At 44.1% G+C, this 49217-nt stretch carries 35 protein-coding genes and 1 other annotated feature (1 of these 36 cut by a window edge); of the genes, 13 read left to right on the forward strand and 22 right to left on the reverse strand.

Features of this window, described 5'->3' with window-relative positions; translation table 11 throughout:
• The 3 genes from AACQ38_RS03185 to AACQ38_RS03195 all read left to right on the forward strand — a co-directional run.
• Positions 1 to 227, forward strand: partial view of a PTS transporter subunit EIIC gene (locus tag AACQ38_RS03185; protein ID WP_165577385.1) — the end only. The gene continues 1216 nt to the left of window position 1, outside the view; only the last 227 of its 1443 coding nucleotides appear in the window; the start codon falls outside the window, past its left edge; it ends in the stop codon at positions 225 to 227.
• Between the two features lie 75 nt (positions 228 to 302).
• Complete coding sequence (locus tag AACQ38_RS03190; RefSeq protein WP_109791309.1) at positions 303 to 1724, forward strand: glycoside hydrolase family 1 protein; 1422 nt, start codon at positions 303 to 305, stop codon at positions 1722 to 1724.
• Positions 1708 to 3012, forward strand: a complete 1305-nt coding sequence (locus tag AACQ38_RS03195; protein ID WP_165577386.1) for a carbohydrate porin — start codon at positions 1708 to 1710, stop codon at positions 3010 to 3012. The genes AACQ38_RS03190 and AACQ38_RS03195 overlap by 17 nt, the downstream gene beginning before the upstream one ends.
• A gap of 96 nt (positions 3013 to 3108) precedes the next feature.
• Here AACQ38_RS03195 and dnaJ read toward each other — a convergent pair whose 3' ends face one another.
• Together dnaJ and dnaK are read right to left on the reverse strand one after the other, a co-directional pair.
• Positions 3109 to 4227: a molecular chaperone DnaJ gene (dnaJ, locus tag AACQ38_RS03200; protein ID WP_011144959.1), complete on the reverse strand. Its 1119-nt coding sequence runs from the start codon at positions 4225 to 4227 to the stop codon at positions 3109 to 3111.
• A 113-nt stretch (positions 4228 to 4340) separates the two neighbouring features.
• Positions 4341 to 6251 (reverse strand): molecular chaperone DnaK, encoded by a 1911-nt coding sequence (dnaK, locus tag AACQ38_RS03205; protein WP_011144958.1) that lies wholly within the window; start codon positions 6249 to 6251, stop codon positions 4341 to 4343.
• A 429-nt stretch (positions 6252 to 6680) separates the two neighbouring features.
• Between dnaK and satP the strand changes: the two genes are divergently transcribed.
• On the forward strand, positions 6681 to 7250 hold the full coding sequence (gene satP, locus AACQ38_RS03210; RefSeq protein WP_165577387.1) for an acetate uptake transporter: 570 nt from the start codon (positions 6681 to 6683) through the stop codon (positions 7248 to 7250).
• Positions 7251 to 7313: 63 nt separating this feature from the next.
• Here satP and galK read toward each other — a convergent pair whose 3' ends face one another.
• The 8 genes from galK to AACQ38_RS03250 form a co-directional block, all read right to left on the reverse strand.
• Entirely contained in the window at positions 7314 to 8489 is a 1176-nt protein-coding gene (gene galK, locus AACQ38_RS03215) for a galactokinase (protein WP_165577413.1), read from the reverse strand.
• Between the two features lie 22 nt (positions 8490 to 8511).
• Positions 8512 to 9585, reverse strand: a complete 1074-nt coding sequence (locus AACQ38_RS03220) for a UDP-glucose--hexose-1-phosphate uridylyltransferase (protein WP_011144954.1) — start codon at positions 9583 to 9585, stop codon at positions 8512 to 8514.
• Positions 9586 to 9997: 412 nt separating this feature from the next.
• Positions 9998 to 10558 carry a chorismate mutase gene (locus AACQ38_RS03225; RefSeq protein WP_165577388.1) on the reverse strand — a complete coding sequence of 187 codons (561 nt, stop codon included), beginning with the start codon at positions 10556 to 10558 and terminating at the stop codon, positions 9998 to 10000.
• Positions 10559 to 10695: 137 nt separating this feature from the next.
• Positions 10696 to 11271, reverse strand: a complete 576-nt coding sequence (gene mog / locus AACQ38_RS03230) for a molybdopterin adenylyltransferase (protein ID WP_112872361.1) — start codon at positions 11269 to 11271, stop codon at positions 10696 to 10698.
• A 100-nt stretch (positions 11272 to 11371) separates the two neighbouring features.
• Positions 11372 to 12325 (reverse strand): transaldolase, encoded by a 954-nt coding sequence (gene tal / locus AACQ38_RS03235; RefSeq protein WP_112872360.1) that lies wholly within the window; start codon positions 12323 to 12325, stop codon positions 11372 to 11374.
• 167 nt (positions 12326 to 12492) lie between these two features.
• Entirely contained in the window at positions 12493 to 13704 is a 1212-nt protein-coding gene (locus AACQ38_RS03240) for an MFS transporter (RefSeq protein WP_165577389.1), read from the reverse strand.
• A gap of 23 nt (positions 13705 to 13727) precedes the next feature.
• Positions 13728 to 14357, reverse strand: coding sequence for a hypothetical protein (locus AACQ38_RS03245; protein ID WP_165577390.1), 630 nt, complete (start codon positions 14355 to 14357; stop codon positions 13728 to 13730).
• Positions 14309 to 14542, reverse strand: coding sequence for a hypothetical protein (locus AACQ38_RS03250; protein WP_207631771.1), 234 nt, complete (start codon positions 14540 to 14542; stop codon positions 14309 to 14311). The genes AACQ38_RS03245 and AACQ38_RS03250 overlap by 49 nt, the downstream gene beginning before the upstream one ends.
• A gap of 323 nt (positions 14543 to 14865) precedes the next feature.
• Here AACQ38_RS03250 and yaaA point away from each other — a divergent pair, with 323 nt between their 5' ends.
• On the forward strand, positions 14866 to 15642 hold the full coding sequence (gene yaaA / locus AACQ38_RS03255) for a peroxide stress protein YaaA (protein ID WP_165577392.1): 777 nt from the start codon (positions 14866 to 14868) through the stop codon (positions 15640 to 15642).
• 56 nt (positions 15643 to 15698) lie between these two features.
• Here yaaA and thrC read toward each other — a convergent pair whose 3' ends face one another.
• The 4 genes from thrC to AACQ38_RS24005 all read right to left on the reverse strand — a co-directional run bounded on the left by thrC (position 15699) and on the right by AACQ38_RS24005 (position 20538).
• Positions 15699 to 16991, reverse strand: a complete 1293-nt coding sequence (gene thrC / locus AACQ38_RS03260; RefSeq protein WP_165577393.1) for a threonine synthase — start codon at positions 16989 to 16991, stop codon at positions 15699 to 15701.
• Positions 16992 to 16994: 3 nt separating this feature from the next.
• Positions 16995 to 17924 carry a homoserine kinase gene (gene thrB / locus AACQ38_RS03265; RefSeq protein ID WP_109791303.1) on the reverse strand — a complete coding sequence of 310 codons (930 nt, stop codon included), beginning with the start codon at positions 17922 to 17924 and terminating at the stop codon, positions 16995 to 16997.
• Between the two features lie 2 nt (positions 17925 to 17926).
• Positions 17927 to 20386 (reverse strand): bifunctional aspartate kinase/homoserine dehydrogenase I, encoded by a 2460-nt coding sequence (gene thrA / locus AACQ38_RS03270; RefSeq protein WP_165577394.1) that lies wholly within the window; start codon positions 20384 to 20386, stop codon positions 17927 to 17929.
• A gap of 25 nt (positions 20387 to 20411) precedes the next feature.
• Positions 20412 to 20531, reverse strand: a sequence feature (Thr leader region).
• Positions 20470 to 20538, reverse strand: coding sequence for a thr operon leader peptide (locus tag AACQ38_RS24005; protein WP_109791942.1), 69 nt, complete (start codon positions 20536 to 20538; stop codon positions 20470 to 20472). It overlaps the preceding feature by 62 nt.
• 658 nt (positions 20539 to 21196) lie before the next feature.
• Between AACQ38_RS24005 and arcA the strand changes: the two genes are divergently transcribed.
• Positions 21197 to 21913 carry a two-component system response regulator ArcA gene (gene arcA, locus AACQ38_RS03275; protein ID WP_011144944.1) on the forward strand — a complete coding sequence of 239 codons (717 nt, stop codon included), beginning with the start codon at positions 21197 to 21199 and terminating at the stop codon, positions 21911 to 21913.
• Between the two features lie 63 nt (positions 21914 to 21976).
• Here the strand turns inward: arcA and creA are convergent, their stop codons facing one another.
• Positions 21977 to 22462: a protein CreA gene (gene creA, locus AACQ38_RS03280; RefSeq protein ID WP_011144943.1), complete on the reverse strand. Its 486-nt coding sequence runs from the start codon at positions 22460 to 22462 to the stop codon at positions 21977 to 21979.
• 356 nt (positions 22463 to 22818) lie between these two features.
• On the opposite strand from creA, the gene AACQ38_RS03285 reads away from it, so the two are divergent.
• Positions 22819 to 22953, forward strand: a complete 135-nt coding sequence (locus tag AACQ38_RS03285; protein ID WP_274383016.1) for a hypothetical protein — start codon at positions 22819 to 22821, stop codon at positions 22951 to 22953.
• A gap of 15 nt (positions 22954 to 22968) precedes the next feature.
• The gene (gene robA, locus AACQ38_RS03290; protein ID WP_011144942.1) at positions 22969 to 23844 is read left to right on the forward strand and encodes an MDR efflux pump AcrAB transcriptional activator RobA; all 876 of its coding nucleotides are present in this window, start codon (positions 22969 to 22971) and stop codon (positions 23842 to 23844) included.
• On the opposite strand, the gene gpmB is transcribed toward robA, so the two are convergent.
• Entirely contained in the window at positions 23841 to 24488 is a 648-nt protein-coding gene (gene gpmB, locus AACQ38_RS03295; protein ID WP_113026848.1) for a 2,3-diphosphoglycerate-dependent phosphoglycerate mutase GpmB, read from the reverse strand. The two genes, robA and gpmB, sit on opposite strands and share 4 nt — an antisense overlap.
• Positions 24489 to 24542: 54 nt before the next feature.
• Between gpmB and yjjX the strand changes: the two genes are divergently transcribed.
• A complete protein-coding gene (gene yjjX / locus AACQ38_RS03300; protein ID WP_011144940.1) occupies positions 24543 to 25073 on the forward strand; it encodes an inosine/xanthosine triphosphatase in 531 nt (176 codons plus the stop codon).
• Positions 25074 to 25108: 35 nt separating this feature from the next.
• On the opposite strand, the gene trpR is transcribed toward yjjX, so the two are convergent.
• Both trpR and sltY read right to left on the reverse strand, forming a co-directional pair.
• Positions 25109 to 25429, reverse strand: a complete 321-nt coding sequence (trpR, locus tag AACQ38_RS03305; protein WP_165577395.1) for a trp operon repressor — start codon at positions 25427 to 25429, stop codon at positions 25109 to 25111.
• A 59-nt stretch (positions 25430 to 25488) separates the two neighbouring features.
• Positions 25489 to 27405: a murein transglycosylase gene (gene sltY / locus AACQ38_RS03310; protein WP_165577396.1), complete on the reverse strand. Its 1917-nt coding sequence runs from the start codon at positions 27403 to 27405 to the stop codon at positions 25489 to 25491.
• A 496-nt stretch (positions 27406 to 27901) separates the two neighbouring features.
• On the opposite strand from sltY, the gene ettA reads away from it, so the two are divergent.
• The gene (gene ettA / locus AACQ38_RS03315) at positions 27902 to 29569 is read left to right on the forward strand and encodes an energy-dependent translational throttle protein EttA (RefSeq protein WP_011144937.1); all 1668 of its coding nucleotides are present in this window, start codon (positions 27902 to 27904) and stop codon (positions 29567 to 29569) included.
• 38 nt (positions 29570 to 29607) lie between these two features.
• Here the strand turns inward: ettA and AACQ38_RS03320 are convergent, their stop codons facing one another.
• From AACQ38_RS03320 to serB, 4 genes are all read right to left on the reverse strand, one after another.
• On the reverse strand, positions 29608 to 30354 hold the full coding sequence (locus AACQ38_RS03320; protein WP_165577397.1) for an ABC transporter ATP-binding protein: 747 nt from the start codon (positions 30352 to 30354) through the stop codon (positions 29608 to 29610).
• Between the two features lie 674 nt (positions 30355 to 31028).
• The gene (gene nadR / locus AACQ38_RS03325) at positions 31029 to 32264 is read right to left on the reverse strand and encodes a multifunctional transcriptional regulator/nicotinamide-nucleotide adenylyltransferase/ribosylnicotinamide kinase NadR (protein WP_011144935.1); all 1236 of its coding nucleotides are present in this window, start codon (positions 32262 to 32264) and stop codon (positions 31029 to 31031) included.
• 13 nt (positions 32265 to 32277) lie between these two features.
• Positions 32278 to 33660, reverse strand: coding sequence for a DNA repair protein RadA (radA, locus tag AACQ38_RS03330; protein ID WP_011144934.1), 1383 nt, complete (start codon positions 33658 to 33660; stop codon positions 32278 to 32280).
• A gap of 146 nt (positions 33661 to 33806) precedes the next feature.
• Positions 33807 to 34784: a phosphoserine phosphatase gene (serB, locus tag AACQ38_RS03335; RefSeq protein ID WP_011144933.1), complete on the reverse strand. Its 978-nt coding sequence runs from the start codon at positions 34782 to 34784 to the stop codon at positions 33807 to 33809.
• Positions 34785 to 34899: 115 nt separating this feature from the next.
• On the opposite strand from serB, the gene AACQ38_RS03340 reads away from it, so the two are divergent.
• The 3 genes from AACQ38_RS03340 to AACQ38_RS03350 all read left to right on the forward strand — a co-directional run.
• Positions 34900 to 35538 (forward strand): YtjB family periplasmic protein, encoded by a 639-nt coding sequence (locus AACQ38_RS03340; protein ID WP_165577414.1) that lies wholly within the window; start codon positions 34900 to 34902, stop codon positions 35536 to 35538.
• Positions 35539 to 36311: 773 nt separating this feature from the next.
• Complete coding sequence (locus tag AACQ38_RS03345; protein WP_165577398.1) at positions 36312 to 37976, forward strand: ShlB/FhaC/HecB family hemolysin secretion/activation protein; 1665 nt, start codon at positions 36312 to 36314, stop codon at positions 37974 to 37976.
• A gap of 58 nt (positions 37977 to 38034) precedes the next feature.
• A partial coding sequence (locus AACQ38_RS03350; RefSeq protein ID WP_165577399.1) for a two-partner secretion domain-containing protein occupies positions 38035 to 49217 on the forward strand: 11183 nt, incomplete at its 3' end.

Consider the following 49217-nt stretch of genomic DNA (forward strand, 5'->3'; position numbering starts at 1 on the left):
TTGGCGGAGCAATTGTCGGCTTCTATTCAGGAACAGCATATAACGTTGGCGGCATGGGTATCTTTGCGTTCACCTCATTTATTTCTCCCACCGGCATAGATAGTGCTTTCTGGAGTGTCATATTAGGTTCGTTAGGTTCATTTATCTTTTCTTGTATCGCAACCTATTTATTCGGTTTACCATCAGAAGTAAAAGTTTCACCAATAACATCCGGTACAAAAAATTAATTTAAACTCTGAGAGGATGAATCATATTAAGAGGATATCTTCCAAGTTTAACGAGCAATTAACAAGAGGAAAATCATGAAAAAACAATTTCCAAATAACTTCCTTTGGGGAGGAGCGCTGGCGGCAAATCAGGTTGAAGGAGCCCATCAAATAGATGGAAAAGGGTTATCAACCTCAGATATGCAACCCCACGGCGTCATTGGTCACAGCATAGAACGCAATTTAGGTGATTTTCATATTAAGGATATTGGTATCGATTTTTATCATCGTTATCCTGAGGATATTGCGCTATTTGCTGAAATGGGATTTAAATGCCTGAGAACCTCCATCGCCTGGACACGTATATTCCCTGAGGGAGATGAAGAAATACCGAACGAAAACGGCCTGGCTTTTTATGATCGCCTGTTTGACGAAATGATAAAATATAATATTCAACCACTCATTACGCTTTCTCATTTTGAAATGCCTTATGGCTTAGTAAAAAAATATGGTGGTTGGGGAAATCGGAAAACAATTGCATTTTTTGACCATTATGCCAGAACTGTTTTTGAACGTTACCAGCATAAAGTAAAATATTGGCTGACATTCAATGAAATTAATATGTCTTTATTCTCCTGTTTTACCAGTGCAGGATTACCAGAAAACAGTAAAATTCAAGATATTTATCAGGCACTACATTATCAATTAGTTGCCAGTGCCAACGCAGTTAAAGCCTGCCATGAAATTATTCCTGATGCAAAAATAGGTAATATGGTGGCAGCGGCCCCTTATTATCCATTAACTTGTCATCCCGATGATATATTAGAATCATTGAAAAAGAATCGTGAATGGCTATTCTTCTTTGATGTACAAGCTCGTGGATATTATCCATCTTATATGACCCGTCTATTTAAAGAAAAAAATATCACACTTGATATCACAGATGAAGATAAAATAGCACTCAAAGAAACGGTTGATTTCCTCTCTTTCAGTTACTACATGAGTAGCTGCGCAACAACAAACCTTGAGATTATCAAGACCTCGGGGAATATCATTAATCCGGTGAAAAATCCTTATCTGTCCAGCTCAGAATGGGGATGGCAAATCGATCCTAAAGGCATTCGCTATCTTCTCAATATGCTATATGACCGTTACCAAAAACCCCTGTTTATTGTAGAAAACGGTTTGGGCGCCAGAGATGTTATTCAAGACGATGGCTCTATTATTGATGATTATCGTATTAAATATCTTAACGATCATTTATTTCAAATACGGGAAGCCATTGAAGATGGAGTTCAGTTATTAGGATATACCTCATGGGGGCCAATAGATTTGGTCAGCGCTTCTACCGCAGAAATGTCAAAACGGTATGGGTTTATTTATGTTGATCGTGATGACCAAGGCAATGGAACGTTAGAACGGCGGCGTAAAAAAAGTTTTAATTGGTATAAAGCGGTGATCAGCAGTCACGGTAATACCCTTCAAGCCCCGGAGGTAGAAAATGAAAATAACCAATAAATTTCTTTTACTCACGATTCCACTTATTTTGCTTTATAACAATGTCACTGTAGCAGCGGAAAATAACTGCCACTCGTATGATACCCTTTTACCAAGAGGACCAGAAACACCTTCGGTTTCATCTGCATGCGATACAGTATTTCCTGAATGGGGCGGCCTTAGAAAAGAGATGGCAGATCGTGGCTTTTATGCAAATTTTCAACTACTTACTAATCTAACCTACGATATATCAAGAAGCTGGAAAAATACGCCTAGTCCCAATTATATGGGACAGCGCTTAACTACCGGTAATATCGCCGCGACAGAACTCACTTATGATTTATCACGGATTGGTTTCACTGATAAAGCACAACTGCGTTTAGGTTTAACCTATGCTTATAATAACTTCAAAAATAATGGTCAAGATGGACATCCTTTTGTCTCAGCCTTTTCCATTAATCAACCCTTATTGAATGATCGAGTCATATTAAATTATGGCTATACGACACTACTCTCCCATTTTTATGGCTTATTTTTGGGTAGCAGTACAGCATCATCAGCGCTAGGGCCAACCAGTGTGATGTTGTCCCAAGCTGGACTAACCATTAGCAAACCAAGTCCATCAATAGATATTCGGTTTTTATCGGAAAATAAACGTTGGTATGACCACATTGGCGTTGCCAGAAGTCAAAGCTCAGAAGGTTTAAAAACCGATTCAAAATATAATACCTATGGTCTGCGCTGGAAACTTCCCAGTGCAGGAACCTTAGTCATCAACGAATTAGGTTATCGTGTTAATGCCAATGAAACGGAAAATATGATCTGGCTTCGGGGTGGATCGGTGTTCAATAAAACCCCTTATTTTAACTATAACAATTCAGAGTATGAAAATTACACTTACTCTCATTATATCGCCGCTACCCACCAAATAACCAAGCCGGATATGTCAATGCCTTTCCGTGGCTGGTATATTGACGGTAAAGCCAACTATGCGCCAAAGGATCGTAACCTGTTTAATGCCGACATTTCATTATCACTGTTCAGCATTGGTCCATTTGATTCGCGTCCAAACGATATGGTTACTTTTGGTCTGGCCTATAATAAGTTCAGCGACGATGCAAAAAATTATTTTGCTCGCAATGGTCAACTTGCTGAAAGTTATAGTGCAACCGCTTCTGTAGCGTATAGCTATCGTGTTTACAACGGCATCTATTGGACTAATAGCTTATCGTATACTCATCACCCATCAGTGACACCAAAAGAGGATGATGCCTATAATTTGCTCACACAAATTACGTTTAGTTTATAATTCTTAACCAAAACAAAAAGTCCTCATCTAAAACGAGGACTTTTTACCCATAATTCGAGCTTTATTTAACAATCCAGCTCTATTATGTGAAGATATTTACTTGGTCAAATCATCAAAAAATTTCTTTACGCCATCGAAGAAACTTTTAGAACGTGGGCTATTCGTTTCTTCGCCGGCCCCACCGAAAGATTCACCCAATTCGCGCAGTAATTCTTTCTGTCTTTCATTTAATTTAACCGGCGTTTCTACCACTACCCGGCACAATAAATCACCCTGAACACCACCGCGGACAGATTTAACACCTTTGCCTTTCATGCGGAACATTTTACCTGTCTGGGTTTCCGCAGGTATTTTCAATTTCACACGACCATCGAGAGTTGGAACTTCGATTTCTCCACCCAGTGCCGCCATTGCAAAGTTAACCGGCACTTCACAATAGAGATTACTTTCTTGACGCTCAAAAATATGGTGTGATTTCACCTGTACCTGGACATACAAATCACCTGCGGGTGCGCCTTTAGCCCCCGCTTCACCCTCACCACTCAAACGAACACGGTCACCGGTATCCACACCCGCCGGGATTTTGACAGACAGGGTTTTGTATCTTTCAACTCGCCCATGACCATGACATTTATGGCAAGAATCTTTGATAATCTGACCACGGCCATGACAGTGTGGGCAAGGTTGCTGAACGGTGAAAAATCCCTGACGCATATGAACCTGACCAGCACCTTGACAGGTTGAACAGGTTACAGGGCTGGTTCCTGCTTTAGCGCCGCTACCATGACAGATATCACAAGTTTCCAGTGTCGGGATACGGATCTCTTTGGTCACACCACGAACCGCTTCTTCCAGCGTCAACTCCATACTGTAACGCAAATCAGCACCGCGGCTTGGACGCTGTTGACGACGACCACCACCGAAAATATCACCGAAAACGTCACCAAAGATATCGCTAAAATCAGCTCCGCCGCCGCCCATGCCGCCTTGTTCAAAAGCAGCATGACCATATTGATCATAAGCAGCCCGTTTCTGGTCATCCGTCAGAATTTCATAAGCTTCTTTAACTTCTTTGAATTGGCTTTCTGCCTCTTTATCGCCCTGATTACGATCAGGATGATATTTCATCGCCAGCCGCTTATAGGCTTTTTTAATCTCTTTTTCGCTCGCTGTTTTGGAAACCCCCAAAACCTCGTAATAATCTCTTTTCGCCATCTCTTATTTTACCCTTAACATGCGCGCACGGGCGCAGAGTTCCCTCAACGCCCGTGCCGGTTAATCAGCAACAGTTATCATCATCTAACTGTCACCGCGCCCGCTAAGGGCTATTATTTTTTATCTTTAACTTCTTCGAATTCAGCGTCTACAACATCGTCATCTTTCTTCGCACTGTCACCAGCATCTGCGGTTGCACCAGCCTGAGCCTGCTGCTGAGCAATTTCCAACAGCTTAGCGGAAGCCTGAACCAAAGCCTGAATTTTCGCTTCGATATCCGCTTTATCTTCGCCTTTAGCAACTTTTTCCAACTCAGCTACAGCGCTTTCAATCGCGGTTTTATCTTCTGCTGGCAGCTTGTCACCCGCTTCTTCCACTTGCTTACGCGTGCCGTGAACCAGTTGATCTGCCTGGTTACGAACTTGTACCAACTCTTCAAACTTACGATCAGATTCCGCGTTCGCTTCTGCATCACGAACCATCCGTTGAATTTCTTCCTCATTCAGACCGGAAGAAGCCTTGATAGTGATCTGCTGTTCGCGGCCACTATTTTTGTCTTTAGCGGACACATGCAGAATACCGTCAGCATCGATGTCAAAAGTCACGTCAATCTGAGGCATACCACGAGGTGCTGCCTGAATACCATCCAAATTGAACTGGCCCAAAGATTTGTTATCACCGGCACGTTTACGCTCACCCTGCAACACATGGATAGTTACCGCAGACTGATTGTCTTCCGCCGTAGAGAACACCTGGCTGTGTTTGGTTGGGATCGTGGTGTTTTTCACAATGAGGGAAGTCATAACGCCACCCATTGTTTCGATACCCAGAGACAGTGGTGTAACATCCAGCAACAAGACATCTTTCACATCACCGGCCAGAACACCGCCCTGTACCGCAGCACCCATTGCTACCGCTTCGTCAGGGTTCACATCTTTACGTGGCTCTTTACCGAAGAAGTCAGCAACCACTTTCTGTACCATTGGCATACGGGTCTGACCGCCCACCAGAATGACATCGTTCACATCAGAAACTGACAGGCCGGCATCTTGCAATGCGACTCGTACAGGCTCCATAGAACGTTTAACCAGATCTTCTACCAGTGATTCCAGTTTCGCACGGGTCACTTTGATGTTCATGTGCTTAGGACCAGTTGCATCTGCGGTGATATATGGCAGGTTAACATCGGTCTGTTGTGCAGAAGAAAGCTCAATTTTTGCTTTTTCCGCGGCTTCTTTCAGACGTTGCATTGCCAATGGGTCATTACGCAGATCAATGCCCTGATCTTTCTTAAATTCGTCAACCAGATAGTTGATCATACGGCTGTCGAAGTCTTCACCGCCCAAGTGAGTATCACCGTTGGTTGCCAGCACTTCATAGGTTTTTTCGCCGTCAACTTCATCGATTTCGATAATCGAAATATCGAAAGTACCACCACCAAGGTCATAAACCGCGATAGTACGGTTACCTACTTCTCTGTCCAAGCCATAAGCCAGTGCAGCAGCGGTTGGCTCGTTGATAATACGTTTTACTTCCAGACCTGCGATACGGCCAGCATCTTTGGTTGCTTGACGCTGAGCATCGTTAAAATAGGCAGGTACGGTGATTACCGCTTCAGTCACTGGCTCACCCAGATAATCTTCTGCCGTTTTCTTCATTTTCTTCAAAACTTCAGCAGAAACCTGAGGAGGAGCCATCTTCTGGTCTTTCACTTCCAGCCATGCGTCGCCATTATCTGCCGCAATAATTTTGTATGGCATGATAGCGACATCGCGTTGCGCTTCTTCGTCTTGGAAACGACGGCCGATCAGACGCTTAATAGCAAACAATGTATTTTGCGGGTTAGTAACAGCCTGACGTTTAGCCGGTTGACCAACCAGAGTCTCTCCATCCTGGGTATAAGCAATGATGGAAGGCGTTGTGCGATCACCTTCGCTGTTTTCCAGCACACGAGCTGTCGTGCCATCCATAATAGCTACACAAGAGTTGGTAGTTCCCAGGTCGATACCAATAATTTTACCCATCTAAACGCCTCCAAAGAAATTCGTAATCAATCAAGTTGCTAACCAATATGAGGATAACTCTCTGCTTTTCAATGGCACCTATTTTTATGCCTCTACGCGATTCCTCACCCTTGCTTATATACACTGACTGTATTAGAGCAGCGATTAGCAACTGCGGTTGATTATAAGATGGGGTCGTTAAAACTATCATCAAGGGGGGATGCGAAAAAAAACCTTTTTATTATTTCAAAGGTCATTGTTTCCTTGCTGACAGATCATTATGATTCGCCCCCTTTGCTATTTATACCCTATGGATTTCAAGAGGCATCGCGACGGCAAGGGAGCGAATCCCCGGGAGCATAGAAAACTATGTGACCGGGGTGAGTGAGTGCAGCCAACAAAGAGGCAACTTGAAAGATGACGGGTATATGACTTTCTTTCAGAGGACTTATGAACGCGAATCAATTGGCTAACCCCGGCCCCTTAGGTTTAATGGGCTTCGGCATGACAACCATTCTTCTGAATCTGCATAACGCAGGTTTCTTTCCACTAGCATCCGTTATCCTGAGTATGGGCATTTTCTACGGCGGCCTGGCTCAAGTATTGGCAGGGCTTTTTGAATATAAGAAAGGCAATACCTTTGCCGCAACGGCTTTCACCTCTTATGGGTTGTTTTGGCTCAGTCTGGTTGGGTTATTATTTCTGCCCAAAATGGGACTGGCAGAAGCCACCAGCAGCCAATATTTAGCGGTATATCTTGGCCTGTGGGGGGTGTTTACTCTGTTTATGTTCTTTGGCACCTTCAAGGCTAACCGCATACTACAGTTTATCTTTGGTGGCCTGACACTGTTGTTCGCTCTGTTAGCGATTGGCAACTTTACTGGCAATACCACTCTTCTGACGATTGCCGGCTATGAAGGGATAATTTGTGGTGCCAGCGCATTTTATCTGGCAATGGCGGAAGTGCTGAATGAGCAGTATGGCCGCACTATTCTGCCCATTGGCGAGATAAAACCGTAATAAACCGTGGGTTGGAAGAAGGCAAAAATTTTTCCCCTCTTCCAGTCCGTTATGAGCATATTGCTACCCTATTTCAATCAAACTTGCACCTTCCGAAGCCTGACACACATAAATAGTCTCTTTCAGACCTGTCAACGCAAAATAGTATTGTTCTACCGCCCCCTTAACCACATCAACCAGAGTTTGTGGTACTAAAGCCACCACACAGCCGCCAAACCCACCACCGGTCATTCTCACTCCACCTTGTTTACCAATGGCTTGCTGCACAATATCAACCAAGGTATCGATTTCGGGCACGGTAATTTCAAAATCATCACGCATTGACTGATGTGATTGCGCCATCAGTTCCGCGATTAAGGGTATATCACCCTCTGCTAATGCTTTTGCTGCCAGAAGTGTACGTTCATTTTCTGTGATTACATGACGTGCACGTTTAGCCACTATGTTATCAAACTCCACGTTATCAAGCCCCACACTCCGTTTTTCAAATTCATCTAATGTCATATCCCGCAAAGCTTTAACCCCAAATAATGCCGCTGCTTGTTCGCATTGAACCCGACGGATATTATATTCACTGCCAACCAATTCCCGTTTTTTATTTGAATTAATAATCATAACTATAATATCTTTCGGCATAGATACAGCTTGCGTGGTTAAATGACGACAATCAATTAATAATGCATGATTTTTCTTACCTTGCGCGGAAATTAATTGATCCATAATGCCACAATGACAACCGACAAATTCATTTTCAGCTTGCTGCCCATTTAAGGCAATTTCTGTTTGGCTAATGACTAGGTGGTAAAGGTTTTTAATTGTTTGACCAATAACTGTTTCCAGTGCCGCCGATGAACTTAATCCCGCCCCTTGTGGCACATTACCCGCTACCACAATATCTGCCCCGTTAAATATATAGCCACGACTGAGCAGACACTTTACAACACCGCGAATATAATTGGCCCACATTTTACTTTCGTGAAATGTAATAGGTTGGCTAATATCAAATTCATCTAATTGATTGCCGTAGTCAACCGAAACAACGCGGATAATATTACCCTCTCGTTTCGCCGCCGCAACCACAATTTGGTAATTAATAGCACAGGGCAATACAAAGCCATCATTGTAATCCGTATGCTCTCCAATCAAATTAACCCGACCCGGCGCTTGAATAATATGTGTCGGCATATAATGAAATACTAAATCAAAAACATTTTCAACGCGATTAATTAAAGTCTTCATCACATTACTCTCAAATATAGTATCAGCCACTCGATAATGAACATTGTTGCTCTTTATAATGTATATCGCTCACAGCACGCAAAAGCTGAGCGGCTTGCTCTGCGGTTAAATCACGTTGTTTTTCAGCAAACATTTCATAACCCACCATAAATTTTCGCACAGTAGCCGATCGCAATAATGGCGGATAGAAAAGTGCATGTAGTTGCCAATGTTCAATATCAGCGCCTTGTTCAAAAAACGGTGCAAAATGCCAACCCATCGAATAGGGAAAAGCGCTATGAAATAAATTATCATAACGGCTGGTAAGCTTTTTAAGCGCGACCGCCAAATCATCGCGTTGCTGATCCGTTAATTCATTCATTCGACGCACATGAACTTTAGGTAACAACATGGTTTCATAGGGCCATGCTGCCCAATAAGGCACAACCGCCAACCAATGGGTTGTATCGACCACAACCCGCTCACCATCAGCTAATTCAGCCTGAATATAATCCATCAATAAATTAGAACTCTGTTCTTGGTAATAAGCACGCAGTTGTTTATCTTTACGTTCAATTTCGTTTGGCAGAAAACTATTCGCCCAGATTTGCCCATGTGGATGAGGCTGAGAACATCCCATTGCTTCACCCTTATTTTCAAAAACTTGAACCCAAAGATATTCCTTACCCAGTATTTCAATGTGCTCATTCCAGGTATCAATCAATTGACGAATGTGTTTAACCGGCAATTCCGGCAATGTCTTACTGTGATCGGGAGAAAAACAGATCACGCGACTTAATCCTCTAACCCCCTGCGCTTTAAATAGTGGATGACATGATGGTGGTAAATCAGGTGAATCGAGCATTAAAGCCGAAAAATCATTATTAAAAACAAAGGCTCCTTGATAAGCAGGATTTTTATCACCGGAAATACGTGTATTTGATGGGCAAAGAAAACATTGCTCATCATAGTTCGGAATATTGTCTATCAATGGCTGCTCATCCTGCCCATGCCACGGCCGTTTCACCCGATGAGGAGAGACCAAAACCCATTGCCCGGTTAACGGATTATAACGACGATGGGGATGTTCAATAGGATTGAATGCAATTTGGGGCATGGCAGTCTCTTACCTTAATCTATACTTTTCAACACCGGTTGTGGAAATCTTTATTAACACTCAGGCTGGACACAGTTTAACAACCGGCATTAACACTAATCTGAGATACCAATCACGCAAATATCAACGATTACACAAAAAATTTAAATATACCCGTTATCTTTCAAGTTGCCTCTTTGTTGGCTGCACTCACTCACCCCGGTCACATAGTTACCTATGCTCCCGGGGATTCGCTCCCTTGCCGTCGCGATGCATCTCAAAATCCATAGGGTATATATACCCTATGGATTTCAAAATGGTAATTGTTGCTGTATGTGCTGCTGGTAGCTTGAAAAACCGTAAAGCAAATCCATTTCCAAAGGCTCACTTCAAAAAGACCGGCTTTTCTTGCTAAAGAGCGAGGGATTGTGATTTATTTTAATTTCACCTTTTCAAGCGCCGCGAAAATTTGCTGTTTATCCGAATCCTTTAAATTGTGTTGTTGAATATTCTTCATAAACATTTCTTTGTCAGAAGCGCTTATTTTTTCTCCGGCTTTGAGCAAGGTTGCAATTTGTTGGAGGATTTCCGTACTCAACCCGCTAATTTTAATCCGAACATCATCTAGCGGCTTCGGTTGCCAACCATTTTCAGGAACTGACAACCAATCAGCTCGATAGCGATATTGAATCGCCTTTGCCGCATTCATTTGGATTATAACGAATGGTCTAACTGATTCCCCATTTAACCCGAAAGATTCAGCCTCACTTATTGATTTAGCAAGAACCTTCTCTTCTTGAGCCAAAACTTCAACAGGTAAATGATTTTCAGACTTGTATCCTGCCACATCTTTCATGTAAGAGAGACGCTGATTAATCAACTGAGCTACCGTGGTCTTTGCCTCCATTGCTAACGCCACCGTTGGTGCCATTGCGCTCATAACCAATGCCAAGCCAGCAATAAAACCAATCTTTACTTTTTTTAGCCGTTCCATTTTTCACCCCGAAATTTATTCCAAACAAACTAATCAACATACCAAATTAATTATAAGCTTAAAATGTTGAAATTACCTTTCGATAGGTGGCAGATAAAAGTTCGATTTTTTGATTCTTTCTACAATCAACTCATTATTCAACGACGAGCACTTTTCGGTCTAAAAGCTGCGACTACCTTATCATTAGTTTCCACATATGGGCCATCCAGCAATTGGATACAATACGGCACGCTGGCAAAAATGCCGGATACCTGAACTTTGCCGTTTTCGTCTTTCAAGCCTTCCAACGTTTCTGCGATTGCTTTTGGTTGCCCCGGCAAATTCAAAATCAGCGCCTGTTTGCGGATAACGCCAACCTGACGGGATAAAATTGCCGTTGGAACAAATTGCAAACTAATCTGACGCATCTGTTCGCCATAACCCGGCATTTCACGGTCTGCAACCGCTAATGTGGCATCAGGCGTCACATCCCGACGAGCCGGGCCCGTTCCACCGGTGGTCAAAACCAGATGACAGCCGATTTCATCCACTAACTCACACAAGGTTTGTTCAATGATGATCTGCTCATCCGGGATCAGACGAGTCTCTATCTGAAAAGGGGTGGTAATCGCACTTTTCAGCCACTCTTCCAATGCCGGAATCCCTTTGTCCTGATAAATACCGCTCGATGCACGATCAGAGACGGATACCAAGCCAATGCGCAGTTCATTCATATAAACCTCAATTAACACAATTTAGTAGCAAAAAGTTAGTAGCAAAAAGGCGGCCAATTATGCCGCCTTTAATGCTAAAAGAATAGTTTATCGCCCATCATTACAGCAGATCAGCGATCATCTTCTCAAGTTTGCCCTGATCAATAGCAAATTTACGGATACCATCCGCCAGTTTTTCTGTTGCCATTGCATCCTGATGATGTTCCCAATAGAACTGAGCTTCATTCAATGGTTCTGGGCGCACTTTAATTTCACCGGTATAACCCAGTTTACGTTCAACTTCACCCTGAGCTTCAGACAACTCTTTCAACAGTGCGGGAGCAATAGTCAAACGGTCACAACCGGCCAATTCCAAGATCTCACCAGCGTTACGGAAACTTGCTCCCATAACCACAGTGTTATAGCCATGTTGTTTATAGTATTGGTAGATTTCAGTTACAGAAATGACGCCCGGATCTTCGTGTGAAGCGAACTCTTTCTGATCACTGTTCGCTTTATGCCAGTCAAGGATACGGCCAACAAATGGCGAAATCAGATAAACCCCGGCTTCCGCACAAGCACGCGCCTGAGCAAAGGAAAACAGTAGTGTCAGGTTACAGTTAATCCCTTCTTTTTCTAGCTGTTCAGCCGCACGGATACCCTGCCAAGTTGAAGCCAATTTGATCAGAATCCGATCATTGCTGATACCAGCCTCGTTATATAGCTTAATCAAGCGCTTAGCTTTGGCAACACTGCGTTCGGTGTCATAAGACAAACGGGCATCAACTTCTGTCGAAATACGGCCTGGGATCAGTTTGAGAATTTCCAAGCCAATATTTACCGCCAGTTTATCACTAGCATCCACAATCTGCTGCTCGCGGGAATCGCTCTGTTCGCGCGCCCACGCAATTGCTTCATCAATTAGTTTACGGTATTCAGGAATCTGTGCAGCGTTAAGGATCAGAGATGGGTTAGTTGTCGCATCTTGTGGCTGATAAAGCTTCATCGCCGCAATATCCCCGGTATCTGCTACTACTGTTGTCAGTTTACGCAGGGAGGTTAGTTTATCGGTCATTTTGTCATATCTCATCGTTATGCGTGAAATTGTGGCATTGTTATTGAGCCATCCACTGATAATAACACGGTAAGACCTTGCTGCAAGGCGGTAAAACGATCACTCACACCGGTCACAGAGTTATACTATGCTCCCGGGGATTAGAAGATAAATTTTTTCACAAAAAATTACTTTAATGTGAGTTTATTCTCAACGTCAGCACTTATTTTCTTTGCAACAAAAACTGAGCTCAAAGAACACATTGCAAAAAAGAGAAATAAAATACTACTTCCTAGCAAAGGGATTAACCCTATTATGATAATACCAAAGGCTGACTGGTAACTTCTTGAAATTGCATCCGAAGACGATATTATTCTCGCAAAATATTTTTCTGGGGTCAGCTCTTGCCCTGATGTATAGAGAGATATCCTTAAAAAAGAGAGTCCGATAAAAATAAGCATAGTTCCCAAAGTATAAAATAACAGGACACTTTTTGACAAAGGCATAGCCCAAAGAATACTCCCAACTGCAATCAATAGAGAACCAAGAAAGAAAGATTTTTTTAATTTACTTATATTGAAATAGTAGCTAGAAAAATAAGATCCAAATAACATCGAAACAGAAGCTAAAAATGAAAAATAAGCAATTAAATCAGAAAAAGAAAACGAATATAATTCACTAAATAAAGAGACAATTGTTGCATAGTGAGAAGTCATTATATAGGTTGAAATCACTTGGTATGACACCATTGCAGTTAAAATACTTATCCTGAATAATAATATATTTCTCTGAGTATTATTCTTGATAATATATTCTAAACCACCATATTTCATAGAAATATCTTTTTCCTTTATTTTAGTTCCCCAATCACTGATAAAAAAGAGAAATATAATTGATAACATAAAGCACATTGATTCAATAAGAAATAAGGATCGTATTGAAATCATATTTATCAAAAAACCTGCTATCAATGGAGAAGATATAGAGAGCAACCCATAATAGAATTGTTGCTTTGATATAAAAGCAACTCTTTCTTCTGAGCTGACAAATACTTGGTACGCCACTGACCTTATCGATATATTTAAACCTGAAAAAAATGACAGCAGGAAAGATATGAAAAATAATAAATATATATTATTGACAAATACAGCAAGAAATATTGTTACTGCCCGGAAGAAATCCGAAGAAATACAAATAGCTCGCATACTAAACCGAGCAGTTAGCCCGCCAATAACTACAAAAACTAATATACTCGCTGTTAACCTTAAAGATACCATTAAAGACGTATCTATCTCCGACTTGGTAATTGAATATACAAGTGAAAGAAGCGCTATTTCACTTACTCCTGTACCAAAGATAGATATTATATCAGAGGATAATAGCTTGTTTTTATTCTCCATATCTTATCCCATTTATATTTTATTTACCCAATCGATTTCATTAATGGTATTTCCCCGATTTCAATTAAATAAGAACAATGATTACAAACATGCCTAAATTTCCTATTATCAAAATCATCACCGTAAGCATGTGTATATGTAATTCCACAATTATCACATACATCATATTTAGGATTTTCTACATTATAATTTTTATATAATCGCTCAAGTGACTCAAAAAAATTGAATCCCAACCCTGGCCAAACACCCGATAATAAATCAGCTATAAAATAATTTATATCCCTATTATGATCTCCTCTATCATAGTCTGTAGGCGATCCCTGTTTCGAATGGTGTTCAGGAGCCACAATTTTAAGATATAATGTCAATTCTTTTTTAGTTATTGTCCATAATGGTGATACATGCGTAAACTCTCCCCACGTTTTCAATGGAGCCGACTCACCTAATAAGATTCCCAAAGTATATGTTCTAAATATACTGGTAAATAAATCTTCAAAATGGTAACCAAACGATAAATTAAAAACTCCCTTTTCTCTTGCAAATCTTTCAACACAAGCTCTCATAATGGTATGCCACAAAGTAATTGAACGCCCACGTCCACTTGTTACAAGCACTTTTTCAATAACGTTTTCAAAACCATTTGTAAAATGCATCGTTTCATTAACATAAGAAAGTGGTAATATTGTATATACCCGTTATCTTTCAAGTTGCTTCTTTGTTGGCTGCACTCCCTCACCCCGGTCACATAGTTACCTATGCTCCCGGGGATTCGCTCCCTTGCCGTCGCGATGCATCTTGAAATCCATAGGGTATATTCCTCCAATTTTATAAAAAACAAATTTGCAAGAAGTGCTCTCACCTTTAGAATAATTACACTATTACAATCCAAGAAACATAGATCAAATTCACAAAAATAAATATTTTAATAAGCCAAAAAACTTTATTTAAATTTATATATAAAATTAAACCAAAATATAACTTTATAAATTATTTAAATATTTTTAACTTTAATAGCAATATCGGTCAACAAAATGAAGTACAAAATTATCAGCTTATTACCCTATAGATACCATGCACAAAGTTTCCGCTATCGTCGTGATTCATTCTTTATTATCCTATCTTCTGTTAAAGTATCCTCATCTGAACAACCGGGACGATATTATGCTTATTACTATTTCACCTGCAAAAACCCTTGATTATGAAAGCCCGCTTGCCACGGAAGAATATAGTCAACCAGAATTACTCAACCAATCAAAGCAGTTAATCAGTATTTGTCGCGAATTGACGCCTGCCCAAATTGCGAGTTTGATGGGTATCAGCGATAAACTTGCCAGCCTGAATGCCGCTCGTTTTGGCGAGTGGCATGCTGATTTCACACCGTTAAATGCCCGTCAGGCAATCTTGGCATTTAAAGGTGATGTTTATACCGGTATGCAGGCTGAATCTTTCTCCGATAAGGATTTTGATTTTGCTCAGGATCATCTGAGGATTTTGTCTGGCCTTTACGGTGTACTCCGTCCGTTAGATCTTATGCAACCTTACCGGCTGGAAATGGGGATCAAACTGGAAAATAAACGCGGTAAAGATCTCTACGCTTTCTGGGGAGATCTAATCACAGAAAAACTCAATGAGGCTCTGGAGCAACAAGGTGATAATGTGTTGGTTAATCTGGCTTCTGATGAATATTTCAAATCTGTAAATACGAAAAAGTTAGCCGGTAAAATTATTAAACCGGTATTTCTCGATGAGAAAAACGGTAAATATAAGATTATTAGCTTCTACGCGAAAAAAGCCCGTGGGCTAATGAGCCGGTTTATTATTCAGAATCAGTTAACGCAAATTGACCGTCTGGTGGAGTTTAATTTGGATGGCTACGCCTTTGATGAATCGTTATCCAAAGGAAATGAGCTGGTATTTAAGCGCCCTGAACAACATTAAGACCTTACTACCAATTAATAAACGCCGCATGATCTGTGCGGCGCCCACTTTCATTGCTATTTAGGCACTCTTTCCATCAGGAAAGTACGTAATTCAGCAAAATCTGCCGGTAGGTAATGAGATAGCAACTCCAGATCAGCCCGTTCAGCCAAAGCTTTGGGCAATGGTAATTCCTCACCCAGAATCTGCTCCACACTCTCTTTAAATTTCGCTGGATGCGCCGTACCAAGAAATAATCCGTATTCACCTTCTTGTAATTGATCACGCAAGACACGATACGCAACCGCGGCGTGAGGTTCAGAGATATAACCGAGTTTAGCCAGTTCCTTCATCGTCTCTTTAGTCACGTCATCACTGACTACACCATATCCCAATTCACTCAACGGCCAGGATTTACGGTGGAACAGTGCTTCAATACGTGGCCAGTTGTTTGGCTGGCTCACATCCATTGCGTTGGAAAGCGTGGCAACGGTCTGATGAGGCAACCATTTTCCATCCGTTAAATAACGTGGCACCGTATCGTTAACATTAGTGGCTGCGATAAAGCGTTTTACCGGCAATCCCATCGATTTTGCCAATAAACCCGCGGTCAAATCACCAAAATTCCCACTCGGTACAGAGATAACCAGTTGTTTACGTTTATCTTCTGGTAGCTGAGCAACCGCTTCAAAGTAATAGCAAATTTGTGCCAACAAGCGGCTGATGTTAATTGAGTTAGCTGAATTAAGATACAGAGCCTGTTTCAACTCCTGATCATCAAACGCCTGTTTAACCAACGCCTGGCAATCATCGAAATCGCCATCAATCGCCACCGTGTGAATATTACTGCCCAAGGTACAGAACAATTTCTCCTGTAACGGGCTGATTTTGCCCTGTGGATAGAGGATCACCACCTGTACATTATTCAGCCCATAAAAGGCGTGCGCTACTGCTGCTCCTGTATCGCCGGAAGTCGCAGTCAGGATAGTTACTGGCTGTTCACCAGCAACTTGTGCCAATATTTGCGCCATAAAACGGCCACCAAAATCCTTAAATGCCAGAGTCGGGCCGTGGAATAATTCCAATGTTGCAACATCATTTTCCACGTTGGTAACAGGTGCCGGAAAAGTAAAAGCGCTCTTAATTCGTGTTGCCAGTTGTTCTGGCGGAATTTCATCACCAATAAACGCGGAGAGAATGCGACCGCTGCGGGTGACAAAATCCAGTTTCAATAGGTGGTCAATTTCTTCACGACTGAATTCGGGTAAATCTTGCGGAAAGAAAAGCCCTTGCTGTTTGCCTAATCCCTGTTTGACTGCTTGTGCAAAACTCACCTGCTCGCTGTTGTCTTTCAAGTTATACAGTTTCATTAGTTACCCTATTTGTCGTGCGCCTGCGAGATCCAGACGGCAAATGTGTACAAAACCTTCATCATTCTGAACATAATGCTGTTGCAGCCACTCAGCTATTTCCTCTGCGGTCGCTATATCATTACAAATGGAAAACAATGTCGGGCCAGAACCAGAAATACCACACGCCAATGCCCCTACCCGTTTTGCTGTTTCACGCGCATTGGCAAAACCCGGTAACAGTTGGGTACGATACGGTTCAGCAACCACATCTTTCATCAATCTGGCGGCCAGCGCCGGTTGCCGTGTATGACAGGCATGAATAAACCCGGCAAGAAAACGTCCATGATCGATAACATCCTGCTTCGAATATTTTACAGGTAAAATTGCTCTGGCTTCTGCGGTAGAAACTTTGATGCCCGGATAGGCCATCACCCATAACCACTCATCAAACGAAGGTACTGGCTGACAGATAATATCTCCTTGTTCCATAATCAGTTGCAAACCGCCGAGATAGCATGGAGCGACATTATCATAGTGAATACTGCCGGAAATACGTCCTTCCAGTTCCCCCATCATTGCCAGTAATTGGCTTTCATTAAATGGGAGACCTGCAAACTCGTTCAGTGCCATCAAACCTGCAACAACAGAACAAGCGCTGGAGCCAAGGCCAGAACCAATTGGCATATTTTTTTCCAGCGTCATTTCCACTGGTAATTGTTTGCCCAAATGCTGGCAGAATAATTGCCAGCATTGATAAACAATGTTGTGCTCCAGCTTCTCAGGTAACTTCCCCACAAACTGCCCTTCATTACGCAAACTGAAACTCTTCGCTGCCCAGACAGTAACGCAGTCACCTAATAAAGCACCATTAACTGGAGAGACCGCCGCTCCCAGTACATCAAACCCAACACTGACATTGCCAATAGATGCAGGCGCATAGACTTTAATCACAATTAAACTCCCTGTTTCCAGGACAAAGTACGCAGCATATCGGCGAAAACACCTGCGGCAGTGACATCATTACCTGCTCCGTATCCCCGCAGTACCAGCGGTATCGGCTGATAGTAACGCGTGTAGAATGCCAATGCATTTTCGCCATTTTTGACTTTATAAAGCGGATCATTGCTGTCTACTGCCGCGATTTTCACTCTACAACAGCCATCTTCAATCACGCCAATATAGCGCAACACTTTCTCTTGTTCTTTCGCTTCTGCCACACGCTGGCTGAAAACCTGATCAAGAGAGGGTAAACGTTCAAGGAAAGCATCCACATCCCCTCGGTTATCAAAGGAAGCTGGCAGTACAGGCTCCACATCAATATCATCCAATTCAAGTTCATAACCTGATTCTCGGGCGAGGATCAACAGCTTACGAGCAACATCCATACCAGATAGATCATCACGCGGATCGGGTTCGGTATAACCCTTCTCTTTTGCCAGTAACGTCGCCTGAGATAGTGACATTCCTTCATCCAGCATACCGAAAATAAAGGAGAGAGAACCGGAAAGAATGCCATTGAACTGAACCAATTCATCACCCGCATTTAGCAAGTTTTGTAAGTTCTCAATAACAGGCAGACCAGCGCCTACGTTAGTGTCATACAGAAATTTACGTTTAGATTTCTCTGCCGCCTTACGGATCTGATGATAATAAGCCATCGACGAAGTATTGGCTTTTTTATTCGGCGTAACCACATTGAAACCATCTCTCAGGAAACTAGCGTATTGATCAGCAATTTGCTGATTAGAGGTACAATCCACTATCACCGGGTTCAGCAAATGGTACTCTTTCTCCAAACGGATCAGGCGGCTCAAACTAAAAGGTTCTTTGGCCTCTGATAAACACTGCGGCCAATTATCAAGGCAAATACCTCTCATGTCCGTCAACATGGCCCGTGAATTAGCAATACCACATACCCGTAAATCAATGTGCTTTTGCTTCAACCATGTTTGTTGACGACGGATCTGCTCAATCAAAACACTGCCTACGCCACCAACGCCGACAACAAAAACTTCGATCACTTGATCGGTATTAAATAACATCTGATGGCACAAACGAACGGCTGTTGTTGCCACTTCATTATCGATAACCGCAGAGATAGAACGTTCAGAAGATCCCTGTGCGATGGCAACAATATTGATATTACCGCGCGCCAATGCAGAGAAGAAACGGGCAGAGATGCCACGCAGGGTACGCATACCATCGCCAACAACCGAGATAATGGAAAGATTTTCCATCACATCCAAAGGATCAAGCACCCCCTCTTTCAGCTCAAGATAGAATTCTTCACTCAGCGCCTGACGCGCGCGTTCCAATTCACGTTGAGGGACACAGAAGCTGATACTGTATTCTGAAGATGACTGAGTAATCAGCACAACAGAGATCCCTTTGCGGGACATGACAGCAAATACCCTTGCCGCCATCCCCACCATCCCTTTCATACCTGGACCTGATACGTTAATCATTGCCATATTGCTCAGGTTGGTTATCCCTTTTACCGGCGTACTTTCATCTTTTTGCCCATCGCCGATCAGTGTTCCCGGCGCATCTGGATTGGCGGTATTTTTAATCAAGCAAGGGATCTGAAATTGAGCAATTGGCGCAATGGTCCGTGGATGCAATACCTTGGCACCAAAATAAGAGAGCTCCATCGCTTCCTGATAGGACATGCCTTTTAATAACCGTGCATCCGGCACAACTCTGGGATCACAAGTATAAACACCATCCACATCAGTCCAGATTTCACAACATGTCGCCCGCAAGCAAGCCGCCAAAACCGCAGCAGAATAGTCAGAACCATTACGCCCCAAGACAACGAGCTCCCCTTTATCATTTCCAGCCGTAAATCCAGCCATCAGGACAATATGGTCATCTGGAATATTCAGAGAAGCAATGCGCTTAGTAGACTCGTTGATATCTACCGTAGATTCAAGGTAATGACCTTGTGCCAACAAATTTTCTACCGGATCAATCACCGTGACCTTGTGACCACGTGCCTGCAATACAGACTCCATGATAGCGATAGAGAGTTTTTCCCCACGACAAATCAGGGAAGCGTTAATGCTGTCCGGGCATTGGCCCAGTAACGAAATACCATGCAGAACCTGTTTCAATTGAGCAAATTCTTGCTCAACCATCATTTTTAACCGTTCATAAGCAAAACCGGGTTGCGCCTGTGCCATCCCCTGTAATAAATCAACAAAAATCTGCTCAGCATCGTGCATATGGGTAATGATCTCTTGCCCGGCGACCGTTTTTTCAATCATAGCCACTAAATGATTGGTAATTTTTGCCGGAGCAGAAAGCACCAACGCGACCCCGCCTTGAGAAAATTTTTTCTCTGCAATATCGGCAACGCTCAACACCCGCTGGTAATTAGCGACCGAAGTTCCTCCAAATTTAAGTACTCGCATTAACATTTTTCTCCTGATTCCGCGCCAAAAAAAAGCCCGCATCTGATTTGGATGCGGGCTTTTTTCTCTGTTTTATATATGCGTCAGCCCGCCCCGCAACCTGTGGTCCCGGTGGTGGTAATCATTGTGGTTTTCAGGCTGATAATTCGCATAGGTTCCTGTCTGTTATTTAATGGGTTCGACCCTATATTGGTTAAATGAATTTGTGCGCAAAGTCAAACATTTTCTCTAAATAATCTTACGCTTTTGATATTTTTAACATTGGAATAATTCATTTCATGGTCATCAAGACAAACAAATATTTCTTACTGAACCCAATCTTTTAGTTGTTAAATCCATTTTTAACAAAATTAACAATATATTTTATCTTTTCGTAAAAATCAGTTATTTTTGTTCGCCGCCCAGCTCATGGGGGATTATTTTTCGTACAAAACCACTCTATGTGTTAACAAAAATTTGTCATTTGCATGACAGAATACAAGGTATAAAATAACCAATATAAATAATATTAACGTGCTACAATCAATTTTGATGTACGTCAATAAAAGGTAGTTTTTTTAGATGGTAAATGCATTGCAAGCTGTTATATTGCTGTTAATGGACTAACATAACACTGTTTAACCAGTTTTTTGGGTATATACCCACCAAAGGAAAAGCAACTTTTACTTTCAGTGTAAAACATATCAATAAAATGTTATTACTGATTTGGGCTATAATTTCAGTGATGACAAATAATAACCAGTAAATATCCTGAGATAAGAGTAGTTTGAATCATTCTGATTTATTTTTAAGCGATTCTAGGTAGCAACCATGCAAACCCCGCACATTTTGATTGTTGAAGACGAAATTGTCACTCGCAATACCCTAAAAAGCATTTTCGAAGCTGAAGGGTACATAGTTTATGAAGCCACTGATGGTTCAGAAATGCACCATATTCTGTCAAACAACGACATTAACCTGGTGATTATGGATATTAACCTTCCAGGCAAAAATGGCTTGTTACTTGCCCGCGAACTGCGAGAGCAAGCAAATGTTGCTTTGATGTTCCTGACTGGCCGTGATAACGAAGTAGACAAAATCCTTGGCTTGGAAATCGGTGCAGATGATTACATCACCAAACCATTTAATCCGCGTGAATTGACTATTCGCGCCCGCAACCTGCTTTCTCGTACCATGAATCTGAGTAATGTCAGCGAGGAACGTCGCCAAGTTGAGAGTTATAAATTCAACGGTTGGGAATTAGATATCAATAGCCGTTCTCTGATAAGCCCGGCTGGTGAGCCGTATAAATTGCCACGCAGCGAGTTCCGCGCCATGCTTCATTTCTGTGAAAATCCAGGCAAAATCCAAACACGCGCAGATTTACTGAAAAAGATGACAGGTCGTGAATTGAAACCTCACGACCGTACTGTTGATGTAACGATTCGTCGTATCCGTAAACATTTTGAATCGACGCCAGATACGATGGAAATTATCGCCACCATTCACGGTGAAGGCTATCGTTTCTGTGGTGATTTGGAAGCATAACCTGAACTATCGGTCTCTAACAATGACAGGATGGGATATCCCTGTAGGAACCCATCCTGCCCCTCAATTTTCCACCGGCTTCCACGGCATAATGGGTACAGCACTGATCGCATTCTTCGGTGAACCATCGATCATCTTATCGGAATATGTCAAATAGACTAATGCATTACGGTTTGCATCATAGAAGCGAACGACTTGAAGTTTTTTAAATACCAATGAGGTTCGCTTCTGGAAAACTACCTGACCTTTTTTGCTGCTCTTTTTAATCTTGTCTGTTAGTTCAATCTCTCCAACCTGCTGACAAGAAATAGCCGCATCAGAAGTATCTTCCGCAAGTCCTAAACCCCCTTTTATTCCGCCTGTTTTTGCCCTACTCAGGTAGCAAGTCACATTTTTAACATCAGGATCATCAAACGCTTCCACGACAATTTTGTGATCAGGCCCGATAAATTTAAAAACAGTGTCTACCGAGCCAATCTCTTCAGCCAGAGCCGCCACAGGTAAACACAACAATGTCGTTGTTACGAGTATCTTTATGATTTTTAACATATATAGTCTCATGCCTTAATTAATTCAGCGTAAAATTTCACCGCCGAGATACCAAATAGGCGGTAATACCACCCAATAGCAATAATTACTTATTAGAATAATTTCACAAAGTAATGAGTGAAATAATAATACGAACAAGTATCCTATTGTAAATATAAGACTTGTTTTACACTTAGTGCTTATATCTAGTAGAGTTATTGTTGAATGCCACGCTTGTCAATACATTATGAACACCAACAGCACGCAGACACCAGAACAGATATGCAATACATAGGAATGATTCGTTTTACTCACTCTGTAAGCCTGTTCAAGTGGCAAACAAAATAGCCTAGTAGTAATACCCTATGGATTTCAAGATGCATCGCGGCGGCAAGGGAACGAATCCCCGAGAGATAGATAACTATGTGACCGGGGTGAGTGAATGCAGCCAACAAAGAAGCAACTTGAAAGATAACGGGTATAGGTTCTTATATTGTTCTTTCTGGTCTTAACGACTAAGGAGATGTATGGATCAAACCGGCATCATTCGTGATTTATTACGTTGGCTAGATAATCATTTAGATCAACCGTTATCACTCAATAATGTTGCAGCTAAAGCAGGTTATTCTAAATGGCACCTGCAACGTATGTTTAAAGACATTACCGGCCAGGCTATTGGCTCCTATATCCGTGCCAGAAGGTTATCACGGGCAGCCGTTGCTTTACGTTTAACCAGCCGCCCTATTCTGGATATTGCTTTACAGTACCAGTTTGACTCCCAACAAACTTTCACTCGCGCATTTAAAAAACAATTTAATAAAACACCTGCACTTTATCGTCTCAGTGAGGAGTGGTGCGCCACGGGTATTTGCCCCCCCATATTGCTGGATAAGAGGTATATTCCCGAAGCAACCTATCTCACACTAAAGGAACAATCACTGGTGGGTATAGAACAAACCTGCTCTTATACGCTGGAACAATGGTCCAGTTTTTGTACTGAAATGCGCCACAATTTCTGGACATACTATCTGAAAAATGCGGAAGTGTTACCTCCTGTACTTTATGGCCTTCATCATGCGACTCCCAATCCAGAAAAAGAAGATGAACAAACCGTATTGTACACAACAGCGGTAGAACCCCAATATGCCCAGTTTGATGTGGCAGGCAGCCAACCTGTTACATTACCGGCTGGAGAATACGTTTCATTTAGTTACTACGGTACCAAAGATGGCTTACAAGATTTCCTGTTTACCGTCTATGGCATTTGCCTGCCAATGCTAAACCTGACACGTAGGAAAGGATACGACATCGAGCGATATTATCTTACCAATACCAATGATAGAGACAAGGAAGCGGCGAATCATATCATCGAATTTCAGTATCTCATTCCTATCCAACATTAACGTTGTAATTCATCCAGTGCGGGCGTATCCAGATGTGTGATATCGCCTGCCGTTTCTACAATCCAGCCCGACGCTAGCCACGGACTGTGCTGATAATCCACTCTGGACAGAGAGCAATTTCGCAAGCGAAGACGACGTTCAGCATGTGCGGGCAATCCCAGTATTGTGCCAACCAAACATCCCAAAGCGATGCCATGACTGACTAACAGCGGTCGGCTACCAACAGGCAGATTACGACAGTTCTCCAGCGCAGCCCTCATACGCACAGCCAGTTCATCCATAGATTCGCCTTTGGGGATACGTCCCCCAGGTGTGCCATCAAGGACTTTCTTACGCCATTTCTCTTCTTCCGATGTTAATGAATCAATATTTCTGCGTTCAAGAACCCCCATGTGCAATTCACGCAAACGTGGCTCCAGAATAATTTCACAACCACAAACCTCAGCAATGATTTCCGCCGTTCGGCGTGTCCGTCCAAGGTCACTGGTAATAATATGGGTAATACTTTCAGATTTTACTCTTTGTGCCACTAATCTGGCTTGATGTTCGCCTGTTTCAGTCAAAGGGCTGTCAGATTGTCCCTGAATACGACGTGCTGCGTTCCATTCAGACTCCCCATGACGAACAAGATATACCTGTAACATTTTCATTTTCCGTTATACTGCGTAAATACTCGTTCAAAGGATAACTCATCTATTATGTATCACGTTATTGCTGCAACCACCAACCCTGCAAAAATTAAAGCCATTAGTCTCGCCTTTGATGATGTTTTTGGGCCAGGTACTTATCGAATCGAAGATATCAATGTAGACAGTAGCGTCCCACAACAACCTATTGGTAACACAGAAACCCGCACTGGTGCCCGCCAGCGTGTCATGGCTGCCAGACAAGTTCGCCCAGAAGCAGACTTCTGGGTCGGTGTGGAAGCAGGTATTGAAGACGATATGACATTTGCCTGGATGGTTGTGGAATATCAGCAAATTCGCGGAGAATCTCGTTCAGCCAGTCTGATGCTACCAGAGAAAATTCTTGATGGTATCCGCGAAGGTCGGGAATTAGGCCATGAAATGGCTTATCTTACAGGCATTGATAACATCAATCAGAAAGAGGGTGCAATTGGCTTTTTCACTGATGGCATCCTGACTCGTACCAGCGTGTACCACCAAGCTCTGATATTGGCTTTAGTGCCCGTACATCATGAAATTTATAAAGAGCTGAACGCCCGTTAAACCAGCATTCCGCCTAGGCCGCAATTGGCGGCCTGCTATTTCAGTAATTGCTGTTCCAACCAAACCTTAACATCGTTTGAAGCAAATTTCAGGCTATTAGAGCCGCGCGTAATCGTCGCAATACCCACTCCAAGTTCATTTTTCAGCTCACGCTGGCTCATTTTTCCACTCATCAACTCCTTGATAATGCGTACCCTGGTAGCCAGTGCTGTCCGTTCATCTGGTGTCAATAATAACTGCAAAATCGGATGCTGTAGATTTTCAGCAAAAGCCTGTTGGAGTAATGTCACAAAACATTGCCAATCTTCATGATCTTGCGGCGAAAGTGCCGGGTCTGTCAGATGATTTGTCGTCATAATTAATCAGTCATCATACTATTTAACTAGTACATCAGCATAACATAGTTTGCTACATATCAATAACGCCTTTGCCATTCAGCGTCAGTCAATACATTTGATGACTTACCCATGAAATAAGTGTAGAAGACATCATAAACCAAAACATTTTTGACATAATTGCGGGTTTCAGAAAATGGAATACTTTCAATAAAAGCTATCGCATCTAATCGCCCACCACTGTTAGATAACCAGCGATCTACACGAGTCGGTCCGGCATTATAAGCAGCGCTGGCCAGTATCCGATTATTACCAAAGCGCTGATAAACCGATTCGAGATAAGCAGTACCGATTTCGATATTCGTCAGCGGGTTTATAAGTTGGCTACTGTTTATATATCCTTGGATTCCATTTTGCTTAACCGTATCTTGCGCCGTTTCTGGCATCACTTGCATCAACCCAATTGCCCCAACTGGCGAATTAGCTTGCGGATTCCAGGCACTTTCCTGACGGGCTATCGCCATTGCATAACTTTGAGAAATCCCTTTATTTGCCGTGAAGTGACTAAATTCCCGCCGCCATGCCAATGGAAAACGCTCTTCAAGGTAGTCCCACATTTTTCCGGTTATTGTCGCCTGTACACTAAGCGCCGCCCATTTTTGATCGAAAGCATAACGCGCCAGTTGCTGTTGTTTTAATTTATCTTGGCTGGCGACCAAGTAACTCCACTCTATGCGAGCAAGGCTATCCATTTGCCAATATAGCAACTCTCTTACTCTCTGTACTTCGGGTATTGAAGCAATAGCAGCATCTGGCTTTTTTGCGCTATTCATCATCAGCGGATAGCTGACATTCAGTTTCTGCGCAGCAACCATTGGATAAAAACCACGGCCTTCTGTTAGCTGACGCAATATTGCCTCACCTTCACTTTTATTACCCTGCGCCAATAGAATGTTAGCTCGCCAATAACGCCATTCCTCTTTGTCTTGGTTCTCTAACGGTAGCAATTTTATCCATTGAGCCACACCACGCTCATCTGCATGACCCAACGCCAAACGAACACGACGCTCAAGCAATGCAACAGATTGGCTATCGCGGATCACACCATCACGCCACTTTTCCTGTTCATCACTCACATCACCCATTAACTGCCAGGCAACAATATCTTTTAATCGCTGACGTTCACTTGCAGTCATCTTTTGCACTCTGACAATTGATGGGATGATCACTCTTGCCTGCTCCGGATCTTGACGTGCGAAACGCGAAAAAGCCGCTAAAGTGGCTACACGGCTAAAATCAGTCGGCCCGGTATGATCAGCAAAGTCTGTTACGGTAACCGGATCATTCTGCAACTTAATCAGACCTTCACTGATACTTTTGTATCCCTGTGGTAACTGTTTAGCGAGGTAACTGACTAATGATGTATTGCCCGCTTTTAACGCGAGACTAATACGCTGTAATATCAGTTTTACTGATAAATGGCCTGTTTGCTGCCAAACATCAAATAATTTATCGCAACTGTCTGGTAAAGAACGCCCATTCAACCAAACTTCTTTCGCTCCCTGCCAGGCAATCTGCTCCTCACCTGTAGCCCATTTAGCAAAATAGTAATGACAGCGGGCGGTAATCGATTTCGGTGCAGTAGAGGTGAACGCCAGTAGCTCGCGCCACTCTTCGCGGCGTGCAAGTTCATTGATAAAACGGGATGATAAAGAACGTGCGGGAGGCAGATTGGGGTGACGATCAATAAAATCACGAATCCGCGTCGGGGTGGCAAGTGACAGATCCTGAGCCAGTTCCCGGTATTGCAGATAAGGATAAAGAGGATAGTTTTTCAATGTGGGCATCAGTCTCGCAACTTCAGCCCTATCGCTGACATTCCACGCTTGCTTAATCTGCTGATATCTCTGTCGCTGATTTTCCAGAGAATCAGCATTTACGGCTACAGAGATAAAAATCAACCCTATAGCCATCGTAAGGCATTGCCATTTAGCCATTATCACGCTCCTCCCGGAGATCAAATCAAATAGGTTAATATTACGAATGCATAAACAGCATAATAATATAATTACCACCGCTTACCACATTAATTCACCCTATGATGAAATATCTAACTACATATCCAGAACAGGTAAGTTTTTTATCCAATGAATTGATTCACTTTAACAAATTCAACCTAGGATCATCTTATTCGGGCAATTGGGTTATATACACTATGGATTTCAAGATGCATCGCGACGGCAAGAGAGTGAATCCCCGGGAGCATAGATAACGATGTGACCGGGGTGAGCGAGCGCAGCCAACAAAGAGGCAACTTGAAAGATAACGGGTATAGAGTTTATTAACTTAAATCGGGTAAACTGTGACAAATCATATTCAGATGAACATCAACAACCTAAACGGATATAATCAGGTATCAACGCGCCCTGTCCATGCGACTTGCTTCGCAAAACAGGCATTATCACCATCAGAGATAGCGAGGCTTATAGCAACGTGGCTCAATATGTCTACACCATGCATCGGGTTGGTAAAATTGTTCCCCCGAAGCGCCATATTCTGAAAAATATCTCCTTGAGTTTCTTTCCGGGAGCAAAAATTGGGGTTCTTGGTCTTAATGGCGCCGGTAAGTCTACCTTATTGCGCATTATGGCCGGCATCGATAACGATATCGAAGGAGAAGCCCGACCACAACCAGGAATTAAAATTGGCTATCTACCGCAGGAGCCTAAATTAAACCTTGAATATACTGTCCGCGAAGCAGTGGAAGAAGCCGTTAGTGAGGTAAAACACGCGCTGACCCGTTTGGATGAAGTTTACGCAGCCTATGCTGATCCTGATGCTGATTTTGACAAACTGGCTAAAGAGCAAGGTGAGCTGGAAGCGATTATTCAATCCCACGATGGTCATAACCTTGATAACCAGCTTGAACGTGCCGCTGATGCCCTGCGTCTGCCGCCGTGGGATGCAAAAATCGAGCATCTCTCTGGAGGGGAACGCCGCCGTGTGGCAATCTGCCGCTTACTGCTGGAAAAACCCGACATGCTGCTACTGGACGAACCCACTAACCATCTTGACGCCGAATCTGTCGCTTGGCTAGAACGCTTCCTGCACAATTACGAAGGTACCGTGGTTGCAATTACCCACGACCGTTACTTCCTTGATAACGTTGCTGGCTGGATTCTGGAACTTGATCGTGGTGAAGGCATTCCGTGGGAAGGTAACTACTCTTCATGGCTGGAACAGAAAGATGCTCGTCTGGCTCAAGAAGCCGCAACAGAAGCTGCACGCCGTAAATCCATTGAGAAAGAGCTGGAATGGGTTCGCCAAAATCCGAAAGGCCGTCAGGCAAAAGGTAAAGCACGTCTGGCCCGTTTTGAAGAATTAAATAGCGTTGAATACCAGAAACGTAACGAAACCAGCGAGCTGTTCATTCCACCTGGGCCACGCCTGGGCGACAAAATTCTGGAAGTGGAAAATCTAACCAAATCCTATGGCGACCGGGTTCTGATTGATAATCTGAACTTCTCTCTGCCTAAAGGAGCGATTGTCGGGATTATCGGGCCTAACGGTGCAGGTAAATCTACCCTGTTCCGTATGATCTCCAACCAGGAACAACCCGATTCCGGCACCATCACATTAGGTGAAACCGTCAAACTCGCTTCTGTCGATCAGTTCCGTGACAACATGGATGATAAGAAAACCGTTTGGGAAGAGATCTCCGGCGGCCAAGATATCATGCGTATCGGTAATTTTGAGCTACCAAGTCGTGCCTATGTTGGCCGTTTTAACTTCAAAGGTATTGATCAAGGTAAACGTGTCGGTGAATTGTCTGGTGGTGAAAGAGGACGACTGCATTTGGCTAAACTGCTGCAAGTCGGCGGTAACATGCTGTTGCTCGATGAACCAACCAACGACCTGGACATTGAAACTTTGCGCGCACTGGAAAACGCCTTGCTGGAGTTCCCAGGTTGTGCAATGGTTATTTCCCATGATCGTTGGTTCCTTGATCGTATCGCAACCCACATCATTGATTATCAAGATGAAGGTAAAGTCACTTTCTTTGAAGGTAACTTTAGTGAATACGAAGACTATAAGAAGCGGACTCTCGGAGCAGAAGCACTGGAACCGCATCGCATTAAATATAAGAGAATCAGCAAATAATCATATTGAAAATGGCCTGGCAACAGGCCGTTTTCCACTCAATTATTTAGATATAAACTCATAGTCTTATTCATTATGTTATGTGTAAGATACGTATCATGGATAATCTTTCCTCCTTTCAAAGTAATAATACGATCGGCATGTTTGAGAAGCCTATTATCCTGTGAAGCCACAACAACCGTACCTCTTTGGTTATGAGCAATAAAACCTAAGATATCAATAGCTGTTTGACAGTCATAATTATTAAGATGACGGGTTGGCTCGTCAGCAAACAAATACCGAGGGCTTTTCACAATGGCACTAGCTATTGCCAGCCGTTGTTTTTCATTATCACGCAATTCCTTGGGATATATATCTTTCTTGTGTTTCAGGCCAACAATATTGAGTGCCTTAGTTGCTCTGACTATTGCTTCCTGATGAGAAGTCGTGATTCCACAAGAGAGAGATAATAGCAAATTATCCAAGACCGTAAGTTCATTAGATAAATTAATTCTTTGAAAGATAAAACCACAATTCATCAAATGGAATCTATCTAACTCGAAGTTATTCAGCCTCCCCAACTCGTTATCAGCAATTAATATTTTTCCTCCATCGAGAGGCAATAACCCAGAAATCATTGCCAGTAAAGTACTTTTTCCTGAACAGAGATCCCCATTAATCAAAGTAAATTCACCTGGAAAAATAGAAAGAGTGATGTCTGAAATCGTTTTCTGGTTAGCTTTACTGTTCGAAAAACCATATGAAATATCAATGGCTTCAATCGTAGCGATTTGATTCAAATTCATTATCTCAGCATAATTAATAGTGTAAGAAATCTGGCATTATCAGTAACTCTTACAGCCAGAGCAATCCGTAAAAATACAGATATTCATCATTATAAGATTACACAAACGAGGGAAAATCATATAAGAAATATCTCAATTGAAAGTATATCAATATTTCTACCAGTGACTATTTCAAATGACTATCTGCATGCTAAAATCAAAATTTTACTAAACAAGATCAACCCATTCCTATCAACCACTCATTAGCAACAGGCCATTATCTTGTTAGTACAAATAAAAAAATAACATCAGACAAATAATTTTTTATAGATAAAAACACCTTAATATCATAACAACATGTTAAAATTAATATTTAATTACCATAATAACAATGATACTTTGAACATTAAATTATTAATAAAAAACCAGCCTCCCATTATTCCCCAACCAATCAAAAACACAAAAACTTTTATTTAAAAATCAACAGGGAAGTATTTAATTATTAATTTTGTTTTTATTCAAGAAATAAATAATCAATAGAAGTATCAAAAATATTAATAGCCGTTATATATTTTATTACTTACAGAAAATAAAAATATCCAGCCACAATGCATATTGTGATTAGATATATATTTACTAATTTATTATATAAAATATTATATACAAATCTAATTATAAACGATTCAACTGACGTGTCATTTAGGATTAGCCGCTAAAAGTTGCTGAATGAGCTCAATACAACGTAGGAAACGCTGATCATAATCGGGTGAATCCACATTGACATATTCAATATTATTACTTTTCAGCATATCCTCCAGCAGTTGCTGAAACGCTTTACGATCCTGCTCGCTGCCAAGGCTACGCAAACCGTCAGCAACCCAAGGAGTGTTGTTTTCCAGTAGAATGACCAAATCAAATCGGTATTCATCAATTAATGCCTGAACAAACGGGTGTTCACGTCCTTCATATCGCTTACAGAATGCTTGGGTAGTGACAAAATCGGTATCGATAAATGTAACCTTATTCGCATATTTTACGGCAAAATCAATATATTGGGCTTGTCCCAATGCAATCTTGTCATAGTCCGAATATTGTAGCGCCATCTCATCTCCCCCCAGATGAGAAAAAACATAATCACGACCATATTCCCAAGCACTTGTCGTATTAAAAATATTTGCCAATTTGTTAACTAATGTAGATTTACCACTAGATTCTCCACCAAGAATCGCTACGGTACGAACAAAGAAAGGTTTCACTTCGGTAGGAATATATTCCCAATGACGGAATGGATCTTGGCGAATATGCCGACCACTGATTTTCATAAACGAACGTTGTGGATCGATAAGAATTGTCTCAATTCCTAAATGCTCTTTATATCGGGGAGAATCCTGAGTTTCGCTGGAATATATATAAGTGGGATGAATGCCTTTCTTTGACATAAAGGCTTTCATGCCATCACTCCACACATCCCAACCATGTGGATAGGGTTCAATTCCCTGTTCATCAAAAGAGTGAATATGAATATTTTTCTGATATTTAAATGTTTGAAGCAACCAGCGCAAGCGATCACTCACCGTGGGTTGCTGAGACATGGAACTACTCATAAATAGCTCCCGATCTCTAGGCTCATCATGGCAAAGGATAATATGCAACTCATCCACCTGACTACAGGCCCGTTGAATCAGATAGATATGCCCAGTATGCAATGGATAGAATTTGCCGAATACCACTCCAACAGTTTTATTTTGCACAGGATATTGCAACCTCAGATAGTGATGGAGCGCCGCCAGTTTTTGGGCACTAGGACTTTTAATTTTGTCATTAATTAATTGGCTAAGATAACCTTTGGTCATACCACTTGCATCGGCAACCTGTTGCAACGTATAACCTGTCTGTTTAATCGCTTCTTTAAGGTAGTCAAATTGCCCCATATCTCCTCCCTGTTTAATCAAAATCATCCATAACAGATAACGCATCCGCCAACTTTTTCACACCAAAAACTTCCATCCCTGGCAGCGCTTTTTTCGGCATATTGGCATAAGGGACTATCGCCCGTTTAAAACCATGTTTAGCGGCTTCGGATATACGCTCCTGTCCACTGGGCACAGGACGGATTTCCCCTGCCAGTCCCACCTCTCCAAATACAACCAAATCACGGGGTAACGGCCGATCCCGAAAACTGGAGACTAAAGAGAGCAGTAAAGCGAGATCCGCGCTGGTTTCCGCAACTTTAACTCCCCCCACAACATTCACAAACACATCCTGATCGGACATTTGCAAACCACCATGACGATGAAGGACAGCCAACAAAATAGCCAACCGGTTTTGCTCCAAACCCACAGCCACCCGCCGTGGATTGGTCATCATAGAATGATCCACCAGCGCTTGAATCTCGACCAACAGAGGACGAGTCCCTTCCCACACCACCATGACAGAACTGCCAGCGGTAACTTCATCACCACGGCTCAGGAAAATCGCTGATGGGTTACTAACCTCACGCAATCCTTGTTCTGTCATAGCGAATACGCCAAGCTCATTAACGGCCCCAAACCGATTTTTATGACTGCGTAAAGTGCGAAAGCGGGAATCCGCTTCACCATCAAGCATCACAGAGCAGTCAATACAGTGTTCCAACACCTTCGGACCCGCCAACGAGCCATCTTTGGTCACATGACCAACCATAACAATGGCAACACCACGAGTCTTAGCAAACCGAGTAAGATAAGCGGCCGTCTCTCTGACCTGAGCAACACTCCCCGGCGAAGATTGAATATCCGCCATATGCATCACTTGAATGGAGTCAATCACCATCAACTTTGGCTGTTCCTGCTCCGCAATCAGACAAATTTGTTCAATACTGGTTTCTGACAACATATTCAGATTATCAGCCGGCAATCCCAACCGGTGCGCACGCATTGCCACCTGCTGTAACGACTCTTCCCCAGTGACATATAAAGTTTTCATCTGTGCAGACAACTGACACATCGTCTGCAACAATAAGGTACTTTTCCCTGCTCCCGGATTACCACCAATCAGAATCGCGCTACCGGGAACAACACCACCGCCAAGCACCCGATCGAACTCTTTAAACCCGGTAGAAAAACGAGGAAGTTCTTCCAGACTGATCTCTGATAATTTCTGAACCCTACTGACACCAGCATCTCCCGCATAACCACTGAGCCGCTCATTACGGGAGGAAGGTGCTGCGGCTAAGCGCACCTCCGTAATGGTATTCCAAGCATGACACGCACTACATTGCCCCTGCCAGCGCGGATAATCCGCCCCACACTCATTACAGACAAATGCCCGCTTTACTGCTTTAGCCACTCTGCACTCCTAAAAACTTTATACCCGTCATCTTTCAAGTTGCCTCTTTGTTGGCTGCACTCGCTCACCCCGGTCACATCGTTCGCTATGCTCCCGGGGATTCACTCCCTTGCCGCCGCGATGCATCTTGAAATCCATAGGGTATATTAACGTTCTTCGTGTTTGAGACCACCACTTAACACACACAATACTCCCATGAGATCAGCATGACGAATGGTCACTTTCGACTGTGCATACACTTTCGGCTTGGCATGGTAAGCGATACCTAACCCTGCTTTGCGGATCATCTTCAAGTCATTAGCGCCGTCACCAATCGCGACAGTTTGCTCCAATGGGATATCCAGTTTTTTCGCCAATTTCACCAATGTAGCAGCCTTATATTTAGCATCAACAACGGGCCCTATAACCTTACCTGTCAACTGACTATTTTTGACTTCTAACTGATTAGCTACCGCAGCCACCAAACGTAAATTCTGGCGTAAATGGTCAGCAAAATAGGTAAAACCACCCGATGCGATGGCCACATGCCAATCAAAGGATTGTAACTTACGCACCAGACTGGTCAGCCCCGGCATAAGTGGTAAATTTTCTACAACCTGTCGCAGAATATCAGCATCAGCCCCTGCCAACTGAGCAACTCGCTCTCGCAGACTATCAGAAAAATCCAACTCTCCTTGCATTGCCCGCTCAGTAATTTCGGCCACTTTGTCACCTACGCCAGCCAAACGGGCAATTTCATCAATACATTCAATTTGAATTGCTGTTGAATCCATATCCATCACCAGCAAACCTGGTGACCGCAACCGTGGGATCTGCCCCAAGGGAACCACATCTAACCGACACTCATCAGCTAGCCGTTTAATACGAGCAGTCAAATTTCCGGCAATACGTACTACCTGATAATCATCAATACGCCATGAAGAAACGATGACAATAGCAGCGCCAAGCCGATGTTGAAAATTACTAATACGTTGTTTATCCAGGCCACGGCCATATATCAACCAACCACTGTCACCCGCTCGGTAATCCAACGGCATCACTTCTTCACCACTTAACGAAAGTGGTAATCCCGGCCACTTATGGACCTCTTCCGGCAAATAGTGATAAGCCAGGTTATTAGACATTAATCCCTACTCCTGTAATCCCACATGATTTGACAGCAAAAAATTGCGCTTCAAACTATCCTCTCTGTACTGCATCTGGCAACATTGCGTTGACCAAAGCTTGGAAGAGATAACGATGATCAAAGCTAAATTAAAATTCCGACTGCATAAAACAGCTATTATCTTGATTTGCATTGCTTTATTAGTATTTCTAATGCAGGGCGTTTCTTATTTCAGCCGTTCTCACCAACAAGCCCAGATGGATCAATTTGAGGAATTGGCAAAAACCTTGGCAAAACAAGTCGCATTCAGCTTATCTGATTATATGGAGAGTGGCAGCAAAGATCTTAATAATGAGCGGATACTGGCTAATTTGCATCATCTGACGACAAACAGCCGCATACTTGATGCCAGTGTTTATCTTAACAATGGGACACAGGTTGCCCATAGCGGAGAAAACGTCTCGGTGCGGGATCGTCTATCTTTGGATGGTAAAAAAGCGGGCAGCTATTTTAACTACCAGATAGTCGTCCCCATCCCAGGAAAAGATGAGCCAAAAGGCTTTCTGCGCCTGACGCTGGATACCCACAAATTGGCAACTGAGTCCAAGCAGGTGGATAACACAACTAACTTACTCCGGATCATGATCTTACTCGCTTTAGCAATTGGTTTTATTCTGGCACATAACCTATTGCAATTAACGCCAAGTCGATGGCAACAATCGCCTTATTTACTGACAGCCAACAGTAAATCAAGTGCAAAAGAGGAGAAATAAGGTAAAAATTCCTCGTTAAATCATTATCTTATCTTGGTGATCGATTCTGACAATCACCAAGATAGCGAATAAAACCAAAAGGAAATATACCTTATATACTCAAGATACTTCAAAGTGCATGTTTGAAAAACGATTATGTTGTTGAATTTAAATGTTTTTATGTCTGACGGCTCAAGCATCTTGAAGTTCATTCGGTATAGATTTCAAGATGCATCGCGACGGCAAGGGAGTGAATCCCCGGGAGCATAGATAACTATGTGACCGGGGTGAGCGAGCACAGCCAACAAAGAGGCAACTTGAAAGATGACGGGTATATAAACGAAATGAGAATGATGACCACTATTTCCCAATCAGCAATAAATTAACCCCTCCGCATATTTTCTTAAAAAAACAATCAACAATGGAAATAAAAAAATATAATCTGAGGAAATAATATTCCTCATTCATTTAATATCGAAAAAAACAATTTCAAATGTTACCTTAACAATAGTTTAATAATAATATTCCTAGTGACATATATCACATATTTATCAATATATAGAATTAAATCAAAAATACCTGACATCAGTTACATAACTCATTAATTAACAATGTATTTTTCACTCCTACTCATTTTCTAACAAAAATATATCTATTTGTTTTTATTATAAATTTAAAACAATCCATATTTTTCAATCATATCACTAGGTAAATTCACATATTGATTATTAAGTCAAATTAATGACTAATAGCGCCCCAAAAATTATATGACGCATGCGGGATGCCAAAGAATAATGAAAAAAAAGGTTATTATTTTTACTAGCTTTCTTATTGTTACTACCGATGTTAAAGCCGCCGAAATATCAGATCAGCAACTCATTCATCAACAAGAACGGCAGAAAGCACTGGAAGCCCAATTAGCACCGCCACCGGCGGATATTCGTCTGTCTGTTCCTGAAACAGCAGTACCTTCTAAATTTCCCGTCGATACGCCCTGCTTTCCCATTACGCGAGTCGTTCTTGAAGGCACGGAACATTTTCCTCACTGGTTACCTCTAAAGCGTTTAGCCCAACAGGGAGAAAACCAATGTCTGGGCACCCAGGGGATTAATATATTAATGACTCGGATACAAAACCGGTTAATTAATCATGGCTATGTCACAAGCAGAGTATTAGCGCCCAGTCAGAATCTTAATTCCAAGACATTAAAACTCATGATCATACCGGGCAAAATTGGGCATATTCGCTATACCGCTGAAAGTGGCAATTATATTCAACGGATAACCACATTCCCTCCCCGTGAAGGGGAGCTGCTTGACTTACGGGATATTGAGCAAGGATTAGAAAATTTACAACGTTTTCCTACTGTTCAAGCCGACATGGAAATTGTACCGAATGAACAGTTAGGCGAAAGCGATATCGTGCTGAACTGGCGTCAATCAAGACATTGGCGACTCGCTAGCTATCTGGACGATTCGGGTTCTAAAAGTACCGGGCGTTACCAAGGCGGATTAACTTTATATCTGGATAATCCTCTTGCGTTGAGTGATCTATTTTATATCTCCGGTGGGCGCGATATTCGCTCGCCTTCTGGTCGCAGCAGCAAAAACTACACCATCCATTATTCCCTACCGGTGGGATACTGGATGGCAGGCATCACTGCCAGTAATTACGATTACAACCAAAAGGTAGCCAGGCCAACTAAAGACGACAAATACAGCGGCGAAAGCAAAAACCTGAATGTCCAACTCAGCCGGATCTTGCATCGTAACGCCGGTCAAAAAACCTCGGTTAACGGCGAGATTTATCGTCGAACATCCAAAAGCTTCATTAATGACCTGGAAATCGGCGTACAGCGCCGGGAAACGGCTGGCTGGAAATTAGGATTATCTCATCGTCACTACATCGGTAGTGCCACCTTGGATGCCGGAGTGACTTACCAGCGGGGAACTCGCTGGTTTGGGGCACAGCCCGCACCAGAAGAGGTCCGCGGTGAAGCAACTGCCTTACTTAAAACAACCCAGTTTTCTGCGGCACTTTCTGCGCCATTTACCCTATTTTCTCAGCCATTCATCTACAAAACCCAGTACCTGCGCCAAATAAGCGCCAGAACGTTGACGCCACAGGATCAATTTTCAATTGGCAACCGCTGGACCGTACGCGGATTTGACGGCGAACGCACGCTAAACGGAGATCATGGCTGGTACAGCCGTAACGAACTGGAATGGCAAACGCCGCTTAATGGTCAATCCCTGTATATGGGCATGGATTATGGCGAAATCGGCGGGCCGGGGAATGAGCAACGACTGGGAAAACATCTGGCGGGCGGCGTTCTAGGTTGTCGCGGCAGTCTTAAAGGCGTGAGCTATGACCTGTTTGCCGGTATCCCACTATCCAAACCGGATGGCTTTCAAACCTCATCAGTTACAACCGGATTCAGTTTGTACTGGCAGTACTAATTCAGAATAACAACGTTGCCGAAGCGTAGTAGATAAAAAGTGTTAGCGGAGAGAAACAATGAACAAGCATCTGTATCGTATTATCTTTAACAAAGCACGAAACATGCTGATGGTCGTGGCCGATATTGCAACTTCCGGGCAAGGTAGTACGGTACGCCGCCGCAGTCGTCGGCAATCACCACAATGCCTTTGCCGGTTAACAGCGTTACGACTGAGTTTGTTATTGGCAACCGGCTGCATCTCCCTAACAGCACAAGCCAATATTATGGCCGACGGACAAGCACCGGGTAATCAGCAACCGACTATCCTGAACAGCGCAAACGGTACGCCACAAATCGATATTCAGACCCCTAACGCCGCAGGTATCTCGCGTAATACCTACAGCCAATTTGATATCGATCAACGAGGCGTCATCCTTAACAACAGTCACAATGCTGTCCAAACTCAACTGGGCGGTATGGTGGCAGGCAATCCTTGGCTTGCCAAAGCAGAAGCCAAAATTATTCTCAATGAAGTGAACAGTATTAACGCCAGTAAACTTAATGGCTGGATAGAAGTCGCCGGACAAAAAGCCGACGTTATTATTGCCAACCCAGCGGGCATCACCTGCAACGGTTGTGGATTCATTAACGCCCATCGCGCAACACTCACCACAGGACAGGCCATGATGGAACAAGGCCGACTGAAAGGCTTTGATATTGACCGGGGAAAAGTCCGCATAGAAGGGCTGGGACTGGACAGCTCACAACAAAATTACACCGAAATTATTGCCCGCTCGGTGGTCATCAACGGCAAACTGCACGCGAAAGATCTAAAAATCACAACCGGACGTAATATCGTTGATGCAGCTCACCAGAACATTGAGAAAAAATCTGCTGACGGCAGCGAGAATCCCTCATTTACGCTGGACGTAGCAGCTTTGGGTGGCATGTACGCCAATAAAATTATGCTGGTGGGTACCGAATTTGGCGTAGGGGTACGTAACGCCGGCCACATCGGAGCAACCGCCGGTGAAGTCCGTCTCACGGTTGATGGACAGATTGAGAACAGTGGCACCATTGCTGCACGAAGCAATACCATAATCAAAGCGGAGTCGATACAAAGCGCCAGCGGCAGCACCCTATCCGCCGGTATTGATAATAAAGGAAAAGCCACGCTGCCCGGATCGCTGACACTGACCGCCAAACAGCACATTCAGGCCAATGGAAAAAATCTGGCAACCAATACTCTGGAAGCACAGAGTAAAAAGATTGATCTCAGCGGCAGCCAAACTTCTGCTAACAACATTCAACTCACTGCCAGTCAGCAAGAGGTTAGTACCGCCAACGCTACAGTCACCGCGGACCGCTTTACAGCTAAAGCACCAGGCCAATTTAACAACGACGGCGGCACACTGGTAGCACGAGAAATCAACTTAACGACTCCAGACTTATCCAACAATCAGGGAAAAATTAATCAAACCGGCAACGGCGAGCTGGTACTGAACACCCAAACACTGAATAACCAAAGCGGGACCCTTCTCAATGAAGGGAAACGACTGGCTATCACCACAAGAAATCTGGACAACCATCATGGAAAAATCGCCAATAATGGGAATGACCTGAACCTAACCGTCCACGAGAAAGCGGACAACACAGAAGGAGGGACAATTCAACTCGCCGGTAAAGGTAAACTGTCCCTCACTGCCAAGACGCTGAATAACCAAGATGGCGAGATTAAAGGTAATGGCAACCTGAAAATCGATGCCGCCACCTTGGATAACAGCAAAGGCAAAATCATAGCAGCCAAACAAGGCGCTTTGGAACTGACTGTTGATGATGCTCTGAATAACCAAGATGGACACCTGGAAGCCGGTCAAGATATCCAACTTACCGCAACACAGCTTGATAACAGCCGGGGCAAAATCGTTGCAACCGGTGGCAGCACAGAACTGATCATTGAGAAAAACATTGAAAACGTTGACGGACGAATCGAAACCAAAACAGAGCTCACCACAAAAAGTCAGGCGTTGAATAACCATCAAGGATCATTACTGGCTCAGCGAATAGATAGCCAAACCAAAGGACATAAATTCACCAACACCGCAGGACACGTTATTGCTCAAGAAAAACTCACCCTAAACAGCGGTGAACTGGATAACACGTCTGGTTTGTTACAATCTGGCAGTGACATGATAGTCAATACTCATGGACAGAAATTGACTAACGCCAAAAGTGATGACAAAAACAAAAAAGGCATATTAAGCAGCGGCAATCTGGAACTCCGTACAGGTGATATCAACAACACCGCCGGCATTATTTCCGCTAAAGGAAAAACCACCCTTAGCGCCGGTAATGTTGATAATACCGACGGCCAACTCTTATCACAGCAGAGGGCGGAACTGACCACGCAGGCATTAGATAACATTCGTGGACAGATCCAATCAGAGTCAAGCCTGTTGCTTGATACCCAAAACCAAGCCCTGACCAATACCGACAGTGGCAAAACTGGCGGCATCATTGCCAAAGACTCATTACGTATTTCCAGCGGTAAACTGACTAATGACGCGGGTTCTATCCGTGGTCATGGCATTCACATCGACACTCATGAACAACGGCTAAGCAACCAAAAAGGCACCATAGCGAGCAAGAAAAATCTGCAACTTGACAGCGGAGAACTCGACAGTACCAGTGGACAAATAAAATCTGATGGCAACATGACATTAGACACCCACGGGAAAAAGCTCACCACCGCTAAAAGCAGCGACGCTGGTGGCGTGACCAGTGAGGGAACGCTCACCTTAACGACAGGCGAGATCGACAACCACGATGGCACCATCACTGGAACAGGGACGACAACGATAACGGGTGGAGAACTCCACAACCAACGAGGAAAACTTGCCAGCAAAACCAGCGCCCTGACATTAACGGTAAACAACACTGACAACAGCGGTGGACTACTGCAATCCGCAGGTGATCTGACACTGGATACGAAAAGTGGGCGGCTAACCAACACCAACAGCGGCAAAGACCGGGGCATAATCAGCATAGGCGACATGAAGCTGACGACCCAAGGCGTTAACAACGATGCGGGCCTAATCCATGCGGGTAAAAACCTGATCCTTGACGGGCAGAAAGGAACCATAACCAATAGCAACAGCCAGCCTAATCAAGGTATTCGTAGCTCAGGAGACTTGACGCTGACGGCAAGTGCTATCGATAACCATCAAGGATCTGTAGAAGCTGATAAACAACTCACCGTGACATCCGGGACCGTTGACAATACCAGTGGCCTGTTGAAATCCGGTACAACCCTGTCGCTCAACACCCAAGGCCAGAAACTGACTAACGCACAGAGCGGAGAAAAACGCGGTATCCGCAGCGGCAGTGATCTGAAGCTGGAAGCCGGTGAAATTGATAACACCGCTGGCCTGATAGATGCGCAAGGTGAAACCTCGCTAACTAGCCAAAACCTCAATAACACCAGCGGTAAAATCCTCTCGCGGAAAAAAGCCGATCTGACAACACAAACGGTCAACAACCAAAGCGGACTGATACAATCCGCAACCAGTTTGAAATTAGATACACAACAGCACGAACTGACTAGCACCGACGGCGGGATCATCGCAGAAGAGGCTTTAGAACTGGCTACCGGTAAACTGATCAACGACCGCGGATCTATCCGTGGTGATCAAACCCACATTAACACTCATCAGCAAGCGCTAAACAATGTGGCTGGCACCATATTCAGTAAGAAAAATCTAAAACTTGATAGCGGAGAACTTAACAGTACCGGCGGGAGAATAGAGTCTACCGGCGATATGACCCTTACCACTGGCGAGATCGACAACCAAGATGGTTTTATCAAAGGTACAGGAACAACCACCGTTACTGGTGGTGATCTGAAAAACCAAGGCGGAACCCTCGCCAGTGAAACCAACACACTCACATTGACCGTGAAAAAAACCGATAACAGCGGCGGCCTGTTGAAATCCGCGGATGATCTGACACTCGATACACAAGGTGAGCTACTGACTAACCTCAACAGTGGCAAGACCGGGGGCATAATTAGTGCAGGCAATGTCAAACTGACTGCTCAAGGCATCAATAATGAAGCGGGCTGGATCCATGCGGATAAAAACCTGACTCTAGATGGGCAACAAGGCAAAATAACCAACCGCAACAGCCAGCCTAAACAGGGGATCTCAAGCCAGGGAGAGTTGACAATAACCGCGGGCGCTATCGATAACCAACAGGGAAGAATCATCGCCGATAAGCAGCTCAACGTGACATCAACAGGAGCCGTTGATAATACCAGCGGTAAAATGGTCAGCCAGCATCAACAACTCACCATGAATACCGGTGAACTGAATAACACGAGTGGTTTGCTGCAATCCAAAACAACCCTTTATCTTAACACCCACGGCCAAAAGCTGACTAATACACAAAGCGGGGATGACCTCGGCATACGCAGCGGCAGTGACCTGACACTGGAAGCCGGTGAAATTGATAACACCGCTGGCAAGATAGATTCACAAGGCAAAACCACGCTAACTAGCCAAAACCTCAACAACACTGACGGTAAAATCCTCTCGAAAGGAAAAGCCGATCTGACAACACAAGCCGTCAACAACCAACGTGGGCTGATACAATCCTCAGCCAGTCTGAAACTGGATACCCAACAGCATGAACTCATCAACACCGATAGCGGTAAAAACGGGATCGTCGCAGAAGATGCCTTGGAACTGACTACCGGCAAACTGATCAATGACCGCGGCGATATTCGTGGTAACGAAACCCGCATTAACACTCATCAGCAAGCACTAAACAACTTGGCTGGCACCATATTCAGTAAGAAAAATCTAAAACTCGATAGCGGCGAGTTAGACAGTACCGGAGGACGAATAGAGTCTACCGGCGATATGACGCTGACCACTGGCGAAATCGACAACCAAGATGGTTTTATCAAAGGTACAGGAACAACCACCGTTACTGGTGGTGATCTGAAAAACCAAGGCGGAACCCTCGCCAGTGAAACCGGCTCACTCACATTGACCGTGAAAAAAACCGATAACAGCGGCGGCCTGTTGAAATCCGCAGGTGATCTGACACTCGATACACAAGGTGAGCTACTGACCAACCTCAACAGCGGCAAGACCGGAGGCATAATCAGTGCAGGCAATGTCAAACTGACTACTCAAGGCATCAATAACGAAGCTGGCTGGATCCACGCGGATAAAAACCTGACTCTGGATGGGAAACAAGGCAAAATAACCAACCGCAACAGCCAGCCTAAACAAGGGATAACAAGCCAGGGAGAGTTGACAATAACCGCGGGCGCTATCGATAACCAACAGGGAAGAATCATCGCCGATAAGCAGCTCAACGTGACATCAACAGAAGCCGTTGATAATACCAGCGGTAAAATAGTCAGCCAGAATCAACAACTCACCATGAATACCGGTGAACTGAATAACACAAGTGGTTTGCTGCAATCCAAAACAACCCTTTATCTTAACACCCACGGCCAAAAGCTGACTAATACGCAAAGCGGGGATGACCTCGGCATACGCAGCGACAGTGACCTGACTCTGGAAGCCGGTGAAATTGATAACACCGCTGGCAAGATAGATTCACAAGGCGAAACCAAATTAACTAGCCAAAACCTCAACAACACCGACGGTAAAATCCTCTCGAAAGGAAAAGCTGATCTGACAACACAAGCCGTCAACAACCAACGTGGGCTGATACAATCCTCAGCCAGTCTGAAACTGGATACCCAACAGCAGAAACTGACGAATACCGATAGCGGAGAATTTAACGGAATCCTCGCACTGGATAGCCTAAAACTGATTACAGGTGAACTCATCAATGATCTCGGATATATCCGTGGCGATGAAACGCACATCAATTCTCATCAGCAAGCGCTAAACAACTTGGCTGGCACCATAGTCAGTAGGAAAAACCTACAACTCGACAGCGGCAAGTTAGACAGTACCGGTGGACTAATAAAGTCTGACGGCAACATGACGATAGATACTCACGGAAAAAAACTGACCACCGCCAAAAGCGGCGATACCAGAGGCGTTATCAGTGAAGGAACGATGACCCTGACTGCCGACGAAATCGACAATCAAGATGGTTTTATCAAAGGTACAGGAACAACGACAGTGACTGCGGGTGAACTGAAAAACCAAGGTGGAACCCTCATCAGCGAAAAAGGTTCTCTAACATTATCAGTGAACCAAACTGACAACAGCGGCGGCCTGTTGCAATCCGCAGGTAAACTTACTCTCGATACACACGGTCATTCACTGACTAATAAAAACAGTGGTGATCGGGGCGGTATCCGCAGCCAGGACGACATGTTAATTACCAGCGGTGATTTACATAATCAGGCTGGTACAATTACCAATCGCAAAATCGCAACCGTAAATAATCTCCAAAACACCATTGTTGGTACCCAACAGATAAAGCTGATTACCCAAGCATTTAATAACCAACAAGGCAAGGTCCATTCTGATGGCAACCTGAACCTCAACACGCAAGGCCAACGCCTGAATAACACGGGTGACAAAGATAAATCAGGCGAATTCTCTGCTCAGGGCGATTTAACACTGGATATCGGAGAATTAAACAACGACGCTAGCTTTATCGCCGCGGATGGCAAAACTAAGATTACCAGTACAACCCTCACCAATAAAAAAGGACTGATTGCTGGTAACAGTGGACTGGAGATTCATAGCCAAACGCTTACCAACAGCAATGGCTCATTGAAGTCAGCAAACACCGTCAATATTGACACAAACGGGCAGCTACTGGACAACCAGCATGGCCGTATTATTGGCGATGACAACACCACCGTGACCAGCGGCAAACTGAATAACCAACACGGACACATTCAGGGTAAAAAACTCACCATCGACACCGGGCAAGCCGATACGGATAACCAAGACGGTAAACTGTTGTCAACAGACACCATGAACCTGAATACCCTACAGCTCGACAACCGTCGCGGACAGGTCAAAGCCATAGGTAACGCGACGATTAACGCCCCGAAACAAACGAACAATACTGGCGGCCTTATCCACAGTGACCAACAACTGACACTAAAAACAGCGGAACTTATTAACCGGGAGACTCATCACCCTGACCAGGGTACCGAAGCCCGGGACCTGATAATTGAAGCTCAACAGGTGGATAACACCCAGGGAACATTACAGGGAGCCAACCGCCTGCAAGCCATCATTAACCAATCGCTGAAAAACGAACAAGGACTAATCTCCGGTGGAAAACAACTCACCATCGAAGATAAAACCCAGAAACTGACGGTGAATAACCGGCAAGGCACACTGACGGGAAGTGAAAAGGTCAAAATTAAAGCCAACGCCTTGAGCGGTGACGGTCAAATCTTATCGCAGGGCGATATGGAGGTGAAATTAAAACAGGACTTCCACAACACCGGTAACATCGTCGCCGATGGCAAGCTGTCTTTGGAAACCGACGGCAACATTATCAATGACAGCACAATGAAAGCCGAACAGGCGTACCTGGAAGCCCAAAATCTCACCAACACCCAAACTGCGGAAATCAGAGCCAAGCAAACCGAAGTCAACGTCCGAAACACGCTAACCAACACCGGGTTAATTGACGGCGAACTGACCCATCTCACCGCCAACAAAGTACTGGACAACACCGGAACCGGACGTATTTACGGTGACCAAATAGCCCTCAAGAGTGGCACTCTCAATAACACAGCAAAAGATGGCAAAGCCGCCGTCATTGCCGCTAGAGATCGACTAGATATCGGCACCGGAACCCTCAACAACAGTAACCATGCCCAGATTTACAGCGTGGGTGACATGCGCATTGGTGGACAACTGGATGAAAACCTGGCTGCGACGAGTCAAGCTGGCCGACTCAGCAACCACGCGGCAACCATTGAGGCCGGGGGTAGCCTAAAGATTGATGCCGCTATTATCAAAAATACCAACAACGGTTTGGTCACCGATATCGTCGAAACAGAAAAATCCCAGCGTCATGAAGCCGTATTGAGCGGCCGCACTGCCCGCTATGACTGGTCACAGGTGAATACTTCCCGTCGCAACAAATACGGCGTGCACAGAGCCGTCATGCCGGATGGCAGCGGAAGTGAAGAATTTTACGAGTACCGATATACCCGTACCATCAATGAAACCCAGATAAAAGAGAGTGATCCGGGTAAAATTTTATCCGGGGGTAATATGACCATCAATAGTGCGATGCTGACCAATGACGACAGTCAGATCGTAGCGGGTGGAATACTCGGGGGTGATATTGACGAACTGCACAATAACGCCACCAAAGGCGAACGTATCATCACGGATGAAGGTAGCGAAATCCGTTGGTATGCCAAAAAGAAAAAACGTCGATTCAGAGGAACCAAAACCTCCCAAGGAAAAGACTGGGACCACTATAACCCAGCACCGATAACCGAAACCATTGACCTGAAAGCCCTAGCCTGGCAGGGCAACACTCGTCCAAACTCTACCGGCATAACAATAGATGACAGGCAGACAAGCCGTGTTCAAAGTACACCAACCGGGATTAATCTGACCTCAAGAATGGCGGAAGCTGGTGAAGTTACATTCACCAATGCCACGATCAACGCCATCACACTACCGAACAGGGACATACCGACTGATCGCCCATTACTTTCACCTACAGGTCAACAGACTGAGCAGCTATTATCGTCCGGCGCAGTGGCACTACCAAGCCGAGATGCACTCACTGAACACCCAATACTTTCACCTACAGGTCAACAGACTGAGCAGGTATTATCGTCCGGCGCAGTAGTACTACCAAACAGAGATGCACTCACTGAACACCCGGTGCTTCCACCCGTTCAACAAACTGAACGGGTACTCCCCCCGGTGACGGTCACTCTACCCAACAGTGGTCCATTAGATGAGCGCCCGCTGGTGTTACCAACAGGCCAACAATTTGAATTGACGCTACCGTCTGATACCGTCCAAGGTCAAAGCGTCGAACCTCTTATCCGTATCGTTGCTCCAGATACCCGCCTACCGGCCAACAGCCTGTTTGTCGTACAGCCGGGCAGTGACAGCCATTATTTAGTGGAGACCGACCCTAAATTCACCCAATATAAAAAGTGGCTAGGCACGGATTACATGCAACAACAGTTAACCCACGACCCGGTACTGGCACACAAACGCCTGGGAGATGGGTTCTACGAACAGCGCCTGGTGCGTGATCAAATCACCCAACTGACCGGCCAGCGTTATCTGGCGGGTCACCACAATGATGAAACTCAGTTCAAAGCGTTAATGGAAGCTGGCGTTGCCTTCAGCAAACAGCAACAACTCACCCCCGGTATCGCCTTGAGCCCATCGCAGATGGCGCTGCTCACCTCAGACATTATCTGGCTGACCAACCGGACCGTGACCCTGCCAGACGGCACCACACAGGTGGTCACCGTGCCACAGGTCTACGCTCGCGTGAATAAAGGCGACCTGACCGGTGACGGTGCTCTACTCTCCGGTAAAAACGTGACAATAAATAGCCGAAGAGATATTACCAACAGCGGCACCATCAGCGGACGTGAAGTCACCCAACTGGCAGCCAGCAATCTGACCAACAGCGGCTTTATCCAAAGCGGCAAAGTGGATTTAACCGCCCGGCAGGACATCACCAACCTCGGCGGACAAATTCGGGGCCGTGACCGCGTTTCCGCACAGGCAGATCGGGATATCACCAGTGCCTCTACCCTGCGCGGAGCAGGTGCTGACCGTTGGCAAGATCGGCCTGCGGGCATTTATGTCCAGAACGACAACGGCACCTTGTCGCTGAAAGCCCTCAACAACATCCATCTCACGGCCAGTGACGTGGAAAATGCGGGCAAAGACAGTCACACTGAGATAGTAGCAGGTCGTGACTTAACGTTGGATACCCTCAAAGTACAGCACACCGAAAATAGTAACGGAAGAAAATATAACTCCCGCCATCTAACGCAACAAACAGAAATGGGTAGCCGGGTGAATAGCGGAGGAAATCTAAACGTACAAGCAGGCCAAGATATCTCACTCACCGCTAGCCAAATAGGAGCCCAAAACAGCGCCACCCTATTGGCCGGACAGGATATTCACCTGAATGCAGCTCAAACATTACATCATCAGACTGATAACAGATACGAAGTACACCAAATTAGCGGAAAAGTTAGTCATATCTCCAGCGGCGATAAGTTGGCACTAAACGCCGGGCGGGATATCACCACTCAGGCCACGATGACAGCTAAAGGTCCCGTCCAACTAGTAGCAAACCGTGATATCCACCTAAATGCAGCTCAGAAATCATACCATCTAGTAGATAACGGATATGAAGTACGCCAGACCAGCAAAGAAGTTAGCCATATCTCTAGCGACGATAAACTATCGTTGAACGCTGGCCGAGATATCTCCACTCAAGCAACAGAAATGACAGCTAAAAGTTCTGCCCAACTAATAGCAGGCCGCAATATGACACACGATGCCATCGAACAAGTAAACTACGAAGCCAGCAAAGGCCATAAAAGACAAGTGATAGATGAGCACCGACGTCAGCAAGTAACAGAAATCACCAGCGGCAAAAACACGGTACTAACAGCTGGACATGACCTGATATTAAAAGGTACACAGGTTCAAGCCAAAAATGATATAACCGCACGAGCAGGTCACGACATTGCGCTTAAGTCAGTGACCGAAAGCGATTACCATTTCTTTGAAGAGACTAAAACCAAGAGAAAAAGGTTTTCAAAAACCACTACTCATACAGTGCGTGAAGATTTTGTCACTCATGAAAAGGGAGCTACCCTGTCCGGCAATAACGTTCAAATCGTAGCCGATCATAATATTACCATGTTAGGCTCTGCTGTTGCAGGGGATCAGAAGGTAGCCGTAATTGCCGGGAATGATATCAATGTGATGTCTAGTGCTGAACAACAAACCCATTACTCAATGACTCAAAAGAAAAAGAGCGGGTTATTCAGCGGCGGCGGTATCGGCTTCACCATCGGTAAAGCCAAACAAAAATCCACCACCGACATCGACAGTAATCTCAGCAAAGGCAGTACTGTAGGCAGCAGCCAGGGCAGTGTAACACTCAGCGCCGGAAAACAGCTCAACATTCACGGCAGTGATGTCGTGGCGGGCCGCGATACGCAACTTTCCGGCCAAAACATTCACATCACCAGTGCGGAAAACAGTCACACCGCTATCACCAAAACCGA

Source organism: Photorhabdus sp. RW14-46 (genome assembly GCF_963887965.1).
In the GTDB taxonomy this organism is placed as follows: Bacteria; Pseudomonadota; Gammaproteobacteria; order Enterobacterales; family Enterobacteriaceae; genus Photorhabdus; species Photorhabdus laumondii.

Excerpts from the sequence above, each read along its gene's own strand:
- AACQ38_RS03195 (WP_165577386.1), top strand. The coding sequence starts at position 1,708 with ATGAAAATAACCAATAAATTTCTTTTACTCACGATTCCACTTATTTTG.
- galK (WP_165577413.1), bottom strand. The coding sequence starts at position 8,489 with ATGAAGACTTTAATTAATCGCGTTGAAAATGTTTTTGATTTAGTATTT.
- robA (WP_011144942.1), top strand. The coding sequence starts at position 22,969 with ATGGATCAAACCGGCATCATTCGTGATTTATTACGTTGGCTAGATAAT.
- serB (WP_011144933.1), bottom strand. The coding sequence starts at position 34,784 with ATGTCTAATAACCTGGCTTATCACTATTTGCCGGAAGAGGTCCATAAG.
- trpR (WP_165577395.1), bottom strand. The coding sequence starts at position 25,429 with ATGACGACAAATCATCTGACAGACCCGGCACTTTCGCCGCAAGATCAT.
- creA (WP_011144943.1), bottom strand. The coding sequence starts at position 22,462 with ATGTTAAAAATCATAAAGATACTCGTAACAACGACATTGTTGTGTTTA.
- tal (WP_112872360.1), bottom strand. The coding sequence starts at position 12,325 with ATGACCGATAAACTAACCTCCCTGCGTAAACTGACAACAGTAGTAGCA.
- AACQ38_RS03340 (WP_165577414.1), top strand. The coding sequence starts at position 34,900 with ATGATCAAAGCTAAATTAAAATTCCGACTGCATAAAACAGCTATTATC.
- dnaJ (WP_011144959.1), bottom strand. The coding sequence starts at position 4,227 with ATGGCGAAAAGAGATTATTACGAGGTTTTGGGGGTTTCCAAAACAGCG.
- thrA (WP_165577394.1), bottom strand. The coding sequence starts at position 20,386 with ATGCGAGTACTTAAATTTGGAGGAACTTCGGTCGCTAATTACCAGCGG.
- nadR (WP_011144935.1), bottom strand. The coding sequence starts at position 32,264 with ATGGGGCAATTTGACTACCTTAAAGAAGCGATTAAACAGACAGGTTAT.
- sltY (WP_165577396.1), bottom strand. The coding sequence starts at position 27,405 with ATGGCTAAATGGCAATGCCTTACGATGGCTATAGGGTTGATTTTTATC.
- mog (WP_112872361.1), bottom strand. The coding sequence starts at position 11,271 with ATGAATGAACTGCGCATTGGCTTGGTATCCGTCTCTGATCGTGCATCG.
- AACQ38_RS03220 (WP_011144954.1), bottom strand. The coding sequence starts at position 9,585 with ATGCCCCAAATTGCATTCAATCCTATTGAACATCCCCATCGTCGTTAT.
- gpmB (WP_113026848.1), bottom strand. The coding sequence starts at position 24,488 with ATGTTACAGGTATATCTTGTTCGTCATGGGGAGTCTGAATGGAACGCA.
- thrC (WP_165577393.1), bottom strand. The coding sequence starts at position 16,991 with ATGAAACTGTATAACTTGAAAGACAACAGCGAGCAGGTGAGTTTTGCA.
- AACQ38_RS03320 (WP_165577397.1), bottom strand. The coding sequence starts at position 30,354 with ATGAATTTGAATCAAATCGCTACGATTGAAGCCATTGATATTTCATAT.
- AACQ38_RS03190 (WP_109791309.1), top strand. The coding sequence starts at position 303 with ATGAAAAAACAATTTCCAAATAACTTCCTTTGGGGAGGAGCGCTGGCG.
- AACQ38_RS03240 (WP_165577389.1), bottom strand. The coding sequence starts at position 13,704 with ATGGAGAATAAAAACAAGCTATTATCCTCTGATATAATATCTATCTTT.
- dnaK (WP_011144958.1), bottom strand. The coding sequence starts at position 6,251 with ATGGGTAAAATTATTGGTATCGACCTGGGAACTACCAACTCTTGTGTA.
- satP (WP_165577387.1), top strand. The coding sequence starts at position 6,681 with ATGAACGCGAATCAATTGGCTAACCCCGGCCCCTTAGGTTTAATGGGC.
- yjjX (WP_011144940.1), top strand. The coding sequence starts at position 24,543 with ATGTATCACGTTATTGCTGCAACCACCAACCCTGCAAAAATTAAAGCC.
- arcA (WP_011144944.1), top strand. The coding sequence starts at position 21,197 with ATGCAAACCCCGCACATTTTGATTGTTGAAGACGAAATTGTCACTCGC.
- AACQ38_RS03245 (WP_165577390.1), bottom strand. The coding sequence starts at position 14,357 with ATGCATTTTACAAATGGTTTTGAAAACGTTATTGAAAAAGTGCTTGTA.
- yaaA (WP_165577392.1), top strand. The coding sequence starts at position 14,866 with ATGCTTATTACTATTTCACCTGCAAAAACCCTTGATTATGAAAGCCCG.
- AACQ38_RS03225 (WP_165577388.1), bottom strand. The coding sequence starts at position 10,558 with ATGGAACGGCTAAAAAAAGTAAAGATTGGTTTTATTGCTGGCTTGGCA.
- AACQ38_RS03285 (WP_274383016.1), top strand. The coding sequence starts at position 22,819 with ATGCATCGCGGCGGCAAGGGAACGAATCCCCGAGAGATAGATAACTAT.
- AACQ38_RS03345 (WP_165577398.1), top strand. The coding sequence starts at position 36,312 with ATGAAAAAAAAGGTTATTATTTTTACTAGCTTTCTTATTGTTACTACC.